This is a genomic window from Bartonella sp. HY406 (assembly GCF_025449315.1).
Taxonomy (GTDB): domain Bacteria; phylum Pseudomonadota; class Alphaproteobacteria; order Rhizobiales; family Rhizobiaceae; genus HY038.
Window position 1 is genome coordinate 1 of record NZ_CP104893.1, and the last position, 57671, is coordinate 57671.

Below are 57671 nucleotides of genomic sequence, written 5' to 3' on the forward strand. Positions count from 1 at the left end.
AAATAAAATCAATTGGTTATTGCGCTTATCCACAGGATGTGGATAGGTGTATATAACACTATTTAGAGTCAAGACCATATTATAATTTTTTTTTAAAGTTGTAGTTTTGCACGCTCACCTCAATCTCAATTGAAAAAGCTGTGTTGAATCAAAGTTGATGGTAAAAAATCTAATCTAATTGCTGCAAAATTGAAAAAAACATTGGACAAAAAAGAATCGGATTCAGCACTTGCAATGCTCCCAGCGATTTTTGTAATGTGGTCTACACACCGGCAAGATAAGAGCTGCGTTAATAATTATGAATATGGCGCTTATCACAGTGATATCTAAAATTTGATCTAAAAAGGCATAGTCCAACTCTATTTGTGTTTGGGCTTGATGAGGATTTTTGTGCTTATATAAACCACTTGAAAAGTGAGCTACTGCTCTATTTTATTTAGATGGTTTTATTAGGCTTTGGAATGATTGGCATAACTGCATAGAAATATTGCAGTTGGTGGAAAAATGAATTTGCGGCAATTCCGCATAGAAAATATGAAATTTTGCGATTTCAGTTTAAAATCTATTGGTTAATGTGTTAAGAGTAAAAGGCTAAAGATGATGGTAAATGTTGACTTGAACAATATGGAAGAAAATTTTGGGAATTCTTCTATAGACCCATCATTGGAGAATAGCATGGCTGAGGGAATGACCAATAATATGATAATTTCTGATGAAGATGGTGCAAAAGCCTTTGAACGTGTTGCGGCAAAATTAAAGGCACGGGTTGGTGCTGAAGCCTATTCTAGCTGGTTTGGCCGTTTAAAATTAGCCGAATATATGCGCAATCAGGTTCGCCTTTCTGTGCCAACTGCTTTTTTACGCTCATGGATTAACAACCATTATGCTGTTATCCTTACAGAATTATGGCGCGAAGAAAACTCTGCTATTATGCGCGTTGAAGTAATTGTACGCGGCATGAATCGCGCTCCAAAACCAACAGTTAGTGCAAATATTGCAAATGAGCCTCAACTAAGTGAGCAAGCAACACCGGTTGCCAGTCCCGCGCGCAGTGAAAAGACAAGCTCTAGCTATTCCAATGCCAGTATTTTTGGCTCTCCGCTTGATCCTCGTTATTCCTTTGAAAATTTTGTTGAAGGTGCAGCCAATCGCGTAGCTCTTGCCGCTGCCCGCTCTATAGCTGAGGGGAGCCAAGGCGCATTGCGTTTTAATCCACTTTTCATTCATGCTGGCGTTGGTCAAGGCAAAACCCATCTCTTGCAGGCAATTGCAACTGCTGCCTTAAAACACCCAACACCGCAACGGGTTGTTTATTTAACTGCTGAATATTTCATGTGGCGTTTTGCAACTGCCATTCGCGATAATGATGCCTTATCCTTTAAAGAACAGCTTCGCGATATTGATCTTCTTATCATTGATGATATGCAATTCTTGCAAGGTAAGTCTATCCAGCACGAATTCTGCCATTTGTTAAATACTTTGCTTGATAGCGCCAAACAAGTAGTGGTTGCAGCGGACCGTGCACCAGCCGAGTTGGAATCGCTTGATGTGCGTGTACGTTCACGCTTGCAAGGTGGTGTATCGCTTGAAATTGGCTCGCCAGATTATGATATGCGCCTTGAAATGTTGCGTCGCCGTTTACGCACCGCTCGCCAAGAAGAACCAAGCATTCAAATTGGTGAAGATATTTTATCTTATATTGCCCAAAGTGTTTCAGGCTCAGGCCGTGACCTTGAAGGTGCCTTTAACCAGCTTTTATTCCGCCAATCTTTTGAGCCAGAACTATCCATCAATCGTATTGATGAATTATTAGGCCATTTGACCCGTAGCGGTGAACCAAAGCGCATTCGCATTGAAGAAATTCAACGTGTAGTTGCCCGCCATTATAATGTATCCAAGCAGGATCTATTATCTAATCGCCGCACCAGAACTATCGTTAAGCCCCGCCAAGTTGCAATGTATCTTGCCAAGATGATGACACCGCGCTCATTGCCAGAAATTGGCCGTCGTTTTGGTGGTCGTGATCATACCACCGTTCTTCATGCCGTGCGCAAGATCGAGGATTTGGTTGGCGGCGATCAAAAGCTGGCGCAGGAATTGGAATTGTTAAAACGCCTTATCAATGATCAGGCAAGCTAAGCCTATTGGGTTAATTTTTTAAAAAGCGTTTGAGCTTAAAACTTAAACGCTTTTTATTTAAGCCAAATAATATCTCATAAAAAAAGCCTAATTTGACATTGTCAAATTGGGCTTTATTTTGGATATCAGCAAAAAATCAATTATCGGTTTTATTTTTAAAAATCAGCACACGGATAATGGCGGACAAATCGGCAATTGCTTCAACAAGGATAAAACCATTCTTGTCAAAAAGATCATTTACATCTTTTTCTTGGCCCATACCAATTTCAAGAGCAATATAGCCATCATCATTTAAATGATTGCGGCTTTGTTCAGCAAGTTGGCGATAAAAATCAAGACCATCATCGCCACCATCAAGGGCGCGCATTGGATCAAATTGACGTACACCAATATCAAGCTCTTCTATTTCCTTATGGGGAATATAAGGGGGGTTTGATGCAATAATATCAAATTTTCCAACAATATTTTCAAACCAATTGCTATAAAGCGGTGTAAAGCGCTGCTCTACACCATGTCGAGCGGCATTGCTTTTTGCCATATCAAGCGCATTTTGTGAAATATCAACGCCAATAGCGTCAACTTTTGGCTCTTCACAAGCAAGGGTAACCGAAATAGCACCGCTACCGGTGCCCATATCAATAATTGTGACTTTGTCCTTTTGTTGTGCAAGTGAACGCACATAGGGCAAAAGCACATCAATTAAAGTTTCGGTATCAGGGCGCGGCTCTAATGTGTCGCTATTCAGCCAAAAATCACGACCATAAAAATTGCGCTTTCCCATGATGCGATGCACAGGTTCGCCATTAAGTCGGCGCCTGATAATGCTGTCCAATTCCATCACTAATTGATGGGTAATCACCAATTCAGGATTGCTGACGCGGTCCAAACGGCTTGTCGCAGTAAGCCAACTTACTAGCAAATCCGCATCAAGTTCGGCAGTGGCAATATCGGCGTCTTTAAAGGCTTGTTTTGCACTCAAATAACATTCTTGCAAGGTCTTACTGGTCACGCGTCACTCATCTCTGCCAATAATGCACTTTGATGATCAGAAATTAGCGCATCAATAATTTCATCAAGATCGCCAACTATAATGCGGTCAAGCTTATAAAGCGTGAGATTAATCCGGTGATCTGTCACGCGGCCTTGCGGATAATTATAGGTGCGGATACGCTCAGAGCGATCGCCCGAACCAACTTGGCTTTTACGCGATGCTGAACGCTCGCTATCGGCCTTTTGCCGTTCCATATCATAAAGACGGGCGCGCAAGATTTGCATGGCGCGGGCGCGGTTTTGATGTTGGGATTTTTCCGCTTGCACCACCATAATACCGGTTGGAAGATGGGTGATGCGCACTGCCGAGTCGGTAGTGTTGACGTGCTGACCGCCGGCGCCTGATGCACGCATGGTGTCAATACGAATATCTTCATTGCGAATTTCAATATCAATATCTTCAGCTTCCGGCAAAACCGCAACGGTTGCTGCCGAAGTATGGATACGGCCACCCGCTTCTGTTTCAGGTACACGCTGCACGCGGTGGACGCCTGATTCAAATTTCAACTTGGAAAACACACCCTTACCGGTAATAGTCGCGATAATTTCCTTAAATCCACCGGCATCGCCTTCACTGGTTGAAACCAATTCGACTTTCCAATTATGTTCGCTAGCATAGCGCTCATACATGCGGAAAAGATCACCGGCAAAGAGGGCAGCTTCTAAGCCACCAGTACCTGCACGAATTTCCAAAATAGCGCTGCGCTCATCGGCTGCATCTTTTGGCAAAAGTAAAATTTGGACGGACTTTTCCAAATTTTCAATTTTTTCTCTAAGTTCGGGTAACTCCGCCTCAGCAAGATCACGCATTTCTGCGTCTGTATCACGGTCATCAAGCATGGCTTGCAAATCTTGCAATTCGCTAAGGGCGCTATTTAAACCACGAATCTGAGTGACTATCGGCTGCAAATCCGAATATTCAGAAGCAAGGCGCACATAGGTTTCAGAATCGGGATTTTGTGACATCTGCGCTTCAATCATTTCAAAGCGTTTTTCCAATTGATGCATGCGATCCAGTGGCAGTGATACCATTGCTTATTACCTGACCTTGAATAAATTTTATAAAATAAATAGCTTATGCAGCCTTAGCATAGCTATATATTTGAACTATTTGATCACTTTTATCCAATCTTGAAGATTTTATTAAAGCGATTATGGTTGCAATCCTGTTTTAAGCTATATACGCGCATTTATGCGCTTTACAACCAATTTATCAATGGCTTGGTATTATTTTAATGTTTTTCCATATGGTTTCGCAGCATAAAAATAGCAAAACAGAATAAAGTGAACGATCCTTTATTGGCTTTTTAATTGATTAAGGCTAAGATCAATGGAAGTTAAAAATTATTGCATGGCTTTTCACCAACTGCCGGTTGACTAAATATTGGGTCGTTGACATCTTTTGGCAGTTTTTAATTTAATCTATGTTAAGTTGCTCTATCGTGACACAAATTTTAAGCAGTTTAAAAAAAAGACCGGATCAATATCCAAAACTAATGGTTTTGGCTGTGATGTTTGCGCTTGTTTTTTCGCTTAATATAATGGCGCCGCCATTCATGCAGTATAAAATGAGCAATGAGATAACCAATGATATAAGTAGCGATAATGCTAGAATAGCGCTTATTGATGTTCATTGCCATGACACAAGGGACGTAGCTAATCAGTCCTCACAACTACCGCATCACTTACAAGATTGTTGTCGCTTAATGGCCGGCTGCGCCTTTTGCTTTCCCCCTATCGACCAATTTTATTCCTACAGCATAATGCCAACCAAAATTACTATGGTTTTAAGCCATGATGTTTTTATGGTGCAAAGCAATTATCTACCGCCATTACCCCCACCTAAAGTGTCTTGATTGTATTTTTTGAAGTTTAAGCCTTGGCAAAAATGGCTTTAAGGCTTTTAAAAAATTAACTTTCTTATATTAGGTGTAAATTATGAATCGTAGAAAAATTCTGCAATTGCTGGGCTCTGGCGCCCTCATGGTAACGGTTGCCCATAAGGCTTTGGCACAAAGTGGACATCAAGGGCATGGCGACCATTCGGGTCATGGTGCAATGGATCACAATAAGATGGATCATAATAGCCATGGTTCCATGCCCGCCATGTCGAATGATTTAGCGGATTTAATGCCGCTTGATAAAATGCCAAGCAAGCAGCCTTTGCAGCCCTTAAAGCTTTTGAAAAATATCGCTAATAAGCAAGGCGTATTTATAGCGAATTTGGAAGCAAAGCCAATCAAAGTTAACTTGGCTGACGACAAGGAAACTGAAGTTTGGGCCTATAATGGCCAATTGCCTGGACCACAAATTATAGTCTATGAGGGCGATACGGTTGAAATCCATTTTAAAAATTCACTATCACAATCAACTACAGTACATTGGCATGGTTTACCAGTACCGCCGCAAGAAGATGGCAATCCCCATGATGCGGTAAAACCGGGAGAAAGTCGTATCTATCGCTTTACTTTGCCGCAAAATTGCGCCGGCACCTATTGGTATCATCCTCACCCCCATGGCGATGTTTCGGAGCAAGTGGCAAAAGGCCTTGCTGGTAGCTTTATTGTAAAAGCCAAAAATGATCCTTTAAATGATTTATCCGAGCAGCATTGGCTTATTTCAGACTTACGCCTTGATAAAAACGGTAATATTCCTGAAAATACCATGATGGATTGGATGAATGGTCGCGAAGGGCAGTTTGTGTTGATTAATGGTCAATTACAGCCACGCATTAACGTCAAATCTGGCGAGCGTATTCGCATCTGGAATGCTTGTTCAGCCCGCTATTTGCGCCTTGCCATACCTAATTGTCAATGGATTGTGGTTGGTAGTGATGGCGGCCTTTTGGAAAAGCCACGTCCTGGCGTCAATGAATTAATGCTTAGCCCTGCCGAGCGAGTCGAGGTGATTTTACAAACAGATAAAGACCAATCGTCACAATTGGTAAGCCATTATTATGACCGCCAAAAAATGATGGTAACTGAGCCGCATGATGATGTCCTGTTGGCAGATATTTCGATTGATGCAAGCCCAGTTAAATTACCAGATTTCTTGCGAAAAATTGACGATTTTGGTGCAATTACTGCAACAAAAAGCGTTGAGTTTTCGGAAGCGGAAATGGATCACGCCCATATGGATATGGGCAATGATAAGGCTAAACAAATGGCCATGCTGCAAAATATGTTCAAGGTTAATGGCAAAACCTATGATATGGATCGGATAGATTTAACCAGCAAGCAAGATGCGGTTGAAGAATGGCAAATTTTCAACAATTCTCATATGGATCATCCTTTTCATCTTCATGGCACGCAATTTTTAATTATTAAGCGTGAACTTGATGGCAAAGTAACCGATGAGCCGTTTAAAGCCTTTAAGGATAGTTTTAATTTGCGCCCTTATGAAAAAGTAACCATAAAGGTTAAGCAAACAGAAAAAGGCATCCGCATGTTCCATTGTCATATTTTAGAACATGAAACCCTTGGCATGATGGCCAATTTAAACGTTATTTAAACCAATATTTAACCCATATTGAACTCTGTCCTGTTTTCACAGCAGGACAGAGTTTAGCTTACAGCCATATTTCTTCATTGATATGTATATTATGTAAAAAGTCTCGGTCATGGCTAACAATAATTAACGCGCCGTCATAGGTGTTTAGTCCGTTTTCTAAGGCTTCGATGGTTTCAATGTCCAAATGATTGGTTGGCTCATCAAGTAATAGCAATTGAGGCGGCGTATCGCTACCAATTGTACAGCAAAGACCAGCCCGCAATTTTTCACCGCCACTTAAATCACCAATTATTCTTTTTGCCATAGTGTTGCGAAAACCAACCCGCGCCAAAGCCTCAAAACATTGGCGATCATTGGCCATGGGGTTAAGCCGTGCAAAATTATCAAGCAAGGTAGAATTGCCATCCAACAAAGATACAAATTGGTCAAGCATGGTAAAGCGGACAAAAATACTTGCATTGCCGCTTTTCATCGGCAAGGTACCACTCAATAATTTTAATAAAGTCGTTTTACCGCTACCATTTTTACCATGAAGCGCAAGGCGTTTTGGTCCGTAAAGCTCGAGATTGAAATTTTGAATAATATCATTATAGCCACCTGTTAATTCATTTGCCGATAAAACCAGCTTTTGTGGCGCTAGCTTGGTCGGTAATAACCTAAAAGCAATCGGCAATTTTTTGATCAAAGCAGATTTTGCAACCGTCATTATATCTTGCGTTTTACTCAACAAAGCTTGGCATTGTTCAATAGTTTTGCCGCGAGATTTTTCAGCATTATTCTTTGCCTTATCTAATGACATTTTTGGAATATTAGCAGTTTTGTTCTTGCGTTTCCCGTTTTGGTCGCGCTTATTTTGCCGCTCAATAAGCTTTATGCCTTTATTTTTAACATTTTTTAAATCAACCTCTGCCTGATGAACATCGGTTTCAATTTTGGCTAACCTTTGCATTCTATCGTGATAATAAACACTATAATTACCGCTCACTTGATAAAGATCCGTTAATGATAATTCATTGATTGTGTCCATATGTTCGAGTAATTGCCGATCATGACTGGCAATGACAATAATGCTTTTTTGTACAATCAAAGGATTTTGGGTTAATTGTTGAATTAAGAAATCTCGTGCTTCACTATCAAGATTATTACTTGGTTCATCCAGCAAAATAAGCGGATAGTCGGCACAAAAAAGTCCAATAAGTCTAGCGCGTATGATCTCACCGCCACTTAAATTACTAACCAATGTATCAAAATTACGGTTATTAATCGTGCTTTGTTGCAAAAGATCGTTAAAATCTTCCAATGCAGTCCAGTTAATCTCATCGCTATCAAAAGCTAAAAGCTCGCCTTTTTCAATTTTCTCAAGCATACGCAAATCGTCACCAAGACCAAAGAGATCTGCAAGGGTGGTATTGGTGCTATCTTTAATGTTTTGGTTAAGATAACCAATTGGATTTGGTGTTTGAAGCACACCACTTGTTGGCTGTTTTTTGCCGGCAATTATGTCAAGAAGGCTGGATTTACCAGCCCCATTTTTTCCAATTAAGCCATGTAAACCAACAGGCAATACAGCATTGACATTGGAAAACAGCCAATCACCATCAGGTAATTGATAGCTAAGTGATGTTAAGTCGAGTATGGGAGAATAAGCCATGGAAAACCACCTTTTCATAAAATATAACGAATAATTTTATGAGTGGATTGCGCACGACACTTATTCCTTTATTGCAATAGGACTATTTTGCACCAAAATTTTAACATGAAAATCCTAAGCTTACCATAGATTTGGCATAACAATATTTAAAATAGCGCTATTTTTCAATAAAATTACCATTACTGTCATATCTATTTCATTGCATCTTTTAAAGAAGCAAGGCAATTTGCATGGCAATTGCGCTTTTATTATTTAAATCTTTTTGGCATTTGAATATAAACGCAGGAATTATAAGCATACGGGGCAATGATGGTTGATCTTAAACAAACAACTTTATTAATTCGGCAACGCATAAGATTGGCGACAGAAGGCATGATTGGCCGCGAGCAATTGGCCGAATTAATGGTTTTAGGCGCGATTGCCGGCGAACATTTATTGGTGATTGGTCCGCCCGGCACCGGCAAAAGTGCTGTGGTGCGTCGTGTGGCTGATTGCTTTGGCGGACGCTATTTTGAATATTTGCTTGGCCGTTTTACTGAACCATCGGAATTATTTGGGCCGGTTGACCTGCGAAAACTAAAAGAAGGCAAGGTTGAAACTGATATTTCTGGCATGTTGCCTGAAGCTGATATTGCCTTTCTTGATGAGGTTTTTCTTGGCTCTACCGCAATTTTAAATACTTTGCTTGGTATTTTAAATGAACGGCGTTTTCGCCGCGGTCATACCGAACTTATCTGCCCTTTAAAAATATGTGTTGGTGCGTCCAATTCCTTGCCTGACGATCCTGCCCTTGCCGCCTTTGCTGATCGCTTTTTAATGCATCTTTTTGTTGACCGCATTGCCGATCATCAATTGGAAGATATGTTAAAAGGTGGTTGGCAAGCACAAAGCCAAAATGCAGCTTTTGAAAAGGCTGGTGACCTTATTGCAACATTAAACGCACAGTTGCCAAATGTTGATATGGCAAATATGCGGCCAATTTTGGCTGATGCAATACGCAAACTGCGCCATGGCGGAATAAATCTATCAGATCGGCGTATTGTGCGTTGCCAAAATTTAATTGCCGCAGCAGCTTTATTAAATGGTCGATTTGAGGCCAGCAAAGAAGATTTATGGCCTTTGCTTTATGTGGTACCAACTGAGGCCGAGCAAAAATTTGCCCAAGATATTTTACGCCCTATTTTAGGCGATGCGGCTAATTTTTCTTTGCATGGCGCAGTCGAAGCAGTGGCAGAGCAACCGGCAAGCCGGGTTGCGCGTCTGGCTGAAATGGCGGATCTATGCCTTAAGGCGGAAGAGAGTGATCTTAGCGCAATTGAAAATATCTTGCGTGAAATTGATGTCAATTTTGCAAGTGATGCAGTGCCGCAAGAATTGCTTGGCTTGCGTTCCCGCTTGCTAGAGCGTTTGCAGGAAAAACGCCATGGCGAAGTTTAATTGGCAATGGCAAGCGCGGCCAAATGGTCTTACGGCCAAAGGCATGGTTGTTTTTGGCCCAGCAAGTTTTGATTTGCTTGACCGTTTGGAAGCCATTGATGACAGTGCGCGGCAAGCGGCCTTACAAATTGTCGGCTTTCGCTATGGCATTGTGGTTTTAGGGCCATTGCAATATTTACCATGGTGCGAAAATGGCCATTATATTGGCCATGATCTTGAAGCGCCAGAATTATGGTTGCCTTTGCATAGCATGCCTAATGCGCCATTAGACCTTTTGCTTGCAGCCTTTAAAAAGCGTTTTCTATCGCCGTTTTTGCTATGGCCAGAGCCACGTCAAATCATTGATTTGCATCGGCAAATTCCTATTCAATCTTCAGTGCTGACATTATTGCGCCAAGAGTTAGAGGAAAATGCAAAATGACAATGGCGCAACAGCAAGCATCTAACCCAAATACATTAAATAGCTTATTGGCTGAGTGGCAGCACTGGCTTAAGTGGTTTTTAGCCGATTTGCAGGGTGATATCGGGCAAATATTGCATCATTTGCATCCCTTATTAACCGCGCCGCGCCCAAATGATAATGGTGGGTTATTAACCGCGCCAGGGCTTGAAACCGTATTGCGACGCGGAAATTATGCCAATTTGCTATTATCTGAATGGATGCTTGCGGATAGTTTTCCCGATGAATTTTTGCGCCGTGCTGCTCAGCATGAACATTTGTTTTTTGCGCCGCCGCCACTTGAAGACGATGGCGGTAAGAGAGTGCTTGCCCTTTTTGATGTCGGCATTATGCAACTTGGCTTGCCGCGTGTCGCCCATATAGCTTTGTTAATGCTTTTATCTCGCCGTGCGCAATTGCTAAAAGGTGAATTTTATTGGGGCATTGTGCAAAATGAACCGCAATGGCATGAATTTTCCAATGTCAACCATTTGCGGCAAATGCTCGATGACCGACACATTGCTTTAATAACAACTGAAAAACTTGATAAATGGCGCAATTTTATTGGGCAAGGCGACAAAGGCGATGAGTGCTGGTTTATCAGCAGCCAAAAATTTCATGATCAAGGTAAAAGCCTTTTTGCAAGCCACAGATTAAGCATTGACGAAACGTTTAAAGGTACATCGCTTGAGGTTGTTTTGCACCAAAATGGCCGCTCAGCAATTGAAATTGCGCTACCTTTACCCGATGAAAAGCAATGTAAGCGCCTATTATCGGCTAAATTTGTCAAAAAAGAAACGCAAGCAAAAAAGCAAACTCACAGCCTGCTTACTAATACTTCGCTTTTGTCGCCCCTAATCATTTCACCTAATGGTAAAAAAGTCATGCTGCGCATGCGCGGCGACAATGATGACCAGTTTATTGAAGTTGATATAAGCCGAATTCAGCCTAAAATACGTAAGTTGTCTTTACCACAAAGCGCACATATTGTAGCAGCTGGTTATATGATAAATGGTCATATCAGCTTGCTATTAAAAGTTGATCAAGATTATCAATTATGGGCTAAAGGCCATAAGCTTTTAAGGGGAAATATTCAAACCAATATTTCCGATTCACCTGCAAGAACAACACAAAAAATTGAACCGCTCATTGTCATGACTGATCAAAATGACTCTGGCTGGATTGCGCGGTTGTCAGGCGGTTTGACACAGAACCTTTATATAACCGATGCGACAATCAAGCCTTTGAAAGAAAATTTAGCGTTTCTCGACACTTATGCTGTGCAATATTATTCCTATGAGCATTTTTTAGTGTTGAAAAATATAGAAGAAAATTTCCGTATAGATATGATCAGTGTCAAAGATAACGTGGTTAAACAATTTTTTGATCTTGGGCCATCATTTAAAACTTCCAAGACATTTATAAAAATAGGCTATATTGACAATCCAGCTTATAAGGGATCGCAAAAATTTGTATCTGGTATGCTTGCCCAAAATAATGATGAAAGCCGCTTAAACTGGTTAAGCCGGACTAAAATTGGTGGTGAGCAGCTTGTTGAAACTCTATTCACCTTGGCCGAGGGCTGTAAGGTCATTGGCACATGGTTTGATGACGCTTTAAATGTTTTGGTACCCGTTATCTGGGACCATAAGAAAACCATTGGTGCATGGCGTGGTGATCGTTTTGAAAACTGGTATAGCGATGCGGTAAAGCTAGCTAACGCCGAAATGTGTATCTATTCGGGTACTATTGTTATGCATAATGTCGATCATGACATCATCTTTTTTGATGTCAACAGTCGGCAAATTATGGCGCATACGGGGCAGGCAAACGGGGATAAAAATGGATAAAACAATTTTTTCACCGGTGCGCCAACCTTTAGCGCAAGGAAGACGCGATGTAGCTGGCTTATGGTTGCCCCATGAATGGTATAGCGAAAGTGAGCGCCAGCGCATTATCTGGCATTACTGGCAAAAAGGCGCGCAAATTTTGCGCTTTTCAAGTAGTAGCGAATCCTATTTCAATGCAAGTGGTGATTTATTGCGATTTCCTGTTGCACGCTCAATGCTTTGTAGTGATTTACCGGGGCTACCCTTGATTGCTTATGGTGCAATGCTTGCCACTGCTGATCTTGATAAAAACGAGCAGAAAACATTGCCCGTCTGTGATTGTTGGATCATTGCTGGCAAGGAAACCAAGGCTTTAAAATTCAGTCAAGGCGCATCTATTGACCCGTCAAATTGGGCAAATATTGCTAACTATACTTGGCATGAAAGTTTTGATCTCACGCCGCCAGTGATAGAGATTGAGGAAATTGCGCCAAAGCCTAGCGGTGATACTCGTGCAATATTGGGTGATAATATTCCGCAGCCAAGTGAAAGCCAAAAAAGAATATTACAAGACTTAAAGAAAAAGGCAGCAGCTAAGAGTAATGATAGTGGCGGCTCCGTTTATGGCAATCCAAGAGAAAAAAGCCAAACTAAAAGCTCTAATAACACCGTTAAATGGGTTTTTCGCCTAGCATTTTTAGGTTTCATTGCTCAAGCACTTTTTTGGATCTACGCAAGCCGTTCAATTCCATTAAAATCAACGCCGCAAAATAATCCAGTCGCTCAACCAATTATCGAGTATAGTAGCAGCCCTTCAATTTTTTATTGGTTGGTTGTTTTTGGGTTGATGGCACTTTTTATATTTTTATTACGCAAATTTTTAATATCTAATATTTTTAATAAGATAACGACCACAAGTGTTGAGCAATATACAAAATATCAAGACAGCTTAGCAACGCGGCACAGTTACCGCCAAACTACGCGGGCGCAAGGTCCTAGCGTGCAATCAACTCATCAAGACGTTGAGCAAGAAGGCGTTAATGATGCAATAAGAGCGCAAAGTGCAGAAAGTGCAGTTGTCGAAAACCTAAACCAAGAAATGGCGTCAAATAAGCCACAAACTCAAAACAGTTCCACGCCAACGACCGAAGGCAAAAACAATAAAAATCGCTCAAAAAATAATAAAAATGGGCTTAAAGAGCGAGATGAAGATGAGATTATGCGCCCACCCTTATGGCGTTTATTGGTGGCGCGGTTGGCAATTGTTAGCAAGTTAAACCACTTGTTTGCTATGCGGCAGGCACGATATTTAAATTCTATGCTGCGCATGTTTGAACAAGGCGATATAGAAAATGCTTTGCGCCATGCTATACCGTTTTCATCAGGTCAAAGCGATGGTGGCCCAATGTTTGGCGTACCACGACCGCGAGATAATTTGCAATTAGGCGCAAAGCAGGTTGGTGGTCCATCTATCAATATTGACGAAGACGCAAGAAAGATGCTTGCCGGCTATTATTGGCGCGCTTTTACAACCCTTGATCAGCAGGGCCGCATTGAAGAAGCCGCTTTTGTTTTAGCTGAATTGCTAAATGAGCGCGTGGAAGCGTTGGATTACCTTGAAAAAAATGGCCGCAGTGATAAAGCCGGCGAACTTGCGCTTGCTTGGGACATGTCGAGTGACATTATTGTGCGACTATATTGCCTTTCTGGGCAATGGGATTGGGCTATTGCTGTTGCGCGCCGCGACCATGCTTTTGCTGCGGCGGTTTTGCGCCTTGAAAATGAGGAATCTGCGGCGAGCTTTCGATTGCGCGAAGAATGGGCGTTGTTTGAAGCTGAAAATGGCAATTTGATGAGTGCCATACAAATTATCTGGCCGCTTAAAAACCAGCGTGATCTTGCATTGCAATGGCTTTTACTAGCTGAAAAATCAGATGGTGAACTTGGTGCTGCCGCGCTTGTTAAACGAGCAATTTTACTATCAGACACGGTTGAGGATTATCGCACTAAAATAACCCAAATTATTGAAAATAAAAATCCCAAAGTTTTTGAGGCACTCATTAGCGAAATTGATAAGGCATTTTTAAATGGTGACAGTAGTGAAGGACTTATTTTTTTAACCCGCTTCATTACAAGGCCAGCCTTATTACGGCATCATCAAAACGCATTTTATCTTAATAAACAAAAGTTTTTGCGGCTTTTACATGCCAGCCAACAATCTGCTTTTGACGCTGATTTGCCAAAAAACGGTTGGGGGCAAGATGATTTGGATGCATTTAGCGCCAGTAATATTTGTGATTTTCAAGCACCAACCAATGGCAGACCACTTGATATTCATGATATAGTCTATGTCAGTGAAGGACGATTTATTGCCGCCCTTGGTGATGGCGGCGTGGTGCTTCTTGATGATTTAGGCCATCAATTGGCTTTTTATGATGTGCCTGCTTCGCAACTGGTGGTGTCGGCTTCTGGTAATATTGTGCTTTTATTAATGCAGCGCGATAATTTATATCGTATCACACGGCTTAATCTTAATGATAATAGTTTAACGCCGCTCAAAAATTTGGCTTTGCAAGCAATGACGCGCGATTTTGACGGTGTTTCATGGTCAGTTGCGCTAACGGATGGTTTTATTCATGTGCTTGATACAGCCCGAGGCTTAAAATCGCTTTGGAAAAGCGGAGAATTATCGGGGACAGTATTTAAGATCCGTTATCGCCATCGCTTTGCTGAAGGTGTGCCAACAACTGCAAAAGGCGAGCAATGGCTTATTGGTTATGGAGGCTCACAGAAAAAGTCATTCTCACTTGAAAATTGGTATTATTCGCTACCAAGCAGAACTTTACGCTCGCGTGACTTTATTCCAGACGAGGAGGGTGGGGTAACTCGTATGTTCTTGCCCGAAGATTATATGGCCTATCGCTATGGTATTCAGCAAGATGATGAAGGCAATACTGAGCTTTATTATTGTGATGTTTTTGAGCGCGCTGATAAAACGCAATTTGTTTCAATTAATGACCGTTATGTAGGAGAAAATAGTTCCGTTGCTATGTTTGGTTTTAATAATGCGTTTATTGTCAACTATAATGAATATATCTATGCAATTTCGCATGAAAATGATGTCATTGCCTCTCTCGCATGGGGTAATAGTCGCTATCGTTTGGCAGAACAGCAAAACCATTTAATTGTTTATGATGATCGCGGCCGCATTTTTCATTTTGACATGGTAAACCATACCGGCAAAGCAATAAGCGTTCAGTAAATTTATCTTAGCATAAATACAATTTTTAAAATCGATTTGGATAAACCAAATTGGACATTGGATTAGTGCGTAAAATTATAAACGGTTTAGTATTCATGAATTTTATTCATAGCAGTATGAAGAATTTAGCCTATTCCTTTCATAGGCTTTAGCTGGTTTAATCAAAACCAATAACGAACAAGACTGCTGAAAAGCCAAATTTTATCAAAGTTTCATTCAAACAACTGGAACAAAAAGGACATTTTATGCTTAGTCAATTACAACAAATGATTGTTCCTATTGCAGCTTTTACAGCTAAGGGTGATATTGCGGCATTAAAGAGCGCTTTAGATAAAGCATTAGATGAAGGGGTTACCATTAATGAAGCAAAGGAAGTTATCATTCAAACCTATGCTTATGCTGGTTTTCCGCGTAGTTTAAATGGCTTAAACGCATTGCGAGATGTTTTAGACAGTCGCAAAACTGCGGGCAAAAATGATGAGCTTGGTCGCGATATTTCCCCCATTGCTACCAATCAATCCATGCTTGAAATTGGTACAAAAATTCAAACTAAGGTGGTTGGTCAGCCGGTTAGGGGCGGGGTTTATGAGTTTGCCCCTGCCATTGATCAATTTTTGAAAAGCCATCTATTTGGTGATATTTTTGCCCGTGATATTTTGGATTATCCAACCCGTGAAGTTGCAACCATTGCAATTTTGGCAACTATCCCTGGGCTTGAAGCGCAATTGCAAGGCCATTATAATATTGGCATGAATACGGGATTAAGCAAAGAGCAATTGCAACAAATTGTAAATATCCTAAATGCAAATCTTGGCAGTGATGTTAGTAAACGCGCCCAAACAGTGCTTGACCAAATAATCTAAAAGTGAGCGGTCATTTTAAATGACTTTGCCAATTAAAAGCCCTGCATAGACAACTATGCAGGGCTTTTTTATAAGATTTTTAGAATGAATATTACGGTTCGATTGTATAGGCAAGAATGGAATCACCCATCGGGCTACCCATTGAACCATGACCACCAGCAGCAACCAAAATATATTGCTTACCATCAGCGCCGCGATAGCTCATTGGTGTTGATTGACCACCGGCGGGCAGACGTGTTTCCCATAGTAATTTGCCGGTTTTTAATTCATAGGCTCTAAAGCCACTATCAGCAGTACCTGCCATAAAGACAATACCACCAGCAGTAATTAATGGGCCGCCAAGGCTGATTGTGCCCATTTCAAGTGGAATTGGGAAGCGCTGGCCAGCAAATTCTTGCCCCTCTACGCTGCCATTTCTTTGCTGCCATGCTGTTTTACCGCTTGCAAGATCAACACCAACACGCAATCCCCAAGGTGGTGATTGGCATGGAATACCAAGTGGGGATAAAAATGCACTGAGTTTTACTGCAAAAGGTCCACCAAGATTTTCGCCCGATGGCTTAGGACCGGTTGATACCATTCGCTCATCGGCATTTTGTGGGAAGTCTGGACGTGGATAAACGCTAAAGCGGAATGCCATATTGACCGGCGTACCGAAAAGATATTGGTTTTCCGGATCAACCGCAACACTACCCCAGTTGAAAATGCCAGTATTGCCAGGATAGACGATAGATCCTTCAAGGCTTGGCGGTGTAAATGGATTGCGGTCATAACGGCTTTTACGATAGGTCATCCGACAAAGCATTTGGTCAATAGGCGTGATACCCCACATGTCCTTTTCTTCAAGAACAGGCGGAATAAAGTTGAGTGCGGATATTGGCTGCGTTCCAGCTGGAGTTTCTTGCTTAATATCAGATTTATCGGAAACCTTTTCCTCATGGACAGGGTAAATTGGCGTACCATCACGGCGATCAAGTACCCAAAGATTACCACCCTTGGTTGGCACGATAATAGCCGGTGCATTTTTGCCCTGATAATCTAAATCAAGCAGCACGGGCTGTGAGGGCAAGTCTCTATCCCATAGGTCATGATTGATGCTTTTGAAGCTCCAGCGTAACTCACCGGTTTTAACATCAAGTGCAACAAGGGCTGCAGTAAATTTTTCAACTTCAGCTGAGCGTTTTGCACCAAACTGGTCTGGTGACTTATTGCCAAGTGGCACATAAACCAAGCCTAATTCATCATCGGCCGCCATAACGGTCCAAGCATTAGGAGAGCCGGGTTCATAAGTGGCATCGCCTTCAAGCGGCTTGGTTTCATTGGGTTTTTGCGCATCCCATTTCCAAACCAATTGGCCATTATGCACATCATAAGCGCGGATGACACCAGATGGATTATCAATATAATAATTATCGGCAATTGCACCGCCAATGATTGCTAAATCATGCGAGATAACCGCAGGGGACGTCATCATAAAAGTGTCGGGATTTTGATTAGGTTGATGTTCCATTAAATTAACAAAACCTTGATCGCCAAAATCGCTACAGATTTCGCCATTATCGGCATTAACTGCAAACATACGGGCATCACCCGTGGTGGCAATAATCCGGCGAGGACAATGATTGCCTTCAACCAATTGCTTATCTTCATGATAAGATACGCCACGGCAGGTCTGGTGTTCATAAATGACACTACCTTTAACCCGTGGATCATAACGCCACTTAAGTTTGCCAGTTACTGGATCAAGGGCTTCAACAATATTATGCGGTGTGCAGCTATAAATCGTATTATTGACCTTTAAGGGATTAACCTCAAACGTATATTCGCTAGAATCATCCTTGCCTTGAAAATCGCCGGTGTGGTGTTCCCAAGCCAATTTTAACTTACCAACATTGCTGGTATTAATATCTTTTAAGGTTGAATAGCGTTGGCCAAGATTGCTACCACCATAGGCTACCCAATCATCTCCAGCCATGCGGCTTGGATCAATAGTGCTGGCAATTTTTTCATTTTGTGGCAATTCGCCGTCAAAAGTGGCAGGGTCAATAAACCAAGACACAACAGCCAATAGAATAATCACCAAAAGCGAACCACCCAAAAGCCTTGATGCGGGTTTAGTATTTTGGTGATTGTTTCTTATTGGCCGTGATACTAAAGGCAGACATAATAAAAGTCCAAACAGCACAAGAATAACGCCACGCGGGATCCATTGCCATTTATCAAAACCAACCTCATAAAGCGTCCAGATAAAAGTTAAAATGAGAGTAAATGTATAGATCCAAAGACCGCTTGCTTTTTTGCGCAAAAGCAAGAAGCCGCTCATAAGAAGGCCAAGCCCCATAATGATATAAAAAGGTGAACCACCAACCAGAGCTAGCTGAACGCCTAAAGCGGCGACAGCCAAACCAAATAGCAGGATCACAAAACTAATGATAATAAGTAGCACGCTATTCTCCCAAAACTGAAGTTTAGGTAAAAATAGATATGGAAGAGATGCCTTATGTCAATAAGAACTTGAAAATTAACATATTTTTATGCTGTCTTTTAAAATTATTGTAATTTAAATATAGGCTAATTATCGGCGTTTTCGCTAAAAAATACTATAAATCAATAGTGATAATATTTTTGTGATAGGTTTGGTTTTTCTCAGTTAATATAAAGAATGTTCATTTTATGATTAAATTTATTGTTAAAATATTTGATTGAATATCAATACATCAATAGCAAGTTCGTTGGGAACGCAAATTTTAATGCAAACATTTTTTAGGGAAATTTATTTGTTGTGTAGAAAGTCGTAAATCAGAATTCTGGCAAAATTGTATAAATTGATATTTCATCGGTAACGAAAATGAAGTAATATGATTTACACCTGCCATAATGACTTTGCCAAAAAGGATTAAAAGATATGACAATTGATGAACAAGACGAATTGCCTGATGAAATCTTTGATCAAATAGCTGACTTGTCGGAAGATGGTGAAGATCTTTTTGAAAATGGTGATTTTGAAGAAGCCATTGCAAAATGGACTGACGCTTTAGCTTTGCTTCCAGAACCTAAAGACAAATGGGACGCCGCTTTGTGGCTTTATACAGCTCTTGGCGATGGTTATCGCAATGTTGGAGATTTTGACAAGGCATTGGTGGCGTTCAATGCAGCTTATGAAAGCGTAGATGGGTCAACCAATCCCTATGTGCTTTACTCAATTGGTGCAACTCTTTACGATCTTGATCGTAAGGATGAAGCGGTTGTGCCATTGTTAAAGGCCTATGAAATGGAAGGCGATGAAATTTTTGAAGAAGAAGGTGAAGTTTATCTAACCTTTCTTGACGAAAAAGGCCTACTTGACGACGCTGAATAAACTAATTTAGCTTAATCATGTCCTGATTTTTTTGCCGTTGTGTGGAAAATCAGGATATGGGTGTTTGAGACGAATTTGCCTTTGGATATTGGTAAGGTTGTCATCTTGCCGTTAAATTATTACTACCGCAAAGCCTTTAAAAAGCCAGTAAAAAATTTTCCATATTATAACTTGCTTGCGAATCATAATATTGATCAAATAGGTACTCCTAATAGGTGTGTGTAAGTGCCTCATGCCTTTGCCAAGTTGTGCGCACTCACCTTTTGAGCATTTCAATCTACAGCGTGTAATATCCAATTTTCAAAAGCGGCAATGCGCAATTAGATTTTTAAAAACGCCATAATTTGGTATTTTGCCGCTAATTAATCTCTGAAAGTTTGATGATAGTTTCCCACATTTTATGGGCAATTATAAAACTATTTGCTGTTGCTCTTTACATTTGATCAAATTAATAGCATAATTGATCAAATATATAAATATGACCGATAGAAAAGACGATTAATAATATCGCAGCTATTGGATCATGTCATGGGAGGTATAGCAATGGACAATAATGAATTTTTTTTGGCTGCCCAAAATTTCAAGGGTAACAAGTTCGATTTTCATTTGAAAAGAACACATTCTTTTTTTGCTTTGATTAATAGTTTCCAAAAAATGTGTAAGATGATTTTCAGTACTACTACAAATTTGCACAAGCGGTTTTTGGAGCAGCTAAAATTGCAAAAGGTTTTAGTCCTTTCTCCAATAAACTCAACCATATTGATTCCTTTGACCAAATGTCGCGCTGGTGAGGATTAGCGCAGCTTAGGCATTGTAGAATCGTTTTCCTTTTAAAATTATCTCTTTAGTTCTGGTGTATTATGATTGATGAAGCTCAAGCAAAGAAATTTATAGAAGAAAATCCTGATTTGCGCGTATTGGAGGCCTTCGTTATTGACGTTAATGGCGTACCGCGCGGCAAGTGGATTCCGCGTGAACGTGCATTGGATGTTTTGGTAAATGGCATGGCTATGCCGCGTTCGGTTTATGCGCTTGATGTTTGGGGACGTGACGTTAATGATGCAGGTCTTGCAACAGGTACTGGTGACCCTGATGGAATGTGCTTTCCCTCACCCGATTCTTTGTCGCGCGTCACATGGTTGGAGCGCCCAACCGCACAGGTAATTTTGGGCATGCAAAACCGTGATGGTACTGGCTTTTATGCCGATCCTCGTCAGGTTTTGATCAATGTCTTGGAGCGTTTCAAGAAATTGAAACTAACTCCTGTGGTTGCAACCGAGCTTGAATTTTATCTTATCGATCCTATTCGCTCGGCATTGGATCCAGTGCGTCCACCAAATACCCGTGATGGCCGTTGGCATACGGGGCAAACACAAGTGCTTTCTATTGCTGAATTACAAGAATATGAGCATGTTTTTGATGATATTTCAGAAGCGTGCCGCGCACAAAAAGTGCTTGCTGATACGACTTTGCGTGAAAATGGCCCTGGTCAATATGAAATCAACCTTAATCACGTGCCTGATGCGTTAAAGGCTGCCGATTTTGCCGTGCTGCTAAAACGTATTGTTAAGGGTGTTGCGCGCAAGCATGATCTTGATGCAACCTTTATGGCAAAACCATATGGCACGCAGGCTGGCAATGGTATGCATGTGCATTTTTCATTACTTGATGAAAATGGCAAAAATGTTTTTGCTGGCGATACAGGCCCATCGGAAGTGCTGTTGCATGCTGTTGGTGGTCTTTTGGCAAATATGGCGGATAGTATTGCAATTTTTGCGCCGCACGCCAATTCATTCCGCCGTCTAACCCCAAGTGAGCACGCGCCAACCTATGCTTCATGGGGCTATGATAACCGCACAGCTGCGGTACGAGTTATTACTGCGAGTAAAGCGGCTACCCGTATTGAGCACCGCGTTGCTGGCGCTGATACCAATCCCTATCTTGTACTTGCGATGATTTTGTCAGCAGCGCTTGAAGGCATGACAACCCGCCGTGATCCAGGTGGTCCAATCCATGGTGATGATCATGATATCGCCCATGAACCACTACCAACCAATTGGGATTATGCCTTGCAGCTTTTTGCAAAATCAAGTTTTGCTTATGCAACCCTTGGTCCCAAATATCGTGATTTGTTTACCGGTTGTAAAAGGCAAGAAATGGCAGAATTTGCCTTGCGTGTAACCGATGTTGAATATGATGCCTATATAAGGACAGTATGATATGACAACAAACTCTAATTCCAATACCATTTCTAATCCAGGTCATGCCGCAACCTATTATGCCGCAACCGCCAATGACAAGACTGTTCATCCTGAGTTAGAAGGTGAAATCACGACCGATGTTTGTATAATCGGTGCAGGCTTTACCGGTGTTTCAGCCGCGCTTGAATTGGTTGAAAACGGTTTTTCCGTTGTCTTGCTTGAGGGGGACCGTATTGGTTATGGCGCGTCAGGGCGTAATGGTGGCCAAATTGTTAATGGTTATAGCCGTGATTTAATGGTTATCGCCAAGCGTTATGGACAAGAAAAGGCCAATGCACTTGGTGCTATGTCCCTTGAGGGCGGCGACATTATCCGCGAGCGGGTGGCAAAATATAATATTGATTGCAATCTCGTCAATGGTGGTTTTTTTGCAGCTTTTACCGATAAGCAGGTGAAAGGCATGGCAGAAAACCGCGCCAATTGGAAACAATATGGCAATGATGGTCTTGAAATGGTTTCCAAGAGCGATGTTGGCAAATATGTCAACAGTGATCGATATGTTGGTGGTATGATTGATCTTCGCGGTGGCCATATCCACCCACTTAACTTGGTGCTTGGTCAGGCAGCAGCAGTAAGCGCGCAAGGCGGCAAGATTTTTGAAAACTCACGCGTTACCAGTGTTGATACTGGAGCAAATCCAATTGTGCACACCAGTAAAGGCGTGGTTAAGGCAAAATATGTACTTGTTTGCGCTAATGCCTACATTGGAAGTCTTTTGCCTGAAATTGGTGGCCGTATGATGCCAGTATCCAGTCAGGTAATGACGACAGAGGTTTTGGATAAGGATTTGATTGAAAGCCTATTGCCAGCTAATTATTGCGTTGAAGATGCCAATTATGTTTTGGATTATTATCGCCGCACGGCTGATAATCGCATGCTTTATGGGGGTGGTATTGGTTATGGTGGGCAAAATCCAAGCAATCTTACCGCAGTTATTCGCCCCAATATGCTTAAAACCTTTCCCCAGCTTGAAAATGCAAAAATTGAATTTGCATGGAGCGGTAATTTTGCATTGACCTTAACCCGTATTCCTCATATCGGTAAATTATCCGATACGGTTTATTTTTCTCATGGTGATAGTGGTCATGGTGTAACCACCACGCATCTTTTGGGCAAAATTTTGGGTGAAGCAGTGCGCGGTCACAGTGAGCGCTTTGATGTTTGGGCGTCCCTGCCAAATTTGCCTTTCCCGGGAGGGAAATTATTGCGTGTGCCGCTTACAGCTCTTGGCGCATGGTGGTATGGTATACGCGACAAATTAGGTGTATAGAGAAGTCTTAGTTTTTGTTAAGCTATTAATTTGAGCTTTTGGGTTTATGTAAATGTCTAAAAGCTCGCATCATGATCAGGAGTGGTCAATGAAAATTGGAATTTTACAAACAGGACATGCACCTGACGCCATTATTCCCCATCATGGCGATTATAATGACTTGTTTGTCAAGCTATTACAAAGCAAGGATATTGATTTTATTGAATATCCAGTTGTTGATGGTATTTTTCCCGCTTCAATTGGCGAGGCTGATGGTTGGTTGATTACCGGTTCTAAATTTGGCGTTTATGAAGATCATGCTTGGTTGCCGCCGCTTTTTGATCTTATCCGCGAAATTTATGCAAGCGGTAGGCCTTTAGTTGGTGTTTGTTTTGGCCATCAAGCTATTGCGCAAGCCCTTGGCGGCAAGGTTGAAAAATTTCAAGGCGGTTGGTCGGTAGGGCAAATCGAATATAAGCGTGATAATGGCGAAACGCAAAATCTTGTTGCTTGGCATCAAGATCAAGTTGTCGAATTGCCAAAGGATGCGAAAGTGATTGGCTCAGCCAATGCTTGTCAATTTGCTATGCTACAATATGGCAATAAGGCTTTAAGTTTTCAGCCCCATCCCGAATTTAGTGCTAGCTTCTATGATGCTTTATATGAAGCACGCGAAGATGTTTTGCCGCAAAATGTGCGTGACACTGCCATTGAGCCAAGCGAAAAAAATCTTGCTAGAGATGCGGTTGCCGATGAAATTATAGATTTTTTTCAGCAAAATATACTATCCTAACGCAATTATTCTTTTGAAGCCGTTTTTTTAATAAAATGGCTTCAAGGTCACTATATTTACGGGCAATAAAATAACTTGCTGGTGTTTGGTTAAGATATTTTATATTTTCATATCTGGCATAATTAAAAAGGCTCAATTTTAAAATTGGGCAAGGAAAAGCAATGAAAAAAAAGCCAGGGTTAAACCTTTTGCAAGACGAAAAGCATAGTGATGAAACCATTAAGCAATGGGTTTATCGCTCGCTACGCCTATCAATTATGACAGGGCATTTTCCGCCAGCTCAACCAGTGACGGTCAAGGCAATATCCGATTTGCTGGATGTGAGTGCAACGCCAATTCGTGAGGCATTGCATCGTTTGGTTGCAGAAGGTGCCTTGGAAAACCTTGATAATCGCCGTGTGCGTATTCCTGATATTGATCCTAATAAATTTGACGAGATCATTGCCGCCCGTATTGCTCTTGAGACATTGGCGGCAGAACGCGCTTTGCCATTTGTTGACTTTATGGATCTTGCTCGCCTTCGCAGTATTGATCAGGAAATCAATCACGCCTATGAAACCGGTAATATTCAGCTTGGCATTGAAAAGAATTTTGCCTTTCATCGCTATTTATATCAAAAGCGCTCAGCCGCAGTTTTATTGCCATTAATTGAATCTGTTTGGCTGCGCCTTGGGCCATTTATGCGTGAAGCCACCGAAAATTTGTCGGAAAGCTATACTGTCGATCATCATCAGGAAGCCTTGGCAGCTCTTGAGAAAAAGGATAGCGCAGCTTTAAAAGCCGCAATCATTGCTGATATTGATGACGGTGCCGGCTATCTTGGCCGCAAACGTTTTATCGAAGCTGAAGAAGTAAAAAGATCGGTTAAGTCTTAACAAACAAATAGTCCTACCGTTATATAGTTGTTTACTTGAACGGCGCTTCCCTAGCAACCAAAATGGTGGATAAAACCTACTACGTTTATTCATAAATTTAACTATGGCAATTTGGCACAAAAATTTAAGCCTTTTGACGGACAAACTCATTAGGCTTAAATTTTTAGCTCTGCTAAAATGAAAACATTGTAAATTTTAATAGAACCTTGTAAAATATCAGCATTAAATTGTAAATTTTACTATCAGGGTTATAAAAATGCATAAAAATAGTTCAAATTCATTATATTCAAAATATATCCCTGATGAACTCGATCGGCGCCTTATTGGCTTATTAAGGCAAGATGGTAGAGCGCCGCTTGCTAAACTTGCTGACATTTTAAAAGTATCTCGCGGTACAGTACAAAATCGCCTCGATCGTATGGTCAATAATGGCACAATCAGTAATTTTACGGTTCGTGTTCGCGATGATTATGACGCAAATGCAGTTCATTCAATCATGCTCATTGAAGTTGTGGGTAAATCCACCACACAGGTTATACGCCACTTGCGCGGGATTGCCGCTATTCAAACATTGCATACTACTAACGGTAATTGGGATTTGGTTGCTAATATAACCACAGATAATCTTGCAGAGTTTGACCGTGTTTTAGGGGAAATCCGCGCGATTGATGGTGTTTTAAATAGCGAGACCAGTTTACTGCTGAGTAGTGTTAGCTAAGATACATGCAATTTTATCGGTTGATTTTGAAATATTGAGCCGACTTAACTTACCAAGTTGGAATTATAACTACAAAAAATTCTTCACTTTAAGAACAGTTATAAAATATATTTTTCTTTTTAGTGTAATTATTGGGCAAAATTTCCTAAAATAAGAATTGTTTTTGGCTGCCAATATTGCAAGTTTTATGAAATTTGTATAATTAGCATTGACGAATTTTATAAATTTTAACGAAAATTTGTATATTTTTACAGTTTTAAATAAAAAATTATAACTGTAACTTTAATATTACGAAAAATCGAGGAGGATTGGGATTTATTGGTCATAGATATGGCTTTATTTGATTTTGGATGTTTGTATTGATATTTTATAGTTTAAAATGAAGTGTTTTAAATATACTTCGTTATAACTATTCATATTATTAGTATCCAATTAAAAATTTTATTTAAGTAAAGTAATCATGGCAGTTAGTCCCATCAAAAATTAGGTTTTCAAAAATTGGTTGCACTCAATTTTTCGATAACTTTGTAAGGAAAAGGGTTCAAAATGACTACAACAAGAAGTGTATATAACTTTAACTCAGTGATTGTCCGCGAGCCTTCACGCTCGGTCGTTAATGGTTTGCGTGCTGATGATCGTGGTAATCCTACCTATGAAGGTGTTAAGGCTGAACATGATGCTTATATCGCAGCACTAAAAACTGCTGGCGTGAATGTTGCCGTATTGCCTGCACTTGAAGCTTTTCCAGATGCAATCTTTGTTGAAGATCCAGCGCTCGTTTTCAGTGAAGGCGCAATTTTGCTTCGTCCGGGCGCCGAAACGCGTATCAATGAAGTGCAAGAAATTGCACCAACAATTGAAAAAATGTTTGATACGGTTTTGCGCTTGCCACAAAATGGTTATGCAGATGGCGGCGATGTTCTCAACGCGCCCCACGCCGTTATGATTGGCCTATCTGCAAGAACTGATGCAAAAGGCGCCGAAGATCTTATCGAAGCACTTGCAAAATTGGGCAAAAAGGGTGAAGTTGTTCAAACACCTAAAGGCGTATTACACTTTAAAACTGATTGTTCTTTGCTCGATGACGAAACTATTTTCTCCACTGCACGCTTAGCAGCTTCTGGTGTGTTTTCGCGTTTCCGTCAAATTATTGTGCCAGAGGGTGAAGAAGCTGCAGCAAACGCATTACGGGTTAATGATACCGTATTTGTTGGATCGGATTTCCCAAAAACAATCGATTTGCTAACCGGCCATGGCTATAATGTTGTGCCGCTTAAAACCACCGAAATCGGTAAAATTGATGCTGGCTTATCTTGCATGTCGCTGCGTTGGTTTAAAAATTAAAATATCTTTTATAATAAATTTGTTTAATCAAAAAATGTATCGTGGTTTTTAAAAATCACGATACGGTAATATTTGCAAAAAAGAATAATAAGTCAGCAAATATTATTATCTGGATATTTTACATGTTAATATATTAAGTGTTTTTATCGAAATACTCAATAAAACATGAAGTATTTTAATCGATTGGGAGGTCAAACAATGAAAATTAAGTTTTTAAGCCTCGTTATATTTTCTCTTTTTTCTAATTATGCTTATGCAGATAATCCTTTGCGGCTTGGCATGACGCCTGAACCTTATTTGCCTTTTACGGCAGTGCGCTCTAATGGCGAATGGATTGGTTTAGAGGCTGATTTGTCGCGCGCATTGTGTGAGCGCATTGAAGTAAAATGCCAATTTAAATCCATGGCTTGGGATGGTTTGCTTCCTTCCTTAAATGAAAAAAAGATTGATTTTGCGATTGGTGCGTTTTCAGTAACTGAAGAACGTGCCCAAACAATCGATTTTAGTACGCCTTATTTTGTTGAAGGTACAGCCGTTGTTGGTGTCAAAAAAGACCGAACCGTAATTGCAACGATAAAAGCTGAAGATGGAAAAGGCGATATTTTAGACCAGAATAGTTTGCAAGGTAAAATTATTGGTGTGCAGGTTGCTAGTGTACAATCAAAATATATGAAAAAATATTTACCCAATATACATTTAAAGAGTTATGATACGGCTGATAACAACGCCGCCGACCTTGTTGCAGGGCGTACCGATTATATGCTCGCACCATTGCCTTTTTCGGAAGATTTTCTAAAAACACCGTTTGCTCAAAATTACGAAATTAAACTCATTATTCCTGATAATGTTATGTTGGGGCAAGGTGTTGCCTATGCAATTAAAAAGGGTGACCAAAAGACCCTAGATATTGTCAATAAGGCATTACAAGAGCTTGCTGATGATGGCACGCTTAAAAAAATTCAAGATAAATGGGTTGATAGTGCCACTGTAGAGTAGGCGATATCTTGTGCATTTTTATAAATTAAGAAACAAAAAATCTTAGCCGCTAAAAGCATAATTCAAAGCAAAAAAATAAAATATTATGTCTCTGTGCTGAGCTTTATCACTATAAAAAGGGGATATGGAATGACGATCTGTTATTTAATGTTCGTAAATGGTGCATGATGGAAAAATATCTGCATTTATTATCATGGGGTAACGATGGCTGGGGCGAACAGTTTTTCTGGGGCTTTATGCTAACGTTGGAATTATCATTCGTCGCATATTTCATTTCTTTTTTGTTTGGGTTGATTACCGCCAGCGCTAAGCTTTCTTCAAACAAAGTTTTACGTGTTTTAGCTAATATTTATCTAACCATTGTTAGATCCCTACCAGAATTGCTGGTGGTTTTATTGCTCTATTTTGCGGTTGCAACTGGCCTTGAAAATTTGCTCAAACAAAGCAACTTAGTGGGTGACGAATTTCAACTCAGCCCATTTTGGGCCGCGATTATTGCCCTTGCCTTCGTCAATGGCGCTTTCATGACCGAGGTTTTGCGTTCATCTTTGCAAGCCATTCCAAATGGCCAAATTGAAGCAGCTTTATCGATTGGTATGAGCAGATGGCAAATATTTACACGCATTATATTTCCGCAAATGATGCGTCACGCCGTACCAGGTATGAGTAATTTATGGTTATCAATCATTAAAGAAAGCGCGATTATTTCTGTTTTAGGCTCGTTCCAAGAATTGCTTTATACTGGTTATCGTGCCGCCTCGACAACACGAGAATATGTTTTCTTTTATGGTTTTACCGCGTTTCTCTTTTTAGTCATCACGCTTGTTTCTATTGTCGTTATCATGCGTTTAGAAAAACACTTGAATCGTGGGTATTGATATGGATCAGCAATCATTTGATATGTCATTCTTAGGTGGTATGGGTGTTTTCTTTGGACGGGTCATCGAATTTATTCCCATTCTTTTGCACGCGCTACCACTTACCTTATTTTTAACTTTCGTTGCTGGCTTATTTGGGCTTTTAATTGGAACTATTGGTGGTATCAATTTAAATTCGCGCAATTGGTTACTATCAAAACCAACCGCCCTTTACACATTTTTGTTTCGCGGCACACCCTTGCTTGTTCAATTATATCTCATTTATCAAGGCGTGGGACAGCTTTTACCTAATTTGCCAGTCCATGATACGTTTTTGTGGCCTTATTTGCGTGAAGGACTTTGGTATGCACTGGTTGCGCTTAGTCTTAATCAAGGCGCATATACTGCCGAGGTTATTCGCGGTGCTATAAAGTCGGTTGGACGTGGTCAATTAGAGGCAGCACAAGCAATCGGCATGAGTTCCAACCAAATATTAATGCGCATTACCTTGCCGCTCGCCTTTCGTCAGTGCTTACCAATTTTAACCAATGATTTGATTATTTTGCTTAAATCAACGGCGCTTGCATCAACAATTACCGTTATGGAAATAATGGGCACAGCGCGCGAATTACAGCGCAGCCTTAACTTGTCTTTAGAGCCATTGGTGGCTGCAGGTATCATTTATTTTGTTGTTGTTTTGATAATGACCAAATCGATCTCGCATTTTGAAAGACATTTCACGCGCTATAGATCCAATTAAGCCTAATACGTTTTAAAATTAAAAGCATTCCTATAAAGAAGTTGGGAGCATAAAATGACCGCCAAAGCATTAACTGTAACAAATATTCATAAAAGCTTTGCCGATATTGAAGTACTAAAAGGCGTTTCTTTCGAGGCAAAAAAGGGTGATGTTATTTCCTTGATTGGCAGTAGTGGCTCAGGCAAAACAACATTATTGCGCTGTATAAATTATCTTGAAACACCCGACTCTGGCGAGATCAGTGTTGCAGGTGAAATTATTGAAACAAAATTGGCAAAAAACGGTAAACAATATGCAGCCAATAAAAAGCAATTGCAGCATATTCGCACCCGTTTAGGCATGGTTTTTCAAAGTTTCAATCTGTGGTCTCATAAAACAATTTTACAAAACATTATTGAAGGACCGACCAAAGTGCTTGGTATTTCAAAAGATGAAGCGATTGAAAATGCCAAGGTGCTTATGGAAAAGGTTGGCATTTCAGCAAAAGCAGATCAATATCCATTACAATTATCGGGTGGTCAACAACAACGCGCCGCTATTGCACGGGCACTTGCGATGAAGCCTGAGGTAATTTTAATGGATGAGCCGACATCGGCTCTTGATCCAGAATTGGTTGGCGAAGTTATTCAAGTTATTAAACAATTGGCAAATGATGGATGTACCATGGTGATGGTAACCCATGAAATGGCTTTGGCGCGTGAAATATCAACACAAGTGATTTATCTATATAAGGGTTTAATCGAAGAGCAGGGACATCCAAGTGAAATAATGGCCAAGCCCAAATCAGAACGCTTTAAACAGTTTTTAAATATGCTTTGATGGCGATAAAAAATAGCTCCTAAAGCAACATAGGGTGCGGGATAGTTTTATTTAGTGAACAATATTTTTAAAGGTTAATTTTGTTCACTTTCGGCCATAATATCAATTATGGTTGCGGCTTCGCGCTTCATCAACTCAAAGAGCCAAGGGCGACGATCATCTCTCATCCTGGTTTCTATAGCGGCAATGCTTAGTGAGCCAATTAGATTATTTTTTTGATCGATGATTGGCAGTCCAACTGCACCCATGCCTTTAATATAGTGGCCGGGATTGAAGGTATATCCTTGTTTTTTGGCAATTTTTGCATCTTGTTCTATATGTAGTATGGTTTTTTCACCATATGACGAAATTTGGTTTATATTACGCTTTAAAACCCTTTCTATTTCCAAATCAGGTAAAGATGAAAGTATGGCTAAGCTTCCCGCACCAATGCCAAGAGGACGCCGATCACCAACAGCTAGGGTTAAGGTTTTTATTGGGTAATTACCTTCTTCTCGCGCAATGCATAATGCTTCATCACCCGAACGAATTTGAAGATAAACGGTGTCTTCAGTTTCTTTAGCAAGGCGAGCGATACTACCTTGCGCACTGTTTAAAAGACCAAATCGTTTAGCAGTTTTATTGCCAAGCCTATATAATAAAAAGGCTGGAAAATAGCGTAGGGTTTCAGAATTTTGTTCAACCAATCCAACTTGGATAAGCCCAGATAAAAGCCGATGGACAGTTGAACGCGATAATTGCGTGAGCTCTGCTACATCGGCTAATTTTACACCATGGTCACAATGATCCGTAATCGTTTTTAACAGGGCAACAGTTCGTTCAATTCCCTGATTTTGGTTTGGTGAAACAGTCATTTTCTTCCCAAAATAGCAAGTGGTATTTATGCTATCTCTATACTATCCCACATTATCGGGCAATGTTTACTTGATTACATTAAATGACCAAGTTTATAGCAATATCTAATGAATACCTTCTCCTTGTAGATATCCTTTTTTGCGAGGATCTGGCATGGCTAAAACCGATATAAAGGTGATGACCATCATAAGGGTGACATACCAAAAGAAGCCACTTTCCATGCCAATGGATTTAAACCAAAGGGCAATATATTCGGCGGTGCCGCCAAAAAGTGCATTAGCAACGGCATAAGGGAAACCTACACCAAGCGCCCGCACTTGTGGTGGAAACATTTCAGCTTTAATCAACCCACTGATTGAACTATACATACTCACTGTTGCAAGCCCCACCATAATAAACACAAATGCGATCATTAAGGTTTGTGCCTGACCGATTAATGTTAATAATGGTACTGTAATAAAAATAGAAAGAAAGCTCCAGATAAGTAATGAGTTACGCCTGCCGATAATATCGGAAAAATAACCAAATATGGGTTGTAAAATCATGCAGCCAAGTAAAGCCCATGTCATGGTTGACGAGGCATCAGATTTGGAAAATCCTGCAGTATTGACAAGATATTTTTGCATATAGGTTGTAAAGGAATAGAAGAATAAAGATCCCCCAGCAGAAAAGCCCATGACGCATAATATGGCGCGTCTATGCTGTTTCCAAAGCCCGATAAGGCTGCCTTCTTTTGTCTTGGCGCGTGTTTCTGGTGTTGAAGTTTCATGAAGGTTACGACGCAAAATCAGTGCAACAATTGCAAGAATACCACCGATGAAGAATGGGATACGCCAACCCCAATCATGCAATTGCTGATCGTTTAACAACGACTGCAATATGACTAATGTGAGAACGGCAGTAAGCTGACCACCAATCAATGTTACATGCAAAAATGAGCTAAAAAATCCTCGTTTACCTGAAATTGCAACTTCGCTCATATAGGTAGCGGTTGTACCATATTCGCCGCCGACAGATAGGCCTTGCATTAAGCGGGTTAAAAGTAAAAGAATGGGTGCCAATACACCGATAGTTTCATAGGTTGGCAATATAGCGATGATAAATGAGCCAGAGCACATCATCAAAACCGAAATCAGCATGGATTTTTTTCGGCCAATGCGGTCTGCTATTCTTCCAAATAGCAAACCACCGATGGGGCGCATTAAAAAGCCGGCAGCAAATACTGCTGCGGCATTTAATAATTGCGTTGTTCTATCACCTTGTGGAAAAAATGATGATGCAAAATATAGCGCGGTAAAAGAATAAATATAAAAATCATACCATTCAACCAAATTGCCCGAAGCACTGGAAAATATAGCTATAATGCGCTTACGTGTTTCACTAGGTTTTTTGGTCATATAATCCTCCCGATGTTCCCCAGACATTCAAACCCGTCTCCTTATCGGGAGTAAATGTGGTTAGACCAAATCAAATGCGATTGAAATTAGGCTATGCGATCACCCTTTTTGATAATAGCGGCGCGATTATCTACACCAGGCAGCATTTTAGCAGGATCACGGGTTACAATGACATCTAACACAACAGGCCCTTTGATTGTCATGGCTTGTTGCAGGGCGGCGCCAATTTGGTCTGGATCTTCAACGCGAATACCTGTGCAACCAAACGAATTTGCTACTTTTGCAAAATCTACTTCATTTAGGTCGGATGAATGATAATGCCCTGTGCCATAAACTAAGTGTTGCAAGGCTTTAACATAGCCAGAAGCCGCATTATTGACGACTATAATTGTAATATTAAGGTTAAGCCGCTTTGCGGTTTCCAAGTCTCCTAAAACCATGCAAAAGCCGCTATCGCCAGTAAGTGCCATAACTGTACGCTCGGGCGCGGCAAGCGCTGCACCGATGGCGCCTGGTAATCCATATCCAATTGACGCGAAACCGCGATCAGGCAAAAAGCCACGTCCTGCTTGTTTGGTATCATATAATAGACCGCTCCAATGAGCTGCAAATCCACCATCGGCAACTAAAATTGCATCATTAGGCAATGCTGTGTTCAATTCGGTCATTAGTCGTGCCATATTAATTGGCTTTTCATTTGAATATAGGCGTTCTGCAACATCCTTACGCCATGTATCCATGCGGTTACCGACATCATCAATATAAGCTTGGTGGTTTGCATGTAATTGTGATGTCTTGTCGCTTAACGTATCAAGCATATCTTCAAGCCCACAGCGTGCATCACCCCACAAAATTATGTCTGCTTTGGTTGTGCGGCCAAATTCTTCAGGCAATGAGTCAAGGTGAATGATTGTTTTGCCTTTTGGTGGTAATGTATAACGCTTGGTGGCAATTTCGCCTAATTTGCAGCCAACGACAAATAATATATCGGCTTCTTCAATCAGCTTATTGGCAATTCGATCATAGCGACCAAAGAGCCCTGCATTGAGTGGGTTTGTGCAAGCAATTGCTCCCTTGCCGGTTAAAGTATGGGCAACGGGTATATTGGTTGCTTGCGCAAATTGTTCCAATGCATGATTTGCGCCTGAAATGTGCACGCCGCCGCCAGCAAGAATTAACGGGCGCTTTGCCTTGGCTAAGGCAGCAGCAGCTTTTTCTAGGTTAGCCTTATCAGGCCGGCAACGCAAAGCTGGTACACTTTCATTAGCAGGGTCAACCTCAAAATCATCAGCAAAGAAAGTATGGACTGCATGCATGATATCTTCTGGAATATCCACCACAACTGGTCCAGGGCGGCCAGAAGTCGCAACAGCAAAGGCGCGCTTCATTAGTTCAGGGATTCGTTGTATTGTTTCAATGCGGATAAGTTCTTTACAAACTGGACGTAATACGTCCATCTGACGCACTTCTTGTGTCATATTCTTCCATGAGTGATCACGATGGGTATCCCCGATGACACATACCATGGGGGTACCAGCATTGAGTGCTTCACCAAGTCCAGTGACAAGATTAGTGGCTCCCGGTCCTAAAGACGCATCTGCAAGACCAACGCGACCAGTTACTTTGGCATAGGCATCAGCCGCAAAGGCGGCGGCTCGTTCATCATTGATTAAATAATGATCTAAACCAAGCTTATCAGCAACTTCATACATAGGTAGTAGTTGGAATCCCCCCATGCCAAGCATCGGACCACAGTTAAAAGCTTTTAGGATGCGCGCAACAGCTTCCCCACCTTGCATTTCAATGCCGTTTAAATCGCTGCTATTATTATTTGTCATCAATTTATCCTCCCCAATAAATTCCGTTGAATAGAATTATTTTTTCTATTGAGTAGGATTATTTATTTTTTTAAAAAAGTCAACAGGTTTTATTCAGCAGAATTTTTAATTCAACTGAGCGGATTTGGTCTGGTGAAGATGGGGTGGTTTGAGCTTATTTGTTAAAATTTTAGGTGCGAAAGCGAATATGATGTTTGATTAAATTAGGTTGTATTTTTATTGCTGACGCTAGTACACGACAAAGATGTTATGCTGATCAAATAAAAAGCCGCGTGCTATTTTTTAAATGGCACGCGGCTTTAATTTATTCAAATGCCTTAGTTTTTAAGAAGCAATAGGATCAAGTTTGCCTTCAGCATAAAGCTTTGCCATGTCAGCAAGTGGCAATGGCTTAATCGCACTGGCGTGGCCTGCCGTGCCAAATTCTTCAAAGCGTTGTTTGCAAAGCTTGGTAACCGCTTCACGCGCTGGTGCCAAATATTTACGTGGATCAAACTCTGATGGATTTTCAGCAAAAACGCGGCGGATCTGACCCGTAATTGCCATGCGACAATCGGTGTCAATGTTGATTTTGCGCACACCATGGCGGATGCCGCGTTGGATTTCTTCTACTGGCACGCCCCAAGTTGGCTTAATATCGCCACCATATTGGTTAATGATATCTTGTAGCTCTTGCGGAACTGATGAAGAACCATGCATCACCAAATGGGTATTTGGTAATTTGCGATGGATTTCTTCAATAACGCTCATTGCCAAAACATTACCATCAGGCTTACGGGTAAATTTATAAGCACCATGGCTGGTACCCATAGCAACAGCCAAAGCATCTACCTTGGTTTCAAGCACAAATTTGACCGCTTCATCAGGATTGGTCAATAATTGGTCATGACTTAAAACGCCTTCTGCGCCGTGGCCATCTTCAGCTTCACCTTGACCTGTTTCAAGTGAGCCAAGCACACCAAGTTCACCTTCAACTGAAGCGCCGCCATAATGAGCCATGGTTGAAACCTGTTTGGTGACACCCACATTATAATCCCAATCAGCAGGTGTTTTACCATCTTCTTTAAGCGAACCATCCATCATTACCGATGTAAAACCGTTTTGTAGTGCGGTCATGCAGGTTGCTGGGCCATTACCATGGTCAAGATGCACGCACACAGGAATATGAGGGAAAATTTCAACCACTGCATCCATCATATGACGCAGCATGATGTCATGGGCATAAGCGCGCGCGCCGCGCGATGCTTGAATGATAACCGGTGAATTAGTCGCATGGGCAGCTTCCATAACGGCAAGTGCCTGTTCCATATTATTAATATTAAACGCTGGAACGCCATAATCATGTTCTGCTGCATGATCAAGCAATTGGCGAAGGGTAATACGGGCCATGAAAAACTCTCCTCATTCGGGATTTTGGGTTAAAGTATGATAGGTCTTGATTGTATCGACTTCATTGGCTGCACCAAAAATCAGTGGTGTGCGAGCATGATGACTAGCTGGTACAATATCAAGAATATCTTGCATACCATCGGTGGCTTTGCCTTTTGCAGCGTCACAGAGAAATGCAATGGGAAATGCTTCGTAAATTAGTCTTAGGCGACCATTTTCATAGCCTTTACGCTGGTCATTGACATAAAAGAACAGGCCGCCACGCTGAAAAATACGATGGAGCTCGCCAACCGCAGCGCCAAGCCAACGCATATTGAAATCTTTGCCGCGCGGCCCAACCTTACCTTGTTGAACATCATCAACATATTGACGCATTGGCGGAAAAAGATGGCGATAAACTGAAGCATTATAAGCAAGGTCGGATGTTTCAGGGGCAAGAGTAACATTTTCTTGTAAAATATAAAAAATGCCGCTTTGTGGCTCCATCGCACCCAAAATAAGCCCATCGCCGACCGATAGAGCAAAATCAATACTATGACCATAAGAAATATAGCCAGCAGCCACTTGTTCGCTACCCTTTACTAAAAATGGGTCATGACTATAGGAATTTGGAAAAATCGAAAAAAATGTGCCAATTGGCGCGCCAATGCCGACATTGCCTGAGCCATCAAGCGGATCAAATGCAACAGCAAAATCACCGCCGTCGGGATTGCTTATAACATCTTCAGATTCTTCCGATAAAAGCTTGCCAGCTCCTGCTTCCAATAATAGTTCAGAAAATAAATAATGCGAGCCAACATCAATGCTTTTTTGTAGATCGCCATCGCTATTGGAACCAACGAGACGACCCGGGTCACCATAAAGATGGCCGCCAGCTACACGCTTAGAAAGCTTAAATGCACCAAGACAAATAGCTTCAATCAGTTTTACAATTGCTATTTTTGCACCGTCACCATGCATCCACTTGGTTAAATAAGTTTCAAGGGGCATAAAATCTATGGTTTCGTCATCGCCAATTAGCTTTAGCCTTTCAGCATCATGATGGTTTTTCATTTAAACAGTCTCACAGATTTCTTGCCTCAGTTCATTGAAACAATATTTAGCAGCATTACTGTAATTCAATAGCACCTTGGCAATAAAAGCAATAGGCTAAACTGTTATTAAAATAATAATAAAAAGTTTCATCGCGTAAAGTTGTATCAAATGCGCTGATAAGAACTCTATTGAATTGCCTATTTAACAGTGGCATAGTTTGTAAGTTGTAACACTTTTTAGCTTTTTAAAGAAGCTTTTTATTGGAGGTGGTGTTACTAAGGGGAGGAAGAATGCGCGGTTTTTATCATCAAGATCAGGCTTTGCATGAGCCAAAACAATTTATGCGTTATGGCGAAATAGCAAAGCCCACCGATAGTCCATTGCGAACACAAAAGCTTTTGATCGCTCTTGAAAATTTAGGCGTAAGCGTTGAAACACCGCAAGATTATGGCCGCCTTGCTGCATTAAAAGTTCATCCCAACTATTATCTTGATTATCTTGAAACAGCTTACAGTCGTTGGTTGGAATTACCCATGCATGGGGTAGAGGTTTTACCCAATAGCTTCCCTTATTGGAATGGTGACCCTGCTAAGGATAGGCGGCCTCCTTGTCCAAGCAATCATCTTATTGCCCAAAGCGGTTATTATCTTGGTGATCTTGCTGTGCCAATTAGCAAGTTTACTTACCTATCGGTTTTACGGTCAACCCATAGTGCAACGGCTGCCGCTGAGGCTATTCTTGAAGGTGAAAAAGTCGCTTACGCCCTTTGTCGCCCTTCTGGGCATCATTGCCGTTCTGATCGTGCTTCGGGCTTTTGCTATATGAATAATGCTGCCATTGCTGCAGAGCATTTACGGCAAAAATTTAAAAAAATCGCTGTTCTTGATATTGACGCCCATCATGGGGACGGCACACAAGAAATATTTTATCGCCGCAGCGATATTTTGACGGTTTCTATCCATGTTGATACATCAGTTTATTATCCGTTTTATACCGGCTATCTTCATGAAAAAGGCTATGGTGAAGGTTTGGGCTATAATGTTAATATTCCGATTGCCGCCAATAGCGATGATGAAAGTTTTTTAACCGGTGTGGGTTTAGGCGTTGATTATGTTAAGAATTATGGCGCTGAAGTTGTGGTTCTTGCCCTTGGCTATGATACCCATAAGGATGATCCTTTAAGCATTGTTAAAGTGACGACCGATGCCTTTTATAAAGCTGCCATTCTTGTTGCACGTTTGGGTATTCCTGTGGTGATTATCCAAGAAGGTGGTTATCAGGTGAGTGTTATTGGCGATTGCCTCAAAGCGTTTTTAACCGGCATTTTAGCCAAAATATAAGATTTTAAACGGTGGCATGTTAAAATTTAAAAAATGAAAATTTTGCTTTAGGTGTAAGTTTTATTCGTATCTTATTGAAAATGAACATGTTTAAAAATATTGCCTGCGAAAACCGTTTTGTTTTCACAGGCAATAGACAATAAACGCTTGTTTTATGCAGCTAAGATGTTAGTGCGTGTTTTGGTTGTTGTTGGCATGATGCAATTCTTGGTCAAGGCGTGCTTCTTCTTCGGCTTTGGGGCGAATAAAGCGGCCAAGCAGCAAATAAGCAACGGGGGTTACATAAAGCGTCGCAATCGTAGCAAGCCCAAGTCCACCAACAATGACCCAACCAAGCGCAATACGCGCCTCAGCACCAGCTCCTGATGCCAAAACTAGCGGTACACCGCCAAGAATAGCGCAAATCATAGTCATCGATACGGGGCGTAAGCGAATATTGGCAGCTTCCTCAATCGCTTGGCGCACATTCATACCGCGATCACGCAATTGGTCAGCAAATTCAACAATCAAGATACCGTTTTTGGCCATGATGCCAACAAGCAAGACCAAACCAATCTGACTATAAACATTAAGACTAACCCCAGAAATCATCATTGCGATAACTGCACAGCCAAGTCCAAGCGGAACGGTTGCCATAACAATAATACCAGAAATAAAGCTTTCAAATTGTGCTGCTAAAACCAACAAAATAATCACAATCGCAAAGCCAAAAATCAAAATAAGACCGGCCGATGTTTCCCCAAGGGTTGCTGCTTCAGCAAGAGGCAAAATATAGCTGCCTGATGGTAACTCATTTTTTGCAATAGCTAAGACATCTTGATAAGCAGTTCCAAGGGCATAGTCTGATGCAAGATTGGTGGTCAATGTTACCGCCCGCATACGTGATTCACGTTGCAACTCTGGTGGTACGGGTCGCTCATCAACACTAGCAATGGCTGAAACTGGCACAAAGCGGCTATCGCTAGTTTTCATATAGATGTTTTCAAGATCGCTTGGGTCATTAACTGGATGGGTAGAGGATACGATTTTTACATCATAACTACGATCACCCACATAGACCGAGCCAATTTTGCGCCCATCGAGCATAGATTGCACGGTTTGTGCCATACCAGAAATATCAATGCCAAGGTCGGAGGCGCGGGCGCGGTCTATATCAATAAATAATTGTGGCTGTGTTGCATCAACCGCTAGGCGAGGTTGCAAGAATTTGGGATTTTGCTGCATTTTGGCAATAATTGCCTCTGCCGCGGGTTGCAGGGTTGCGTAATCCTGCCCTAAAATTGCAAATTGCAAACCATTGCCCGCACCACGAATGCCAAGGCTGTTGCCTTCACGGGTGAGAACGCGCACTGATGGGAACTTGCGCATGGCGGTATTAATGTCGCCAATAATTTCCTGTTGACTGCGCGAGCGATCATTCCATGGTGCAAGAGTTAAAATAATAACACCGCGATTGGTCGAGCCGCCCGTGCCTGCTACGGAATAGGTGCTAACAATTTCACCATTTTCTCGCAAGGGCGAAAGAATAGCTTCAATTTGCTTGAATTGGTCATTAAGATAATCAACCGAAATACCCTGTGGTCCTTCAATTGATAGGAAGATAGATGAGCGATCTTCCGATGGCGTAAGCTCTTGCTGCAATGTATTAAAGCCCGCCCATGAAAGTCCAGCAAAAACGATTGAAGCAACAATCACCATTAAGGGTTGGTTTAAACAAAAATGCAGAGTTTTACGATAAAAACCGCCAATAAAACCACCTAATTTTTGAAAAAATAATGGCTCATGATGATCGCTTTCATTGGACTTATGCTCTTTTAAAAAACGTGATGCAAGCATTGGGCAAAGGGTGAGCGATACGATTGCCGATAGTAAAATTGCAATCGCTAGCACAAAGCCAAACTCTTTAAATAGACCACCAGCTTGCCCTGGCAAAAACGAAATTGGAATAAACACCGCAGCAAGGGTAAGAGTGGTTGCGACAACGGCAAAAAATACTTCATTAGTGCCCAAAACTGAAGCTGCACGTGGACCAATGCCCATATTGCGGCGGCGAACAATATTTTCTAACACCACAATTGCATCATCAACTACAAGCCCCGTTGCAAGCACCAGTGCTAGCAAGGTTAAAATATTGATGGAAAAACCGACTAAATAAATAGCAGCAATTGTACCGATGAGAGCAACGGGAATCGATAAGGCTGGAATAAGCGTTGCTCGAACATCCCAAAGAAATAGAAAAATAACCACGATGACGCCAAGAATGGCAACGATCAAGGCAATTTCAACCTCATGAATTGCGCCCTTGATGAAATTCGCATCATCACTGGTGATGCGTACTTCAACACCATCAGGTAAAGTTTTGTTAAGCTCTGCAACCGCCTGCGTAATGCCTTTAGAAATATCCAAAGTATTGGATTGCGCTTGCCGGATAATACCAAGTCCAACGGCGGAGCGACCATTGGCATTCACGATTGATGTTTCAACATCAGGCCCTAAGGTAACATTGGCAATATCACCAATGCGGATTTTTGGAGTAATATAAACATTTTCAAAAGCTTGCGGGGTTGAAAGATTTGCTGTTGCACGCACCACCAAGGATTGGTCAGAACTGCGTAATGATCCAGCTGGTGCGTCAAGCGCCATATCTGATAGGGTGGTGGTGATATTGCCAACCGTCAAACCGTAACTTGCAAGGCGTGCCTGATCAATATCAATGCGGAAAATCTTATCACGATCACCAAACATTTGCACATCGGCAACGCCGGCAACCGCAGACAACGTATCAGCAATCTGATCATCGGCAAGAACGGTTAGATCATCAACGCTCATTCTATCGGACATCACCGCAAGGCGCATTACCGCATCGGCATTGGAATCTGCTTTGATGATACGTGATGCGTCCGCGGCTTGCGGCAGATCATTGGTGACGCGTGAAATGGCATCACGAATATCCGCCGCTGCAACATTAAGATCAACACCATCATTAAATTCTACTGTCACGCGGCTGCGCGCAAAGGATGAACGCGATGAAATGGTTTTAACCCCGGTGACGCGCGCTACAGCATCTTCTAAAACTTGGGTAATTTCACGGTCAATAGTTTCGGCGGATGCACCAGTAAAATCTGTTGCAACAGTAACCGCAGGGCGATCAACATCGGGCAATTCGCGAATATCCACACCAGAAAGGGCTGCAAGACCTGCAACAACAATCAAGGCATTAACCACAAAGGCGAAAACTGGCCGGCGAATAAATAGATTAACAAAGCCAACCTTATTGGTTGTCTTTGGCTTTTTTGTTTCGCTCACACCATCTTTATCAAAGGAATTGTTATTTTGCATTGGCGTGATCCGCTTTGGCTTCTTCATCGCCCTTAGTGGTTGGCTCTTGTCTATTGCTATCAGCCTGTGTGCCAACACGTGCTTGCGGATTTTCAAAGCGTACTTCTATCCCCTCGCGCAATGACTGCACGCCTTGGATAACAATATTATCCCCCGCTTCAATTTCGCCATTGACCAATACATTATTAGAATTGCGCTGAATGATGGATACTTGAGTTTTATAGGCTTTATTATCTTTAATCCGCCAGACATAAGCACCAGAGCCGCTCCATTGAATGGCGAGGGGGTTAACACTGGCATAGGGATCACCGGGAAAGGTGAGGCTTACCTCAAAGGACATGCCGCCGCGCAAGACATCATTCTTGTTTAAAATTTCTGAGCGCACCCGCAAGGTGCGGCTTGCTTCATCAATTTTGCTATCAATAGCGCTAACGGTGCCAATAAAGGGCTTGTCACCCGGGCGTGCGATAGATTTTGCACTGATCGATTGACCAATTTCAATTGATGGCGCATAGCGTTCTGGCACCCAAATATCGACCAGTATCTTACTACGGTTATCAATATTGGCGATTGTTGTTGCTGTGGTGACATAATTACCCGCATCAATCGGTAAAATACCAACCATGCCATTAATCGGTGCGCGGATAGTACGCCTTTCCAGAGTTAATTGTGCGTCTTTGACTGAAAGCTCAGCCTTGGCAAGTGCAAGTTTGCCGCTAATTTCTTGTACTTGCGATACGGTTTGCGTTTCGCGCAAGCGGATAATGCGCTCATAAGCCTGCTTTGCGTCTTCTAGCTGCACCTTGGCTTGCTCAAGGGCAATTTCCTCATTATCCGAGTCAAGTTTGGCAATTGGATCATTGATCTTGACATTTTGCCCCGCTTTGACAAAAAATTTTTCAAGCGTTCCTGCCGACCATGGCGTGACTGCAACTGTTTGATCAGCGCGGCTTGTGCCAATAGCGGTTAAATGATCATTTATGATTTCTTTTTTGGCGGGCTCAACCACCACAAGCGCAGAGGCATTGCCACCGCCTGATTTTTGGTTAGGGTTTTGCGCCATAGCTGGCGCGGTAAAAAGCGGCATCGCCATTAATGATGCTAAGGCACTAACTGTACCTAAAGCGGCAACCGTTAATATGGTTTTGCCAATTTTCATCCATTCAGCCCTTTGATTTTATGTGTTCAAATATTGCATTCATGCAGCATTGAAATTTTCATTGTGTATGCCACAACGCTCGAATAAGTATTAATATTATGCAAGTTTAATGCGGCTATATGACAATAAGCTAGTCGATTAGATTTTAGCTTTTCTAGTCGGTTTCTATTTAAGGTCATTAATCGCTATTTATAAAGTGTAACGGGATTCAGCCCATTGTTTTATTTATATAAATTCTAAAAGTTAAAGTCGTCTTTCTGATCATATTTCGATATGCTTTGACATATTTTTGGTAAAGATACCTTTAATCATCAAGTTAAATAATTTTAATGCTTACAAAATACACGACTATATGCGCTAGTTTAGATCACCTCGATATTATTGCCTTTAAAAGAATCATAATTATTTCTCGCCTGTTTTAAAAATGCCCTTTTGATAAAGCCAATATTTGATAAAGCCAGTGAGATAATTTAACCGTTCCAATACTTTGCTTAAAAGCATAATAGCAGCGCCGTATCGATTAGCGAAAAATGGCATTTATAAAATTTATCAATAAATTCATTGGTTTGACTTTTTTCTCTTGATGTACTCCACTCGAGAGAAAATTCAAGGGGCAAAAATATTGCATAAAGCCAAAACTATTGCCAAACAAAAAACGGGCATTGCAATTTGTTCTGATCACTTTAATGTGTCATAATCAACACAAGCGCCAGTTAAATTTTGGTAATGAAACCAGGATAGCGGAAAACCATCTTTTCTTGGTGCTCTCTATGTTTCGTCGCCTGATAAAATTGATTATAAGCAAAGCTATCATTTATTTGGATTATTTTTCATGACATTAAATACTAATGAAACCGCGACTGATGGCATGGATATGTCAAGCCAAGATGACTTGGCAGGTCTGGTTCCATCGTTAAATATTAACGCCTCTCATGAAAATAAAATTCCGTTTTTCTCGCGTATTCGCACACGCTTGTTGCTTTTGATGGTGCTTTCAGTTCTCATTACTGAAATTTTGGCCTTTATTCCCTCCATTGCCAATATGCAAAGCCGTTGGCTTGAAAATCAGACCAAATCGGCTATGGCGCTATCTTATGTTTTACTTAATGAAGACAGAATTGTGCTTGATCAGGAGGTGCAGCATAGGGTTCTTTCGGCAACGAAAGCCCTTGCTTTGACTGTAACCCGTGATGATGGTTCGATTGTAGCTATAAGGCTTAATGGGCAGGAATATTCCGTCGACAAGAATATTGATTTGAATAATTATAGTGAAACTCAGTCAGTCATTAGCGGTGTGACAACACTTTTTTCTAGTACGCCTAAAATTATTCGTCTTTTTGCGCGTACCGATGATAGCAATCAGGTATTTTCGATGACCTTCACCAATAGCGAGTTGCGTGAAGAAATGCTGCGTTTTACATGGCAATTTGCGATAATTTCACTCACCATTGCCATTGTTGCCACCACGATTATTTACCTTATTGTTTATGAATTATTGGTGCGCCCCTTGCGTGCTATCTATTTTCATATGCTTGATTTTGTTGCCGAGCCTGATAATCCTAACCGCATCATTGTGCCAGAAAATCGCCGTGATGAGATGGGGGCAGCGCAACGGCGTATTGCGGCAATTGAAGTTGAATTGCAACAAAATTATGTGCGGCAAAAACATCTTGCTAATCTTGGGCTTGCAGTATCGAAAATTAATCATGATATGCGTAATATCCTAGCTTCGGCGCAATTGATTTCAGACCATTTGGCCGAGGTGAATGATCCGCTAAGCAAACGGCTAACCCCTAAATTAATCCACACCATCGATCGGGCAATCAACTATACGCAAAGTATTATTGCTTATGGTCGAATGCAGGAGCAAAGACCCAATTTACAATTAGTATCCTTGCATGCCCTTATTGATGATATAAGGGATAGTCTTGCTGTATCAGGTCGCGAGCTCGTGAATATCCACAATAAGGTTGCAGAAGATTTCGAAATGTTGGTTGATAGTGAACAGCTCAACCGTGTTCTTACCAATCTGTTTCGAAATGCTGTGCAAGCTATGACCTCGCCGGCAGAAATGGAAAAGGATAAGTCCCGCGATATTACGGTAACCGCTCATTATGAAGGTAATTCGGCGATTCTTGATATTGTTGATAATGGGCCAGGATTGCCGGTAAAAGCCAAAGAACATCTTTTTACGCCTTTTGATGGTAGTACCGGACATGGTGGCACAGGTCTTGGTTTAGCAATCTGTCTTGAATTGGTGCGCGCTCATGGCGGTACAATCGAGCTTATTGATGATTGTAAGGTCGGAACGCATTTCAGGATTCGTATACCATTGGCTGTAAATAATGTGGCGAAATGGTATGGCACTAAAAAAAGCGCTTAATCCTTTGGTGTGTGGATATTTTTTTATAAAATTTATTTGTTATAAATCAATGTCTTAATTTTTTTTTTATAAAAATTTGATTTTTTTTGAAATTTGGTCTTGCAATTATCCAACGAACCCTTTAGACACCGGCAAGCGCAACGCAGTGACGTTGCCAGGGCATGCACCCGTAGCTCAGCTGGATAGAGCACCAGACTACGAATCTGGGGGTCAGGAGTTCGAATCTCTTCGGGTGCGCCATTTTTCTCTTAAAATTTCCAAATTTTTAAAAAGTTAATAATGATATATTGTGCGTAACATTTTATGATTGCATAATATGTGGCTTTGTATTTTTACTTTGAGTGATTTTGTTCATAGATTGCTCTGACACCAAGATAATTGCAGCTATATAAGCAATGGAAATTTTTTCCTTTAAGGTAAAGCAATAAATTATCTAAAATTTCCCATAACGAAGTCTCATGCACTAAATTTTTTTTCACATAAATTTGCCATTCCTTTGCTGCTATATATTAGGTTATAGTCTTAATAGAATTATAGGGTATTATTGGAGGAAAGAATGAAGGCTGTCGGTTATTATAAATCACTACCAATTGACGATTCCCAATCTTTGATCGATGTCGATGTTGCTATGCCAAAAATTGGCGCGCAAGATCTCTTGGTTGAAATCAAGGCAATTTCGGTTAATCCTATTGATTATAAAACGCGCCTTGCTTCAGGCCCCTTTGATGATCAACCGCGTATTTTAGGTTTTGATGCAGCTGGTATTGTGACCGAACTTGGCAGTGAGGTGAGAGGCTTTAAACTAGGTGATGCTGTTTATTATGCTGGTGCAATAAACCGCCAGGGTTCTAACGCCCAATATCAAGCGATAGATCATCGCCTTGTTGCCTTAAAGCCAAAGACTTTGGATTTTGCAGCGGCGGCGGCAATTCCGCTAACCGCCTTAACGGCCTTTGAAATGCTATTTGACCGGTTACGGATCGATCAAGGGGTGCATAAGGGTAAAAATACCTTTTTAATGGTGGGTGCGGCTGGCGGCGTTGGCTCTATGGCTTTGCAATTAGCGCGGCTTAAAACTGATGCCTTGGTGATAGCCACCGCCTCACGCCAACAATCTCACGACTGGGCGCTTAAAATGGGCGCCGATCAAGTGATTGATTATACCAAGCCTTTTATTGAGCAGTTGCAAAAGCTAGGGCTTAACCATGTTGATTTTATTTTTTCAACCGCTAATTCTGAAGGCTATCAACCGCAATATGCCCAAATCATCGGGCCGCAGGGGCGCATTGGCTTGATTGATGGGCCTAAGACCTTTGATATTGTGCCATTTAAAGGCAAATCTGTTTCATTGCATTGGGAATCGATGTTTACGCGATCAATGTTTGAAACAAGTGATATTGGTCGCCAAGGTGATATTTTAAAGCAAGTGGCAGAGATGATTGATGATAAGTTGCTAACACCAACCGCGACTGATAGTTTATCACCAATTAATGCTGAAAATTTAAGGAAAGCCCATCGGTTGATGGAATCTGGCCAACATATTGGTAAATTGACTTTAAGCGATTTTTCTTAATAATTGCATCATCACTAATGGTTTAACTCTAATAAATGATAAAGTTATATGATCCGTAAAAGCTTGTTTTCTGTCATTGTGTTGCTGTCTTTGCTTATAAGCCCTTTACTGGCTTATGCGCAAGATATGCGGCCGCAAGGGCGCTATTGCGGTAAGGTTTATCACAACGGCTATATGGTCAATGTTGAAATGACGCTTGAAATATCGCCAACGGGTAGTTTAACGGGCTCTATGCGTTATCGTGATGGTGAAATGGTAACGGAAGGCAAATTAACGCAAATATCGCCGCCAGTGGGACAGCGTGAAACTTTAAAATGGGCCGATAAATATGGCACTGGCTATGCATTTTTAGAATTTAGTAGCGATTTTTCAACATTTACTGGTGCATGGGGATCATGGGCTGAAAGCCCTAAGCAGCCCACAAATCCTTGGACGGGTAAGCGTTGTAACGGATTTATCAGCTAAATAAATTAGTATTTTATAGGTTGAATATTTAGCTTAACGGTGCATTTTAATAAATGGTAAAATGCACCGCTTTTTTAGCGTTGAACAAAACTATTTTATTGCCATTTCTGGAATAGGCTGCGACTTTATTTGTTTAATCCATTGTGCTGCCCAGCGGGCGGATTCAACTAAAATTGGCTTTGGTGCTTTAAACCATTCATCAGGCGAAATCTCGCGTTTTTCGCGAACAAAAGCAATGGCATCATCAATATCTGGAAATTCATTTTCAGCATTAATATGCAAAAACAATGCCATCATAATAACCGAGCGTGAACGTCCACCACGGCAATTAATCAGCACATTGCCACGCTTGCGGCATGGATAAGTAATTTTTTGTGGCAAAATTTGCTGAAAAGCAGCTTCAATTGTAAAATAACCGGCAATAAGTTGCGTGGCAGGATTTCCTGCGCCATCAATTAGGCCAATTTTATAATAGCGTATTTCTGCTGGGCCAAAATCGCGCTGGTGGGTGGTGCGGTCGGCTTGACTATCGGTAACAAAATTAAAATCAAGATTAACCGCGCAATTAATAACCGTGGTAATATCCAAGCTTTTTAGAAGATGGATATCGGCGGCCCCCTCTTTGCCAGAAAGATAAAGATCTTTGCCATAAGGAGCAAGGTTTTGATAAATAAGGCTGAGATAAGGTAAGTCCAAATCTCCCTTTTCAACCTGATGCGCTTTTATCATAATATTCCAAATCCAGCTTGGCTTTTTAAAAGCCAATAATATTTCAATAGTGTCTCTTTAATAAAAAACTGGTAAAAATCCAAATTAATTTTTTAATTAGCGTCATTTGCTTGGGGATTAAGGAAGTATAATACTTTACACTTCTTTTTTTATTTGATCAATTATAATTTTTTTCAAATGTTAAGCTGTATAAATTTATATTAGAGTTTAATAATAGTAAAAAATTAGCGTTTATAATTCATTCGCCAAAAATCTTGCCAATCCTCTCGTCTATCCCAATCATCAAGACTGGTTGCCATATCATAATCAAAAAGCTGGTTGCGATAGGTACCAATGCCCGATGGTTCATTTTTTGGTAAAGCAACTGATTGATTGGTGGAAATTTTTCCATCAACAGCCTGTGGCTCAATGCCCTCAGCTGTTAGTGCGTAATGAAGGAAGAGTTTTGCACTATTGGGGCTTTTTGTGCCGGTGGCTATAAGACCAATGCTTGGGTAAAGCCAACCCATATGCGGCTTAAGGCCAGTGCAAAGACCAAGGGTCATGCCTTTTTCTTTATTGTCGCGAAATTTAGCGGTACTGATCAGTGCTAAAAAAGGCTCTTTTTGGCCTGAAGCTGCAACCGCATCGGCCGCCGCAGAGTCTGAATCTGTGAGCAAAGGGCCATTTTGTGCTAAAGCTTTGATCCATGCAGCTGTTGCACTTTTTTCATCGGTTTGAATTTTTTTGCCAAATTGTACTTCATAGGCTTTACGCATCGCTTCATCGCCATGGCTCTCTAATTGGTTAAACCAATCAACATAAGCGCTTTTACCCAAAGGATCTTGCATGGCAACACGGCCGCGCCACTCACTTTCAGTCAGCTGCCAGACATTATCAATCGGGCATTTATCATAAAGGGTGGTATTATAAACCCAAACATTGGGGCTATTTACAATGGTGAGTGGATCGCGATATTTTTCTGGCACATCATTGACAAGATCTTGTGGGAACCAGCTCATTGCAAATTTTTGTGGGATAAGCTGCGCCATGGCAGCAGGAGCATCACTAATGATTGACACATCACCTTGAATATTATTGGCGCGCGCTTCACGGATGAGCATTTCAAGCTGGGCGGTGGCTTTGACTTTGCGACCTTCCGCTTTAAGGCCATATTTTTGACTAAAGCCTTTTGCCATTTCAATGATTTTGCCAGTGCTGTCATAAATGACAATTGGCGCTTCATTCTTGGCAGCTTCTTGCAACGCTGTAAGTGCATCATTGCTTTTCGCAAAAGCCGAAGTCGCAATAAGGCTCAAAAAAACAACAGCCAAAATCTTTAAAGGTGATTGGCGTTTGGTTGATATTTTAGTGCCCGAAATTTTTAACATAGTTTGTTTGTTTACCACGGTCATCTCACCTTATTGAGCAAGCGTTGATTTTAAAGATTTAATTGAATTTATATCATCCAACTATTGCAATTGCGCGACTCTTGAGCCAGTTTGATCAAAGCCATGCTGGTTTTTGGCTTGAATGGCAATGGCAACCTTGCTGCCTGTTTCATAATTGGGTGGCTGATGGGTGGAGGCAAAAACCGTGTGACCATCCTTGTTTAACTCAATAATCCAATTGCCGCCGGTTGGCAAAATGCCCGTCACCATCATATCAGCCTTAAAAACATTTTCTTTATGCGCTATGTCCTTTTGGGCTATTTCTATTGCTTCCGGCCTAAAGCCAAGCGCTGCAATATTATTTGAGTTTTGGCTATATTGCGCTAAATAGCGACCAATATCTTGGGCGATAGGCTTATCATTGGCGTCACTTAAATTAATAATATTAATTGGTGGGTTGCCAACAAATTCCGCAACAAAGCGGTTGGCGGGACGGTTATATATATCATCGGGCGTGCCAATTTGTTGCAATGTTCCCTTATCCATAACCGCAATGGTGGTTGCCAAAGTCATTGCCTCCCATTGATCGTGGGTTACAAAAACAATTGTTGTTTTAAATGCATTATGAATGCGTTTTAGTTCTGCACGCATTTCAAGACGCAAACGCGCATCAAGATTGGAAAGTGGCTCATCAAGCAGCAATATGCCGGGATTTATCGCCAACATGCGGGCAAGGGCAACACGCTGTTGTTGGCCGCCAGATAATTGGGATGGATAGCGGTCGCGATATTGTTCAATATCCAAGGCTTTCATGACACGCTCAACTTGCGCTTCGCGTTCAAGCTTTGGCACCTTGCGTAAGCGCAAGCCAAAATCGGTATTGCGTTCAATGGTAAGATGCGGCCAAAGCGCATAGCTTTGAAAAACCAAACCCATTTCACGCTTTTCCGGCGGTATGAAAATACCTTTTTGAACGCTGTCCACGACACGATCATCAATCAGTAATTCACCATCAGATAGGTTTTCAAGGCCAGCAATCATGCGTAGCGTCGTGGTTTTACCGCAACCTGACGGCCCAAGCAGACACATGAAATCACCATTGGTAATTTCAAGATCAAGATTTGATACGGCTTTTTGCCCATTTTTCGCATAGGATTTTTGCGCATTTTGAAGTTTAATTGTCGGCATTAGCTTCCTAATCCTTCTGCAAGATTTGTTTTGGTAAGTTTTTGAGCGGCAAGGGTTGAAAAATAGGCAATGGCAGCAATGATCAGCACCACGGCATTGGCGGCTTGTGTATAATTATAATCAACAAGGCGCAGTGAAAACGTGGTTAGCACATCGGTACTTGGCACAGCCAAAATGACAAAAAGGCTAAGGCTCTTAATGCCAGAAATAAATGGCAAGAGGATACCAGTGACAAGTGAGCTTTTTTGTATGGGGATAATCACTGTTATCATACGGCGCAACCAACCCGCACCTGATATTTGGGCAGCTTCCTCGGGGTCTTTGCCAAGTTGGCTCATCGCAGCAATTCCGGCCCGTGATGCATAGGGCATTTGATCGGCAATGAGTGCCAAAAGCAAAATGGTAAGCGTTCCGTAAAGTGCAGGAATGGGACCGCGTGCAATGGCAAAGAGAGAAAGATAAGCCGCAGCAAAAGCAACGCCGGGTACAAGATAGGGTAAAAAGGTAACTTGCCGCAAATAAAAGCTCAAACTTCGTAACGGTGTGCGAATAACCACATAGCCAACAATTAAACCTAATAGACCTGAAACAATTGAAGCGATGCCAACAATTTTTAAGGTATTATAAAAAGCTGCCCATAATTCATGAGTTAACAAAATACCTGATTGCATGGCAACCGTACCAAGATTTTGGCCAATCCAAAAATCAAGCGTGAAATTATCAAGAGCAAATTTACCCGGAATTTTCATCACCGTTGACAGGATCAGCGCGAGTAATGGCAAGGCAACGCTAATGGCAAAAATAAAGCTGGCAAAGACGGTAGCAGTTATACGCCAACGGCCAAGATGGTTGGGTCTATTCATTGAACCCTTGCTGCCAATTGTCACAAAACGGCGGGCTTCACGTACTAAACGCGCATCAATGAGCAAGGTTATGATGCCAAGTATCATAATTGCTGCAGCTAAAACACCGGCAACGCCAGTTTGTCGAGATTCTAATGAGCGAAAGAGCGAGGTGGATAAGACTTGGTAATTAACTGGTAGGCCTAAAACATAAGGCACACCAAATTCGCCAAGGCATTTGGCAAAGATTAAAACAAGGGAGGAGAGTAAAGCTGGACGCATTAATGGAATGATAATTTTCCAGCTTATTTGCAAACGATTTGCCCCTAAAATACGGGCAGAATCTTCCAATTGTGAGTCAAAGCGTTGCAGGGCGGAGCCAAAAAGCAGGATCACAAATGGTACATAATGCAAAACCATGATGATGGTAATTGGTACAAAACCATAGGCAATCCAATCGGGCGGGCTAAGACCAATGGTTTCAAGCCAGCCGGGTTGGCCTCCAACCGTGCGGTTTTTAAACACTGTGGTCCATGCCAACGCAAATGTCCATTCGGGCAGCATATAGGGGATAATAAGCGCGGTTGCAAACCATTTACGGCCAAACATATCGGTGCGGCTGACGAGCCAGCCCAAAATGCCACCTAAAAGCCCACTCCAAAAAATAACAACAGCCGCAATCATTAAAGTATTGAGTAATGGCCGCCAGAAAAGATCAATTGATATTGGTGAAAAAAGCACCCGCAATATATAATAATCGGTAAGTGCGCCGGCATCTTGGCCAAGGCGGCGCTCATGACCAAATTGAACGGTCACTGCATCAATTAAAATAGAAATAATCGGCAATACGATAAGATAAGTAAAAATAATTGCTAAGATTATGCCGATAATCGTTGTTGGTTCATGAAAAGCAATTTTGATGCGATAGCGTAAGCGTTGCCAAAAATGTAAAGATGAGCGAGGTGAAAGGGATGGCGTTATGGAACCGGTCATATCCTTATCAATGGGGGATGCCAAGGGCTTGATTGTCATAACCTATCCAGTAATGGTTGCTCTAAAACACCAATGAAACACAAATTTTACAAGTTGATTTTGTACCATTGCTGCAAAGTTATTGAATAAACCGCTATAGGCCGTGAAAAAATTGCAATAAGGATTGTGCCATTGTGCAGGATTTTTCACAGCCTATATTCTAAGAATTAAAATGAGCGCTGGAGACGGATGATACCCGCAACAGCATGGCGTCCTTTTTGCGATTGTTGGACGCGATAAAGACCATCATTGGTTTTATAACCATAATCATTATTGAAATTTGCATAGGCAATTTCAGGTGTTAGCACGAGGCCAGACGTAATTTTAATTTTAACATTGGCAGAGGTGACAAAAGTACCAGCATCTTCGTAAGCGGCTTGATAATTAAATGACAGCTTTTTGGAAATATCATAAGTACCACCAATCCAAGCAGCCCAATCGCCGCCCCAATCGCCATAGGCGCTATTAATCTGGCGATAAACGCCTAATCGACGGCTACCATCAGCAAAGGTTTTTATGCCATTGCTACCAAATGATTTATCAACATTGTAATAGTCATCAGCAGTTTTATAGGCCGCCATTGCCCAGAAAAAAGCTTTATCTGTGAGTTGTAGATTTAGCCGCACGCGCATCGCCCATTCTTGATAATAGGAATCATAGGCGGCAACACCAGCGATAGAACCCCATTTTTGGCTATATTTTAAACCCGTCACAATATGGGGGGTATAGTCGTCAATTTGTTGGCGTAACGCATAGGCATGGCTTACAAATGGTTTGCCAGTATTATCCATTCTGTATTGATAGCCAGTGCTTTCACTACCATAGCCTTGTTCAAGCGCAATAATCGCAGAAATACCATTTTTATTTTCATAGGTATAGCTAATCGCATTGGTGCGATGGCTAGCTGGCCCGATGACATCGTCTGTCAAAACATCGCCATAACCGTCGGTCCATTCATAAAAAGCGGTTTCAGTAAGGCCAATGCGCACGCCCGCAAGATCAATATAACCGCGCCGTAATTGGCTAGCAGAACCATCCTTACCATCTTTCCATTCCGAGCGCAGGCTGATTAAGGTGGTCATCGTTCCAAGTTCGGTATCGGATTTTGTTTCAAATTTTAATTCAGCACGGGTTTTTGAGCGATATGTGTCATTCTGGTCACCAAAAGCTTTGCTGACCGTTTCTCCACTCACATCGTCACCAACTGCAATTTCATGGCGGACATAGCCAGAAATCTTCATACAGGTTTCAGTGCCAGGAATATAATAATAGCCTTTGCCATAAGCATCGCAAACACGAACATAATCAATCGGCTCAGCTGTTGGAGCATCTTGTGCTTGTGCATTGTGAAGTAAAGCTATTGATAATAAAGTGGCTGGCAAAATTGCCTTTAAAGGCTTCATCTTTTAGGTCCTGACAAAGTGCGTTCATGGTGCATCACAAAATTGCAATTTGTAAATAAGCAATAAATATCCTTTGTTAACCTTGCTAGAGGATAACATCATTGCCGATTTTGGTTTAGCAAATTTATAATGATTAAGTTGTAATATTTTCTACGGTATGTATTTTTTGAAATTATATTAAATCTTGGGTAATAATTAAAAGATTTATTTTAATTGGTAAAAATACTCATAATTGCTTTATAGATCGAAATTATTACATTTTTTTTACAAATATAAATTAAAATAATATTTTTAATATTATAGGCCTTAAATATTTTTGGGCTATTCGGACATTTTGAAGTATTTTTAAAATGTCCGAATTTAGTTTTATGATTATGTTTGGCCAAAATTTAACTGTTACTTATAAAGATCAATTTTATGTTCAAATTGTTGGATTTGGGCATTGTTACGTTCAATAAATTGATCAAGACGGCAAAGTTGTTGTTCTTTATCTTTTATACAAGACTCATTGCCAAAATCTTGTGATAATGGAGCATTGTCGCCATTAAGCTCAGTCAAGTTGCGCCATTGATCAAGCGAGCGTGCCGTGAAGGAAACATTGATGGCATAGACCTTATTGACGTCATCATAATAGCGCTTAAAAATAAGCATGCCGCCGGGTGGAATGTCATTGGCTGGATAATTACCAAGATGCCAATTGGCATCCACAATGGTTTGGATTTGTGATATATTGGTATCATGGCCTACAAAGACCACCAAAGGTGCATTAAGGCGATCATAGGTGTTTGTTTTTTGATCTGCAGTCCCTGCCGCTAATGCATTTAAGATTTGCCCCATTAAAACATGGCCACCGTGGGTTGCAATTTCTTTCGTATTGCTAACGAGATCATATTTTGCGGCATGCAAAACCATTAATTTGGCAACATCGTCAGAATTTTTAACATTGCCAAAGGCAACATTTTCCAAGGGTAAGCCTTCGCTATATTGTAGGCGGATCGTCTCGGCAATGGTGCTACCAGCTGATACCGGGCCAGTTAATTTATACTTGCCCGGCTTTTCACTTTTAAAGCCCCATTTTTCATCAAGAAATTTACAATCATCGCTTTTATCGCCGCATACTGCGGCTCTTAAACGGGCAACATCATCAGCATATTTTTTTTCTGCCGCTTCTGGTGAGCCACCCATCGCAGCAAGGACTTGTTGTTCAACGATTTTAGGGTCAGGTTGGGCAAGCTCTAAATCAACGGCTTGGAAAAGCGGATCATCTGTTTCGAGCTCTAAATGTTGCGGGGCAATACCACAACCTGGAAACATGCCATCCCCAACTGCTTGCGCTGTGGCAACGGTTCTTTGCACTGGGCTTGCCCATAAAAAATAGTCTTTAGAAGTTGGGCAGCCATTGGCAATAGGCAAGCCTTCAGCTCGCCATGTATCAAGTATATAGTGCGATTGCTGAACAATGCCAGCATAGCCATGGCCAGTTAAAAAGCCATCGGGTACAATCCATTTTGGCCATTGACGGCCAGTATTTTCTTCAAGCTTTTTGGTGTTGGTTTGCGGCCTAACGCCATGGCGCATTAAAACCACCACCTTATCTAATTTAAAATTGGGGGCGAGTTTAGTGCGCATATCATCACTAACATATTGCGCATGAGCTTGGTTGCTGATTGCCGATAATACAAGGAGACTACCAATAATAGCTGCGCTTGCTAGCGTTTTTACCATCAATTTAGATAAACCAAAGGATGATTTTATCTCAATAACAGGTTTTGAAATATCAGATGACATGATGCCCCCAAAGGAATTTAAAAATTGGTAATGAATAAAAGAAGTACTATTCTAAATCCGCTATAATCTTTGCTTTTACTTATGAAAAAATTTAGGTGCATCATTCAAACTATACACTGCTATTGGCATAATTTTTTAAAAATAGCTATTTTCAATAAAAGCTCAGCGTGTTGAATAATCTATCAAGATTACAGTTAAGTGACAGTCTTATTTTTCTTGCTCAAAACTTAATTGAACAAAGTTCAATTGATAATTGTCTTAAGTTTAACGGTGGATACTGCTGGGATGAAGCTTTACCGCGTCTATTTTACTAATGGAAATCACGAGATTTCGGCAAAATGCGCACCTGTCGTGGATGGAGTGCGCTATTATTATCATTATCAGTGAAGCGCTCGGGCATTTGGGCAAGATTTAACAGCTCACTTGTTTGGTCAATAATTTTCTTCGCCACCACATGCACCACGCCTGATGACGCATCACGCTCAACATAACCATGCACCTCGATTAATTTTGCACTCATTACCTCGCGGCGAAATTGCGCCAAAACTTTTGTCCACACCACGATATTGGCAATGCCGCTTTCGTCCTCAATGGTTAAAAATACCACGCCTTTTGCGCTGCCAGGTCTTTGCCGCACGGTTACAATGCCGCAAATTTTAACTCTTGTACCATGGTTGCAATTTTGTGTAGCGCTTACACAATCAATAACTTGCCTTTTTGCCAAATTGGCTCGCAAAAAACTAACCGGATGGGCTTTTAGCGATAGGCGTGTGGTTTCATAATCGGCAATCACTTGTTCACTTAGTTCCATCACTGGCAATATTGTTTTTTCTTCCATGCCAATATCTTGAGCATTTACTTGTTTAAACAGCGGCAAGGTTTCATCATCGGGTAAGCGCCGCGTTGCCCATAGGCTTTCACGTCGATCAAGATTGAGCGAGCGGAAACAATCGGCATCGGCTAAAAGATTATAGGCGCGCCGTGGTAGAGCAAGACGGTGATGTATTTCTTCAATGGAATGAAAGTCACCGTTTTCTTGCCGGTTTTTTGCAATAATCTCTGCCCAATGTCGTGAAAATCCGTTAATTTGCCGAAAGCCTAAACGCACGGGGAAAAAACATTGCTGGGATTGTTTTATGTCCTTTTTTTCCAAATGATTATCCCAAAAGGAAAGATTGATATCAATCGGCTTAATTATCACATCATGCTCTCTTGCATCGCGGATAATTTGCGCAGGTGCATAAAATCCCATCGGCTGCGAATTTAATAAAGCGCAGGCAAAGACATCAGGATAATGGCATTTTAAAAATGCCGAAACGTAAACAAGATGGGCAAAGCTTGCTGCATGACTTTCGGGAAAGCCATATTCGCCAAAGCCTTCAATTTGTTTAAAGCAGTTTTGTGCAAAACCAATATCATAGCCACGCTTTACCATGCCGCCAATCATCTTGCCGCCAAGACTGCTTAATTTACCCGTGCGGCGAAAGGTTGCCATGGCGCGGCGTAAATCATTGGCTTCATCAGGGGAAAATCCTGCCGCATCAATAGCAATACGCATTGCCTGCTCTTGAAAAAGCGGAACCCCAAGAGTTTTATTTAATACTTGTTTTAATTCGTCCTTTGGGCCAAAAGCTGGATCGGGGGAGGGGAAGGAAACTTGCTCTTGCCCATTGCGGCGGCGTAAATAAGGATGCACCATGTCACCCTGAATGGGACCAGGTCGGACGATGGCAACTTGAATAACCAAATCATAAAAATTTTGTGGCCTAAGGCGCGGCAACATATTTATTTGCGCGCGGCTTTCTACCTGAAAGACGCCGATAGAGTCGCCTTTTTGTAGCATGGCATATGTTTGTTCATCATTTGCTGGTAAAGTATAAAGACCATGATTGATGTGATAAAATTGTTTTAACGATAAAAAAGCCTTACGGATCATAGTTAGCATACCAAGCGACAAAACATCTACTTTCATCAATTTAATTTCGTCAATATCATCCTTATCCCATTCAATAAAAGTGCGATTTTCCATAGCGGCAGGGCCAATGGGTACAATTTCATCAAGGCGTTCACGAGATAAAACAAAGCCACCAACATGCTGCGATAAATGGCGCGGAAATCCAATCAACTCACCAACAAGTTGCAAGGCAAGGTAAATACGCGGATTATCAGGATCAAGACCAGCTTTTTGTATATGCTCGCCTTTGGCCTCTCCGCCGTGAGATCCCCATATCGTACCGGCAATAGCATTGGATATATCTTCGCCAAGGCTTAGAACCTTACACACGTCTCTAATTGCACTTCGTGCGCGATAGCTGATGACAGTTGCAACTATGGCT

41 protein-coding genes and 1 tRNA gene (1 of these 42 running past the window's edge) are annotated in these 57671 nt (G+C 41.4%); 24 read left to right on the plus strand and 18 right to left on the minus strand.

Translation table 11 applies throughout. The annotated features are described in order from the left end of the window. The first annotated feature begins 675 nt into the window (after window positions 1–675). A complete protein-coding gene (gene dnaA, locus N6B01_RS00005; RefSeq protein WP_262079293.1) occupies window positions 676–2139 on the plus strand; it encodes a chromosomal replication initiator protein DnaA in 1464 nt (487 codons plus the stop codon). 136 nt (window positions 2140–2275) lie between these two features. On the opposite strand, the gene prmC is transcribed toward dnaA, so the two are convergent. Continuing rightward, on the minus strand, window positions 2276–3148 hold the full coding sequence (gene prmC, locus N6B01_RS00010) for a peptide chain release factor N(5)-glutamine methyltransferase (protein ID WP_262079295.1): 873 nt from the start codon (window positions 3146–3148) through the stop codon (window positions 2276–2278). After that, window positions 3145–4221, minus strand: coding sequence for a peptide chain release factor 1 (gene prfA, locus N6B01_RS00015; RefSeq protein ID WP_182418322.1), 1077 nt, complete (start codon window positions 4219–4221; stop codon window positions 3145–3147). The genes prmC and prfA overlap by 4 nt, the downstream gene beginning before the upstream one ends. A gap of 536 nt (window positions 4222–4757) precedes the next feature. On the opposite strand from prfA, the gene N6B01_RS00020 reads away from it, so the two are divergent. After that, on the plus strand, window positions 4758–5045 hold the full coding sequence (locus N6B01_RS00020; RefSeq protein ID WP_262079296.1) for a hypothetical protein: 288 nt from the start codon (window positions 4758–4760) through the stop codon (window positions 5043–5045). 82 nt (window positions 5046–5127) lie between these two features. After that, window positions 5128–6699 carry a multicopper oxidase family protein gene (locus N6B01_RS00025; protein ID WP_262079298.1) on the plus strand — a complete coding sequence of 524 codons (1572 nt, stop codon included), beginning with the start codon at window positions 5128–5130 and terminating at the stop codon, window positions 6697–6699. Between the two features lie 58 nt (window positions 6700–6757). On the opposite strand, the gene N6B01_RS00030 is transcribed toward N6B01_RS00025, so the two are convergent. Continuing rightward, on the minus strand, window positions 6758–8350 hold the full coding sequence (locus tag N6B01_RS00030; protein WP_262079299.1) for an ATP-binding cassette domain-containing protein: 1593 nt from the start codon (window positions 8348–8350) through the stop codon (window positions 6758–6760). A 306-nt stretch (window positions 8351–8656) separates the two neighbouring features. Here N6B01_RS00030 and N6B01_RS00035 point away from each other — a divergent pair, with 306 nt between their 5' ends. The 5 genes from N6B01_RS00035 (at window position 8657) to N6B01_RS00055 (ending at window position 16180) form a co-directional block, all read left to right on the plus strand. Then, the gene (locus N6B01_RS00035; RefSeq protein WP_262079300.1) at window positions 8657–9787 is read left to right on the plus strand and encodes an AAA family ATPase; all 1131 of its coding nucleotides are present in this window, start codon (window positions 8657–8659) and stop codon (window positions 9785–9787) included. Further along, window positions 9774–10208, plus strand: coding sequence for a bpX5 domain-containing protein (locus tag N6B01_RS00040; protein WP_262079302.1), 435 nt, complete (start codon window positions 9774–9776; stop codon window positions 10206–10208). Before N6B01_RS00035 ends, N6B01_RS00040 begins: the two co-directional genes overlap by 14 nt. After that, complete coding sequence (locus N6B01_RS00045; RefSeq protein ID WP_262079304.1) at window positions 10205–12076, plus strand: hypothetical protein; 1872 nt, start codon at window positions 10205–10207, stop codon at window positions 12074–12076. Before N6B01_RS00040 ends, N6B01_RS00045 begins: the two co-directional genes overlap by 4 nt. Beyond that, window positions 12069–15317, plus strand: coding sequence for a bpX6 domain-containing protein (locus N6B01_RS00050; RefSeq protein ID WP_262079306.1), 3249 nt, complete (start codon window positions 12069–12071; stop codon window positions 15315–15317). The genes N6B01_RS00045 and N6B01_RS00050 overlap by 8 nt, the downstream gene beginning before the upstream one ends. 245 nt (window positions 15318–15562) lie before the next feature. Beyond that, the gene (locus N6B01_RS00055) at window positions 15563–16180 is read left to right on the plus strand and encodes a carboxymuconolactone decarboxylase family protein (RefSeq protein WP_262079307.1); all 618 of its coding nucleotides are present in this window, start codon (window positions 15563–15565) and stop codon (window positions 16178–16180) included. Window positions 16181–16271: 91 nt separating this feature from the next. Here N6B01_RS00055 and N6B01_RS00060 read toward each other — a convergent pair whose 3' ends face one another. Continuing rightward, window positions 16272–18626: a membrane-bound PQQ-dependent dehydrogenase, glucose/quinate/shikimate family gene (locus tag N6B01_RS00060; protein ID WP_262079308.1), complete on the minus strand. Its 2355-nt coding sequence runs from the start codon at window positions 18624–18626 to the stop codon at window positions 16272–16274. Window positions 18627–19085: 459 nt separating this feature from the next. On the opposite strand from N6B01_RS00060, the gene N6B01_RS00065 reads away from it, so the two are divergent. From N6B01_RS00065 to N6B01_RS00115, 11 genes are all read left to right on the plus strand, one after another. Continuing rightward, on the plus strand, window positions 19086–19538 hold the full coding sequence (locus N6B01_RS00065; protein WP_262079309.1) for a tetratricopeptide repeat protein: 453 nt from the start codon (window positions 19086–19088) through the stop codon (window positions 19536–19538). Window positions 19539–20398: 860 nt separating this feature from the next. After that, window positions 20399–21757, plus strand: a complete 1359-nt coding sequence (locus tag N6B01_RS00070) for a glutamine synthetase family protein (RefSeq protein ID WP_262079310.1) — start codon at window positions 20399–20401, stop codon at window positions 21755–21757. Between the two features lies 1 nt (window position 21758). Continuing rightward, window positions 21759–23069 carry an NAD(P)/FAD-dependent oxidoreductase gene (locus tag N6B01_RS00075; protein ID WP_262079311.1) on the plus strand — a complete coding sequence of 437 codons (1311 nt, stop codon included), beginning with the start codon at window positions 21759–21761 and terminating at the stop codon, window positions 23067–23069. An 88-nt stretch (window positions 23070–23157) separates the two neighbouring features. Beyond that, a complete protein-coding gene (locus N6B01_RS00080) occupies window positions 23158–23841 on the plus strand; it encodes a type 1 glutamine amidotransferase (protein ID WP_182418333.1) in 684 nt (227 codons plus the stop codon). A 161-nt stretch (window positions 23842–24002) separates the two neighbouring features. Next, window positions 24003–24716: a GntR family transcriptional regulator gene (locus N6B01_RS00085; protein ID WP_262079313.1), complete on the plus strand. Its 714-nt coding sequence runs from the start codon at window positions 24003–24005 to the stop codon at window positions 24714–24716. A 256-nt stretch (window positions 24717–24972) separates the two neighbouring features. Beyond that, on the plus strand, window positions 24973–25434 hold the full coding sequence (locus N6B01_RS00090; protein ID WP_182418335.1) for an Lrp/AsnC family transcriptional regulator: 462 nt from the start codon (window positions 24973–24975) through the stop codon (window positions 25432–25434). Window positions 25435–25980: 546 nt separating this feature from the next. Beyond that, complete coding sequence (locus tag N6B01_RS00095) at window positions 25981–26778, plus strand: dimethylarginine dimethylaminohydrolase family protein (protein WP_262079315.1); 798 nt, start codon at window positions 25981–25983, stop codon at window positions 26776–26778. Between the two features lie 198 nt (window positions 26779–26976). Continuing rightward, complete coding sequence (locus tag N6B01_RS00100) at window positions 26977–27774, plus strand: substrate-binding periplasmic protein (protein ID WP_262079316.1); 798 nt, start codon at window positions 26977–26979, stop codon at window positions 27772–27774. A gap of 164 nt (window positions 27775–27938) precedes the next feature. Further along, window positions 27939–28652: an ABC transporter permease gene (locus N6B01_RS00105; RefSeq protein WP_246708093.1), complete on the plus strand. Its 714-nt coding sequence runs from the start codon at window positions 27939–27941 to the stop codon at window positions 28650–28652. Window position 28653: 1 nt separating this feature from the next. Then, the gene (locus N6B01_RS00110) at window positions 28654–29391 is read left to right on the plus strand and encodes an ABC transporter permease (RefSeq protein WP_246708094.1); all 738 of its coding nucleotides are present in this window, start codon (window positions 28654–28656) and stop codon (window positions 29389–29391) included. Window positions 29392–29445: 54 nt separating this feature from the next. Further along, window positions 29446–30210, plus strand: a complete 765-nt coding sequence (locus N6B01_RS00115) for an ABC transporter ATP-binding protein (protein WP_262079317.1) — start codon at window positions 29446–29448, stop codon at window positions 30208–30210. Between the two features lie 74 nt (window positions 30211–30284). Here N6B01_RS00115 and N6B01_RS00120 read toward each other — a convergent pair whose 3' ends face one another. The 5 genes from N6B01_RS00120 to N6B01_RS00140 form a co-directional block, all read right to left on the minus strand. Then, the gene (locus N6B01_RS00120; RefSeq protein ID WP_262079318.1) at window positions 30285–31064 is read right to left on the minus strand and encodes an IclR family transcriptional regulator; all 780 of its coding nucleotides are present in this window, start codon (window positions 31062–31064) and stop codon (window positions 30285–30287) included. Window positions 31065–31169: 105 nt separating this feature from the next. Next, window positions 31170–32462: an MFS family transporter gene (locus N6B01_RS00125; RefSeq protein ID WP_262079320.1), complete on the minus strand. Its 1293-nt coding sequence runs from the start codon at window positions 32460–32462 to the stop codon at window positions 31170–31172. Between the two features lie 86 nt (window positions 32463–32548). Beyond that, entirely contained in the window at window positions 32549–34300 is a 1752-nt protein-coding gene (locus N6B01_RS00130; protein ID WP_262079322.1) for a thiamine pyrophosphate-binding protein, read from the minus strand. A gap of 324 nt (window positions 34301–34624) precedes the next feature. Next, on the minus strand, window positions 34625–35689 hold the full coding sequence (gene fba, locus N6B01_RS00135; protein ID WP_182418342.1) for a class II fructose-bisphosphate aldolase: 1065 nt from the start codon (window positions 35687–35689) through the stop codon (window positions 34625–34627). A gap of 12 nt (window positions 35690–35701) precedes the next feature. After that, window positions 35702–36742 carry a class 1 fructose-bisphosphatase gene (locus N6B01_RS00140; protein WP_315973316.1) on the minus strand — a complete coding sequence of 347 codons (1041 nt, stop codon included), beginning with the start codon at window positions 36740–36742 and terminating at the stop codon, window positions 35702–35704. A gap of 272 nt (window positions 36743–37014) precedes the next feature. On the opposite strand from N6B01_RS00140, the gene N6B01_RS00145 reads away from it, so the two are divergent. Further along, a complete protein-coding gene (locus N6B01_RS00145) occupies window positions 37015–38064 on the plus strand; it encodes a histone deacetylase family protein (protein WP_262079324.1) in 1050 nt (349 codons plus the stop codon). Window positions 38065–38232: 168 nt separating this feature from the next. Here N6B01_RS00145 and N6B01_RS00150 read toward each other — a convergent pair whose 3' ends face one another. Then, entirely contained in the window at window positions 38233–41403 is a 3171-nt protein-coding gene (locus N6B01_RS00150) for an efflux RND transporter permease subunit (RefSeq protein ID WP_262079325.1), read from the minus strand. Beyond that, a complete protein-coding gene (locus N6B01_RS00155; RefSeq protein ID WP_262079327.1) occupies window positions 41393–42562 on the minus strand; it encodes an efflux RND transporter periplasmic adaptor subunit in 1170 nt (389 codons plus the stop codon). The genes N6B01_RS00150 and N6B01_RS00155 overlap by 11 nt, the downstream gene beginning before the upstream one ends. A gap of 832 nt (window positions 42563–43394) precedes the next feature. Here N6B01_RS00155 and N6B01_RS00160 point away from each other — a divergent pair. From N6B01_RS00160 to N6B01_RS00175, 4 genes are all read left to right on the plus strand, one after another. Beyond that, a complete protein-coding gene (locus N6B01_RS00160) occupies window positions 43395–44945 on the plus strand; it encodes a sensor histidine kinase (RefSeq protein WP_262079329.1) in 1551 nt (516 codons plus the stop codon). Window positions 44946–45108: 163 nt separating this feature from the next. Continuing rightward, window positions 45109–45185 (plus strand) — tRNA-Arg (locus N6B01_RS00165). A gap of 316 nt (window positions 45186–45501) precedes the next feature. Beyond that, the gene (locus N6B01_RS00170; protein WP_262079330.1) at window positions 45502–46518 is read left to right on the plus strand and encodes a zinc-binding alcohol dehydrogenase family protein; all 1017 of its coding nucleotides are present in this window, start codon (window positions 45502–45504) and stop codon (window positions 46516–46518) included. A 48-nt stretch (window positions 46519–46566) separates the two neighbouring features. Continuing rightward, window positions 46567–46983 carry a hypothetical protein gene (locus tag N6B01_RS00175; RefSeq protein WP_262079332.1) on the plus strand — a complete coding sequence of 139 codons (417 nt, stop codon included), beginning with the start codon at window positions 46567–46569 and terminating at the stop codon, window positions 46981–46983. Window positions 46984–47073: 90 nt separating this feature from the next. Here the strand turns inward: N6B01_RS00175 and N6B01_RS00180 are convergent, their stop codons facing one another. The 7 genes from N6B01_RS00180 to N6B01_RS00210 form a co-directional block, all read right to left on the minus strand. Further along, window positions 47074–47712, minus strand: a complete 639-nt coding sequence (locus N6B01_RS00180) for a dual specificity protein phosphatase family protein (protein WP_262079333.1) — start codon at window positions 47710–47712, stop codon at window positions 47074–47076. A gap of 224 nt (window positions 47713–47936) precedes the next feature. Next, a complete protein-coding gene (locus N6B01_RS00185; RefSeq protein WP_410007269.1) occupies window positions 47937–49082 on the minus strand; it encodes an ABC transporter substrate-binding protein in 1146 nt (381 codons plus the stop codon). Between the two features lie 81 nt (window positions 49083–49163). Further along, on the minus strand, window positions 49164–50270 hold the full coding sequence (locus N6B01_RS00190) for an ABC transporter ATP-binding protein (RefSeq protein ID WP_262079336.1): 1107 nt from the start codon (window positions 50268–50270) through the stop codon (window positions 49164–49166). Continuing rightward, window positions 50270–52105 carry an ABC transporter permease gene (locus tag N6B01_RS00195; RefSeq protein WP_262080680.1) on the minus strand — a complete coding sequence of 612 codons (1836 nt, stop codon included), beginning with the start codon at window positions 52103–52105 and terminating at the stop codon, window positions 50270–50272. Before N6B01_RS00195 ends, N6B01_RS00190 begins: the two co-directional genes overlap by 1 nt. A gap of 206 nt (window positions 52106–52311) precedes the next feature. After that, complete coding sequence (locus N6B01_RS00200; RefSeq protein ID WP_262079337.1) at window positions 52312–53547, minus strand: porin; 1236 nt, start codon at window positions 53545–53547, stop codon at window positions 52312–52314. Between the two features lie 396 nt (window positions 53548–53943). Further along, the gene (locus N6B01_RS00205) at window positions 53944–55335 is read right to left on the minus strand and encodes a histidine-type phosphatase (protein WP_262079338.1); all 1392 of its coding nucleotides are present in this window, start codon (window positions 55333–55335) and stop codon (window positions 53944–53946) included. 310 nt (window positions 55336–55645) lie between these two features. Beyond that, window positions 55646–57671: the 3' portion of an error-prone DNA polymerase gene (locus N6B01_RS00210; RefSeq protein WP_262079339.1), read on the minus strand. It continues 1235 nt past the right edge of the window; the window shows 2026 of its 3261 coding nt (coding positions 1236–3261); its start codon lies off the right edge, out of view; the stop codon is at window positions 55646–55648.

Bases quoted from the DNA above. Each gene is read 5' to 3' on its own strand.
- dnaA (WP_262079293.1), top strand. From the start codon at position 676: ATGGCTGAGGGAATGACCAATAATATGATAATTTCTGATGAAGATGGT.
- prfA (WP_182418322.1), bottom strand. From the start codon at position 4,221: ATGGTATCACTGCCACTGGATCGCATGCATCAATTGGAAAAACGCTTT.
- N6B01_RS00020 (WP_262079296.1), top strand. From the start codon at position 4,758: ATGAGCAATGAGATAACCAATGATATAAGTAGCGATAATGCTAGAATA.
- N6B01_RS00025 (WP_262079298.1), top strand. From the start codon at position 5,128: ATGAATCGTAGAAAAATTCTGCAATTGCTGGGCTCTGGCGCCCTCATG.
- N6B01_RS00030 (WP_262079299.1), bottom strand. From the start codon at position 8,350: ATGGCTTATTCTCCCATACTCGACTTAACATCACTTAGCTATCAATTA.
- N6B01_RS00035 (WP_262079300.1), top strand. From the start codon at position 8,657: ATGATGGTTGATCTTAAACAAACAACTTTATTAATTCGGCAACGCATA.
- N6B01_RS00040 (WP_262079302.1), top strand. From the start codon at position 9,774: ATGGCGAAGTTTAATTGGCAATGGCAAGCGCGGCCAAATGGTCTTACG.
- N6B01_RS00045 (WP_262079304.1), top strand. From the start codon at position 10,205: ATGACAATGGCGCAACAGCAAGCATCTAACCCAAATACATTAAATAGC.
- N6B01_RS00050 (WP_262079306.1), top strand. From the start codon at position 12,069: ATGGATAAAACAATTTTTTCACCGGTGCGCCAACCTTTAGCGCAAGGA.
- N6B01_RS00055 (WP_262079307.1), top strand. From the start codon at position 15,563: ATGCTTAGTCAATTACAACAAATGATTGTTCCTATTGCAGCTTTTACA.
- N6B01_RS00065 (WP_262079309.1), top strand. From the start codon at position 19,086: ATGACAATTGATGAACAAGACGAATTGCCTGATGAAATCTTTGATCAA.
- N6B01_RS00070 (WP_262079310.1), top strand. From the start codon at position 20,399: ATGATTGATGAAGCTCAAGCAAAGAAATTTATAGAAGAAAATCCTGAT.
- N6B01_RS00075 (WP_262079311.1), top strand. From the start codon at position 21,759: ATGACAACAAACTCTAATTCCAATACCATTTCTAATCCAGGTCATGCC.
- N6B01_RS00080 (WP_182418333.1), top strand. From the start codon at position 23,158: ATGAAAATTGGAATTTTACAAACAGGACATGCACCTGACGCCATTATT.
- N6B01_RS00085 (WP_262079313.1), top strand. From the start codon at position 24,003: ATGAAAAAAAAGCCAGGGTTAAACCTTTTGCAAGACGAAAAGCATAGT.
- N6B01_RS00090 (WP_182418335.1), top strand. From the start codon at position 24,973: ATGCATAAAAATAGTTCAAATTCATTATATTCAAAATATATCCCTGAT.
- N6B01_RS00095 (WP_262079315.1), top strand. From the start codon at position 25,981: ATGACTACAACAAGAAGTGTATATAACTTTAACTCAGTGATTGTCCGC.
- N6B01_RS00100 (WP_262079316.1), top strand. From the start codon at position 26,977: ATGAAAATTAAGTTTTTAAGCCTCGTTATATTTTCTCTTTTTTCTAAT.
- N6B01_RS00105 (WP_246708093.1), top strand. From the start codon at position 27,939: ATGATGGAAAAATATCTGCATTTATTATCATGGGGTAACGATGGCTGG.
- N6B01_RS00110 (WP_246708094.1), top strand. From the start codon at position 28,654: ATGGATCAGCAATCATTTGATATGTCATTCTTAGGTGGTATGGGTGTT.
- N6B01_RS00115 (WP_262079317.1), top strand. From the start codon at position 29,446: ATGACCGCCAAAGCATTAACTGTAACAAATATTCATAAAAGCTTTGCC.
- N6B01_RS00120 (WP_262079318.1), bottom strand. From the start codon at position 31,064: ATGACTGTTTCACCAAACCAAAATCAGGGAATTGAACGAACTGTTGCC.
- N6B01_RS00125 (WP_262079320.1), bottom strand. From the start codon at position 32,462: ATGACCAAAAAACCTAGTGAAACACGTAAGCGCATTATAGCTATATTT.
- N6B01_RS00130 (WP_262079322.1), bottom strand. From the start codon at position 34,300: ATGACAAATAATAATAGCAGCGATTTAAACGGCATTGAAATGCAAGGT.
- fba (WP_182418342.1), bottom strand. From the start codon at position 35,689: ATGGCCCGTATTACCCTTCGCCAATTGCTTGATCATGCAGCAGAACAT.
- N6B01_RS00140 (WP_315973316.1), bottom strand. From the start codon at position 36,742: ATGAAAAACCATCATGATGCTGAAAGGCTAAAGCTAATTGGCGATGAC.
- N6B01_RS00145 (WP_262079324.1), top strand. From the start codon at position 37,015: ATGCGCGGTTTTTATCATCAAGATCAGGCTTTGCATGAGCCAAAACAA.
- N6B01_RS00150 (WP_262079325.1), bottom strand. From the start codon at position 41,403: ATGCAAAATAACAATTCCTTTGATAAAGATGGTGTGAGCGAAACAAAA.
- N6B01_RS00155 (WP_262079327.1), bottom strand. From the start codon at position 42,562: ATGAAAATTGGCAAAACCATATTAACGGTTGCCGCTTTAGGTACAGTT.
- N6B01_RS00160 (WP_262079329.1), top strand. From the start codon at position 43,395: ATGACATTAAATACTAATGAAACCGCGACTGATGGCATGGATATGTCA.
- N6B01_RS00170 (WP_262079330.1), top strand. From the start codon at position 45,502: ATGAAGGCTGTCGGTTATTATAAATCACTACCAATTGACGATTCCCAA.
- N6B01_RS00175 (WP_262079332.1), top strand. From the start codon at position 46,567: ATGATCCGTAAAAGCTTGTTTTCTGTCATTGTGTTGCTGTCTTTGCTT.
- N6B01_RS00180 (WP_262079333.1), bottom strand. From the start codon at position 47,712: ATGATAAAAGCGCATCAGGTTGAAAAGGGAGATTTGGACTTACCTTAT.
- N6B01_RS00185 (WP_410007269.1), bottom strand. From the start codon at position 49,082: ATGTTAAAAATTTCGGGCACTAAAATATCAACCAAACGCCAATCACCT.
- N6B01_RS00190 (WP_262079336.1), bottom strand. From the start codon at position 50,270: ATGCCGACAATTAAACTTCAAAATGCGCAAAAATCCTATGCGAAAAAT.
- N6B01_RS00195 (WP_262080680.1), bottom strand. From the start codon at position 52,105: ATGACCGGTTCCATAACGCCATCCCTTTCACCTCGCTCATCTTTACAT.
- N6B01_RS00200 (WP_262079337.1), bottom strand. From the start codon at position 53,547: ATGAAGCCTTTAAAGGCAATTTTGCCAGCCACTTTATTATCAATAGCT.
- N6B01_RS00205 (WP_262079338.1), bottom strand. From the start codon at position 55,335: ATGTCATCTGATATTTCAAAACCTGTTATTGAGATAAAATCATCCTTT.